Origin of the sequence: Enhygromyxa salina, from assembly GCF_002994635.1 — a bacterium.
Taxonomy (GTDB): Bacteria; Myxococcota_A; Polyangia; order Nannocystales; family Nannocystaceae; genus Plesiocystis; species Plesiocystis salina_B.
The window spans coordinates 115,344-173,014 of the sequence record NZ_PVNL01000051.1 but is presented as its reverse complement, the minus strand read 5'-3'; the positions used below and the strand labels follow the sequence as shown (position 1 = coordinate 173,014).

The following is a 57,671-nucleotide window of genomic DNA, read 5'->3' as shown; positions in this document are numbered from 1 at the left end:
GCGCGTCGACAGCTGGTAGCTCAGCCCCCAGGTCGGGACCCACGGCCGGGGCCGCCGACCGATCCCGATCAGCCCGACCTCGACGTTGACGTGGTCGAGCGGGACCGGATCGCCGTTGAGGTTGGGCATCAGCGACGCCACACCGACCACCGCGAGATCCTGGAACGGGTAGCCGCGCAGCTCGAGCTCGGGGCGCAGCTGGATCGGGTGATCCTCGAGGTAGCGCTGGTAGACGAGCGGGTGCGGCTCGATGAGCTCGGGCCCCATCGCCACCCGGCCGGGCGTCAACGACTGATAGCGCAGGCCGACGCTCAACCCAGCGCGCAGCTGCACGAAGCGCCCCAGCCAAAACAGACGATCGACGAAGCCATACAGCCGCACGCTGGTCTCGGCGCGGCCGAGGAACGAGTGGGCCATCACGTTCAAGTCGGCGCCGATCCGGGCACCGATCACGGGCAACCTCGCGCCGACGCCGATGATCCCTCCGGCGGCGACCGGGCTCTGGACCCGCAGGGCGGTCTGGGCCGCGACGTGCATCCACAGCAGATCGTTGACGAGCTCGCGGCGCCAGCCGACCCGCGCGTACAGCCCCAGTCGCGGGACGAAGTCGTCGACGTTGGCGATGTCGTCGAGCCCGACGGTGACCCGGGCGTCGAGCGATCCGATTCGGTTGCGGATCGGGTCGACCTCGTCGCGGGCGATCACGGGGCTCGCGAGCCCGACGGTGCGCCAGTCGAAGGTGTCGACGTAGGGCGACACCCGCGGGTCGAGCTCGCGGATCGACACCTGCGCGGGCGGGGGGATGTCCGGCCGATCTCGCCGAACCCTGGCCCGGATCAGCGCGCGGCCACGATCGCTGCGCAGCCGCACGCGGTACGGCGCCGCGTCGGTCAACAGCACGGTGTGGCCGCTCGCGTGGGCGACCTCGAAGCGTCGCCGGGTCTCGGTGATCACGGCGCGCTCGCGCTCGGCGTCGAGGGCCAGCGGGCCTTGCTCGGGGCCGCCGTGGCGCCCGTCGTCGTCGAGCCGCTCAATGCTCGCGATCAGGTCGTGGGCTTGCTTGCTGGAGTCTGCGTTGGTCAGCGCGCGGGTCTCGAGGTGCAGGCTCGCGGGGCCGAGCACCACGAACTCCACGGCCTTGCCGGACTCCGCCGTCCACCACCGCGCGCGCCGGTACGACTCGACCACCTGCAGCTGGTCTGGATCTTGTTTCGCGCTGCTCGGCGCCGTGCGGGTCCGCCACGAACACAGCCAGATCGGATCGTCGCCGAGCACGACCTCGAGCCGGTGCCGCGCGCCGCTCTCCAGCGGCAGCTCGAGCGTGCTGATCTTGGCGTCCTGAACCTCCACGTGGTGCTGAATGTCGACCGCGTCCCGGCCCTTGGCGCGCAGCCGCACGGTCAGCCGCGCGGCCCCAAACGCCCGCGGATCGTCGGCCCCGACGCCGCGCCCGGGGGCGAGGTCGGGCCGGGCCACGCGGCACCAGAATTCGGCCGTCACGCGGCCCGGCGTCGCGTCCCAGGCGAACACGCCCTTGCGCCCGGGCAGCAGCTGCTCGGACTCGGCGCTCGACCACGGCGCGACCATCAGCGCCTCACGGACCTGCGCCGAGGGGCTGGGCGCGAGCTCGGACACGGGCAGCTCGAGGCGCTCGAACCCGGCGTTGTCCTCGCTGTGATCGAGGGTGCTCCAGTCGCTGCGCAGCGCCGCGATGAACGCCAGCCTGCGCACGCTGGTGTGGCCGTAGCCGGGCTCGAGCTCGCGGGCCAGGCCGAACGCCAGCCCGGCGTCGCGCGCGTCGCTGCCGGGCTCGTCGAGGTGGGTCAGGAGCGGATCGACGGCGGCGAGTCCGACCGCGATCGGATCGCGGATCTGGCCCGGGTGACCCTGCATGCGCCCGTAGAGCTCGGCCCACGCGCGCCCGGCCTCGCGCTCACGACCAAACACCGCGCTCAGCAGCTGCGCCCGCGTGATCTCGCCGAGCAACAGCGCCACGTCGAGCTCATCGGGCGCCGAGCTGGCCTGCCGCTCGAGCTGCAAGCGCCCGAGCTCGACGTCGATCGCCGCGAGCGCGTCGTCGTTGGTGACCTCGCGCAGCTGGGCCCACAGCCCCAGCCACGGCTCGACCTGGGCCCGATCATCGCCGACGACAGCGGCGAGCGCTGGCCCCGTGAGCATCGGCTCGGTCGGCCGGCTCAGATCCGTCACGACGATCTCGCGGGGGGCGATCAGCGCGTCGAAGCGACGCTCGAGCTCACCGAGCAGCGCGTCGGCCCGCTCGCGCTGACGGACCAGCAGATCGGCCCGGTCGGACCACGCCGCGAGCCGCAGCAGATCGGCGCGAGCGTTGCCGGTCTCGCCGAGCATCAGCAGCAGCGCGGCGCGACGGGCCCGGCGATCGAGGTCGCTGGGGACCACCAGCAGCAGCCGGCTGAGCTGGCGCAGCTCCTCGATCATGCTCACGCCATCGAGCGCGGTCAGGCCGTCGAACACCTCGACGAGGGTCTCGTCGAGCTCGTCGTCGAACCCGGAGCCGCCGCCGAAGTCGCTCGGCCGGAGGCCCCGCCGCAGCGACAGCGAGCCGGCGATCTCCAGGCCGTCCTCGACGTCGAAGTCGACCTGCGTGGTCGCCCCCACGATCGTCAAGTTGATGTCGTGGCGTGGCGACGCCCACGGGCTCGACCGGATCGGCAGGGCCTCGAGATCGATCTCCATCAGCTTCACGTCGCCGTCGAGCTCGCCGTCGGCGCGGGCGGCTGCAGGCGTGCGCGGATCAAACAGCACGGTCTTGGCTGGCGGCTCGGTGCCCGGCTCGAACTCACCGACCTGGCGCATGGTGATCCAGACCGGCCGCGGGGGGATGTTCTCGGGCCAGCGCAGCTCGAGCCGGACCACGCCCGGAACCGCGGGGCCGGGCAGGTGCCAGCTCGATGACGCCAGCGGCCACATGCGCTCGCGTCGACCCACCTCGCTGGGATCGAGCGCCTCGACGTCGGCGGGCGGGGCGTCGACCCAGGCCACGGTCCCGGGCGGACCGTCGACCATGACCTCGTGGATCCCCTCGGACACGGCCACCTGATGGCGCTGGACCCCGGCCAGCTGCGGGCTGTACCACCGCTGGCCATCGACTTGCAGCAGCGCGGGCTCGCGCTCGCCGACCGGCGTCGCAATGTGGACCGCGAGCAGGCGCAGGCGTCGAGCGGCGACCGCGGGTGTGGCTGGGTCCTCGCCAACGTCCTCGAGCTCGCGTCGGATCGCCTGGGGCCCGAGCTCCGCCCGCACCCGCGCCGGCCGGCCGATCCCGAGGCGCAGCCAGCTGTCAGGGTGATCGTGAGGGTCGACGAGCGGCCCCTCGCGCGCGACGAGCCACTCGCCGACCGGCGCGAACGGTATCGCCGCCGACGACGGCCGGCTGGACACGGGGCGGCGGCGGGACCAGGTCGAGGCGACGCTCCACAGCCGCAGGGTCTGCGCGCGCAGGTCGTCGTCAGCGGGGGCCCGCGAGCGAGCCAGCTCGAGCAGGGCCAGCGCGGGGCTTCGCACCAACGACCGGGTCGGCTCGAGCAGCTCGGCGAGGATCCGCAGACCCTCGACGGGGAGCTCACCGATCGGATCCGCCCCGCCCGAGACTTGCTCGACCAGCGCGCGCGAGTGATCGCGGCGGCCCAGTGTCGCGGCCAGCATCAACCACTGCGCGCGCAGCTGCCCGCGAACCTCGGGCGAGACGCTGGGATCGCGGGCCAGGCTGGCCAGCCACGGCTGCACGCGCTCGACCAGGCGATCCATCGCGCGCTCGTCGAGGCGGCTGTCGCTGGCGGCCTGGGCGAGGGCCGCGACCGCGAGCAGCGGGCTGCGCTGGGCGAGCGCGTCGAACCGCGGATCGTTGGACACGATCGGCAGCGGCGCCAGGGTCTCGCGCGAGAGCAGCAGCTCGAGCCACTCACGCCCCGACGCGCTGGACTTGCGCAGCGATCGGTTGGCGGCCTTGGCTCGCTTCGCGGGGGTCCACCCACGCAGCGACAACAGCGAGGCCTCGGTCCGGCGCGCCCCCTCGATCGAGATCAGCGCGGGGCCACCGAGCAGCTCGATCTCGTAGTCGTGGCGGCCGGGGGCGAGCACGACGACGAGCTCGGCGTACTCACCGACCGCCTCGCCGTCCTCGGTCAACAGCGGCTCGAGCCGCGGCAGCGCGGTGTCTGGATCGACGCTGCGCATCGCCGGGCGATCGCTGAGCGGCAGCCGCTCGATCACGCGACCGCCCGCGTGGACCCGCAGCTCCGCCGCGTGCAGCTCGGCGCCCGCTGGCGCCCACGCGCGGGCCGAGATCCGCAGCTGCCCCGGGCCCTTGCGATCGATCGTCCAGCGCCGTGGTTGCTCGGCCAGCCGGTAGTCGCCGCTGTCCGCGACCGCGAGCCTCACCGCCTGGGTGTCGTCGAGCGCGATCGGGCGATCGCGGGATCGGTCGCGCACGTAGTAGGGCCGCACGTCCGGTCGCGTGCGGTCGATCTGGTCGATCGCCGCGAGCATGCGCCAGGCCTGGATCGCTCGCTCGAAGCGAGGCTCGTGGTCACCGAGCCGACTCAGCTCGGCGGCCAGCGCGGCGTGCAGCGCCAAGCGACGGGCGAGGTCGTCCGCCGGCCCGATCAACATCGGCATCTGATCGATCGGACCGTCGTCCGCGATCCACTCGAGCAGCTCTTGCTCGACCTCGACCGAGGCGTAGCGCGGCGATCGGGGCTCGACCCGCTCAATGACCACGCGGGTCGGGGCGTCGGCCTCGATCGACCACACGGCGCCCACGCTCGGCGGCTGATGCAGCTCCCAGCGCCGCTCGCCGCCCGGCCCCGGGTCCACCGCCCGACCGAGCTCGAGCGCCGCGGCGTGCTTGTCGACCCCCCGGATGAAGCGCAGCGGGACCGCGTCGCCGAGCTGGCGGACGCGCACGGTCTCGAGCGCAGCCACCCACACCCCCGCGGCGCGGTCACGATCGATCTCCACCACCCCGCGGACCGAGGGCGCAGGCATCCGCCCCTCGAGCATCGCCTCGCGCTGCTCGAGCCGCGCGGCCAGCTGGCGATGCTCGCCGCCGCCCGAGCCGAGCGGAACCAGCGGCCAGGCCACGCTCGCCGGCCGCCAGATCAACGCGAGCCGCTCGGGGTCCCAGTCGTAGGCGTGCTCGGGCACGACCAACGGCCGCGGGCTCGACACCTCGTCGTCTGGGTCCGGGCGTCCGTCTGCGCCAGGATCATCGCCAGGATCATCGCCAGGATCATCGCCGGGCTCGAGCTCGTCCTCGGGCTCGTCGTCGTCCTCGTCCTCCCCGTCCCCGTACTCGTACTCGTGCTCGCCCCGGTCCACGTCTGGGTCCGCGTCCGGCTGTGGCGGCGAGCCGGCGCGAGCCGGGGCGCCGCCGAGCAGGGCCAGCACGGCGACCAACACCAGCGCGAGCACGGTCGAGACGCGGTCACTGACAGCCATGGCGAAGCTCCTGGTTGTCGGCGCCGAACAGCGCCGCGGCCAGCCGCCGACGGGCCGCGCGATCGGTTCGCAGCTGCTGGCGCAGCGACTCGGACATCTCGACGTGCACGAAGCAACGTCGCGCAGTTCTGGCCGCCTGCCCCTGCACGTTGGTCTCGGCCCCGAGCCGCGCCGCGTCGACGCCATAGTGCGCGATCTGGAGGTTGGGGAACGCGGCGCGCAGACGCCCGAGCACGCCCTCGCTGGCCTCGCTGGGTCGCAGCGCGCCAGATGAGATGATCACCTCGGGATCGTCGTTGACCAGATCGCGCTCGAACCCGTGCAGCTGGATCAGCGCGAGCCGACGGTTGCGCAGCGCCAACGCGGTCGCGCGCGCGAGCGGATGGTCGGCCTGATGCGCGGCGTCGGCCGGGTTGCGCTCGGGGGGCACGAGCAGCTCGCGGGTGCCGTCGAACTGCCGGTAGCGATGGGTGCTGTTGACGAACAGGGCCCGCGGCGGCTGCACGCCGATGTCGCGCTCGATGAACAACCCGAGCGCGATCTCGCCGGTGTACTTGTCGAACCGGCTGTGCGGCGCCTGCAGCAAGTGCTCGATCCGACCGCGCCGTCGCGGCTCGAGCTCGCCGACCCGAAACACGTAGGATCCACGGCCGCGGCGATCGCCTGGTGGCTCGCTCAAGACCCACAGCGACTCGCTGGGAGACTCCCCCTCGAGAGCGCCGTTGGGGTCGAGCCGGACCTCGACGACCCGCAGCTCGAGCCCGGTCTCGGCCAACAAGCGCTGGGCACGAGCCAGCTTGGCCGCGCCGAAGTAGCCAGCGTCGGCGCGCTCGAGCAACATCACGACCAAGCTCTCGAGCGCGACCAGCTCGCGCTCGGTCACCGGCTCCCACCGATCATCGGTCTTGGGCCACAGCAGATCGTCGAGTTGCTCCACGGTCAAGGTCTCCTCCATGCTCGCGCGCGCTCCCGGCGATGCGGTGACGGGCGGCTCGTGGACGCAGCCCACCCAACCCACACAGCAGGCCGCGAGGCCGACCGCTGCCGCGCGCATGGGCTCGAGCTTGCTCATGGTTGGACCTCGCTCGGACGCTTGGTGTTCTCTGTCCAGCTCGCGGCCGGCTTGCTGCGATCAGCGACGCCCCGGTGAAACGCCCGGACCCAGACGCGATCGCCATCGAGCAGATCGACGCGGACCTCGTGCACGCCCGGCACGATGTCCTCACCCAGCGTGATCTGAATGGTCACCGTGTCGAGCGGCAATTTGTTGCTGCCCTCCAGATCGACGAAGCGGATCGGCTCGCGGGCGTCGACCAGGCGATCTTGCTCGTCGAAGGCCCCGCCCGGATCGATCGAGTAGCTGCGATCGACGATGCTCAAGTGCTCGATCGGGACCCCGGTGCGCCGTCGGGGGCGGCCATCGTCGATCGTCACGGCGAGCTCGGCCCGCTCGCGCCGACGCGGGACGTACACGACCACGTTGACGGTCAGCGCGGCTTGATCCGGCTTGCGCAGCGGAAACACCAGGCTGTTGGTCAGCTCGTGCACGACCCGACGGCGCGAGACCGGCGGACTCGCGATCAACACCGGTCGATCGATCCACATCTCGAACTCGCTGTTGCTCGCGTCGAACTCGAGCTCGACGTCACGCCGCCCGCGCTCGACCGGCAGCTTCCAGCGCCCCCGGGTCTCGGCCACGGTGTGCTCGTAGGCGCGCTCCCCGATCCGCAGGCCCACGCTGCGCCCGAGCGTGCTCGGTGCCACCTGCCAGTGCAATTGCGGCGCCCCCGGACCGGTCGCCGAGAAGTCGATGACCAGCTTGCGGTCGGGCCACAGCTCGGTGAACAAGCTCGGGTCCCAGCGATCCGCGAGCCGGCGTCCCGCCTCGGCGTCGAGCTCCTCGAGGATCGACCGTCGCCGGTGGACGCCGCGCGGATCGAGCGTGACCCACGGTCCGGGATCCCAGCCGTCCTGGCCGTCGCGCTCATTGGCGAGTCGATCGTCGGGATCGCGGCCCGACCCGCCGTCGCCCTCGCCGTCCCCGCGGCCGTAGCCGCGCGGCTGCAGCCGGACCTGCGCGAGCAGATCGCTGATCGCCGAGTCGTCCTGCAGATCGTCGTAGTTGATCGGCCGCAGCGGGAACCACGTGCGGGTGTCGAGCGGCGGGTAGCGCCAGATCGTGTGCTCCGTCTGGTACTCGCGAAACGGCAGGCCCACGACGTTCTCGACCTCGGGCCAGAACCCGTAGGCGCGCACGATCAGCCGCTGCTCCGGGACCTCGAGCAGCCCCGGGATCCCGGCGCGGGCCCGCAGCTCGAGCTGCGCCGCCTCGGCCGGCGCGATCACCCGCCAGGTCTGGGGCTCCGAGACCGCGTGCCAGCGTGACTCGACCGGACCCAGTCCGTCCGACTCGCCGGCGATCATGACCCCTTCGAAGTGCGACTCGACCGGCCGCCGTCCGGTCCATGGCTCGCACCCCAGCTGCTCGCCAGCGTGGTCGAAGAAGCACAGCTCGAGCTCGGGATCGGGTCCCCGGTCCGGGTCGCGCCACGACCACGCCATCGGGGTTGGATGGACCACCCGCACGTCGAACCGAAACATTCGAGTCGCGTAGTCATCGGGCCCCTCGATCGCCCAGCGCGGCAGCACCTGCCACTGCTGGCCGAGGTGCACGGTCTGGATCCGGCGGACGTCGGGCTCGAGCACCTCGTTGCCCTCTTCGTCGGTCCGCCGCGGTCGGTCGGCCTCGCACAGCCACACCCGCGCGTCGTCGGCCCGGGACTCGGCGACCTCGAGCGCGAGCTCGAGGAACTGCTCGGACTCGAAGATCAGCGTGTGCACGCCCTCGGGCACGCTCAGCGAGCGCACCGCGACGCGGCTGCGGCCGTAGGGGACGTCGCGGCCCCCGTTGCCCCCCAGCCAGTCGAGCCCGCGCCGCTTGACGGACAGATCGGCGAAGTGGTCGGGGTTGCCAAACACCTCGAGGGTCAGCTCGGCTGGGCCCAGCACGTTGACGGCGAGCGAGTGCGCGTCGTTGACCTCGAGCCGGCGCCGATCGGTCTTGGTCCCGCGCGGCAACCGAAACCCGCTCTCGTAGATGCTCAGGGTCTCGTAGTCGACGCCCGCCAGGCCCTCGGCCGACATCCGCGCCCACACGTGGCCCAGCTTCTGGCGGCGCTCGTCCTCGCTCAGCTGATCCCAGTCGCGATAGGTCAGGTGATCGACGAGCGCCGCGGCGGTCTCCGGCGCGAGCGAGAGCTCGCGCAAGGTCCGGTCATCGACGGGCCGCTCGTGGCGAACGTAGACCCGCGCGAGCCCGCGGACGTCGGTGCTCGGCTCGCGCGGCACGAAGGTCATCCGCAGGCGTCGGTCCCCCACCCCCTCAGGCAGGCGCACGCGGGTGAGTCGATCATCGGTCAGCTCGCGGGGGCGCCGGCCGCTGCCCGGATCGTCGAGCAAGAACGAGTTCTCGTGGCGCCAGCCGAACCGATCGTGCCCGCTCTTGCTCTGGCGCGTGCGGATGTTGACCTCGTGGGTCCACTGCGGCTCGCCGTCGAGGCTCTCGAGCGTGAGCCGGATGCCATAGGCGAAGTCTTCGTCGGCCCCAAACTCGTGGCCGGCCGGCAGCTCGACGTGGGTGATCAGCTTGATCGACACGTCGCCGGGCCCGATCCGAAAGCTGGGCGCGTTGAACAGCTCCTGCGGGATCACGTAGTACGCGATCCGATCGGTGCCCGCGAGCTTCTCGGCCAGCGGCGACTCGACGAAGTCCGAGATCGCCTGGCGCGCCATCGTCATGGCGATCAACAGCGCCATGATCACCGCGGCGGTACACGTGGCCACGACGATCTGCCAGGGCCGCGCGCCGTGCTGCGCGGGCCGACGCAGCCGGGCGGACAGCTCCGGACTGGAGCGCGTCGCGGGTCGAAGCACGCGGCCGTCGGTGCTCATGGTGGCGGCTCCGTGTCGGGGGCGGGCGCGAGCTCCGGGAGCTGCTGAACCTCGATGTCCTCGATCACCAGCAGCTGCGGTCGCGCCAGGGCCACGGTCCGCAGGCGCGCGCTCGGATCGCTGCCAAACTCCGCGAACGACAGGCTCGCCTTGCCCCCGAAGCTGTGGTCGAGGATCACCACAGCCCGCTTGCCGAGCTCGAGGCCGACGTAGTCGATGATGATGAAGGGGTGACCAAAGTCGAGCCCGAGCGCCGCGCTGACCCGCACGTCGACGGCCTCATTGCGCAGCGCGTCGAGCGAGCGCAGCAGGTGCAAGTTGCCGGTCTCGGCGAAGCCGATCGCCCAGGCCACGGCCTGATCGTAGCCCGGCCTGCCCACGGGTACCCGCGCGTGCCCGTTGGGGCTGAGCGAGTCATCGCGCGACCACAGCGGCTCGAGCATCGCCCCGACCTCGTGGCGCGAGGGCACGGCGAAGTGAGCTTGTCGGAGCCCCCGCATGACCGCGCTGCGATCCACGCTGGTGGTTCGCTGCGCCGCGTAGCGCTCGCGCAGGCCCGCGCTGAGCCACAGCACCCGGCCCTCCCCGCTGCCGAGCTCGCGGCTGTACTCGAGCTGGGGGACCCCCGCGCCGGACAAGAAATACAGATCCTCGGAGCCGTCGGCGACCTGGCAGCTGTCCCAGATCTCGACCAGCAGCCGCAGGTCATCTCGCAGCAGCCCCCAGCAGTCCTGTTGCTCCTGCAGGCCGTCGACCGGCAGCCCCATGCCCAGGATCACGTCGCGCGAGACCGGCCGAAACGACGCGAGCCCGCGCAGCTGCACGAACTCGAACCGCTCCTTCGCGGTCCGATCGATGCCCTGATGGATCGCGTGAAACGGGGTCTCGAGGTTGCCGGTCCGGACCGGGTCGGGGTTGGGCGGCAAGGCTCCGATCTCGTCGCTGTCGCGCTCGGTCCCCTCGCTGGCGGCCCTGGGGTCGCGCGGCAGCCCGTCGGCGCCCGCGATCAGCAGCGCGCGGCCGTCGAGCAGCTGCCACATCTCGGCGCCCACCCGCCAGGTCTGGCGCTCGCGATGCGGACGCGGGACCTCGACCACGTGGGCCTTGGCGCGCGCGTCGCGACGAACCACCAGCGTGCCCCAGCCCGAGGTGCTGGGCCGCGAGCGCTCGCGCAGCATCACCAGGCATCCGGGCCCCGGCTGCGCACAGTTGCCGAGCTCGACGAGCTCGTAGTCGAGCTCGGCCGCGCGGACCCGGACCCCACCGGGCAGCGGTCGCCCCGGGGACAGATCGTCGGCCCACCGCATCAGCGGCTCGACCACGAGCTGCTCGAGCACCAGCAGCTCAGCGCCCGAGGGCGCCCGGTAGCCCTTGCCCGCCGTGCCCGCCGGCTCGCGGTGCTCGTCGATCTCGATCAGCAGCTCGAGCAGGTGGTCGGGCTCGAGCCTGCGCTCGGGCGCGACCGCGAGCGCCGGCTCGAACTCGGCCGCGCCGTCGATCACGAACGCCTCGAACCGGGCCGGGGTCGAGCGCAGCAGCACGAAGTCGCTGTCGCCCGCGGGCATCCGGACCACGGTCGCGTGGGGCTCCCAGTCGATCTCGTAGTCCGGCCACAGCGCGACGAGATCAAAGTATCCGCGCAGCTGATGAATCCGGGCGCTCGCGCGACCCAAGCCCGGCGCGGGCTCGGTCCGGGGCTCCGGACCAGGCGGGCTCGCCAACGCCTTGCTGCCCTCCAGGTCCGCCACCAGCTGCCCGACGAACCCGCGCTGGGGGGCGTCGACGTCGGCGCGCAAGACCACCATGTCGGCGTCGAAGGCCTGCATCGCGAGCTCGAGCGGCCGGGGGTTGAGCGGGGTCCCGACCGTGTGCCGCTCCCGACCGGCGACCAACACCGCACGGCAGTCGACGCGTCGGCAGGCGACCGCGGCCGCCTCCGCGACCGGGGCCTCGCTCCATGGCATTGGCACGACCAGCACGGGCCCCTGCGCGCCGGGGATCAGCAGGCCCGTCACCAGCCCGCGCCGTCGGCCCGAGTCGTCGGCCACGATCGCCAGCCACTCACGGCGCGGCCGCGCGTCGGCCTTGGGACCCGTGCCCGGGTTGGCCCCAGCCTCGGAGCTGTCGGCCAGCCCCATCGGGTAGCGTCCGAGCGACACCACCTGCAGGCCGAGCACGCTGCCAGCGCTGCGCAGCGCGTCGATGTCGGACGGGAGCCCGCGCGCGACCCGGGCACCCATGGCGAGCTTGGCTCCGGCGCCCTCGTCCCCGACCTCGCGCTGCAAGGTCGCGGCCGTGGTCCAGAAATGTTGCATCCAGCCGCGGGTGGTCGCCGACATCGGCTCGGGGTGTCCCGGCCGGGCGTCGTAGTCGATCCGCGCGAGCGTCATCACCCCCAGCGGGTTGCTGGCCAGCCGCGAACTCTGCGGCTGCGTGAGGTCCTCGTCGGGCGGGAGCTGGGGCCTGACGACGTCGAGCAAGTAGCCGATCAAGCTGCCGATCACGAACCCTCCGGCCGACGCGAACAAGCTCGGCAGCATCACAGCCCGCACGCTCTTGACCGACAGCATCTTGACCGCGAGCAGGCTCGACAGCAGGTAGCCAAACCCATAGGTGTCGCTGATCTTCAGGTTCGGGAACCACGGCGCGAGCGAGAACCCCAGCGCGACCTTCCACAGGAACGCCAGCGTGAACACCAGCACGATCTTGCGCGGGCCCTCGAAGTCGAGGTGACGAATGACCGGGAGCTTCAAGAAGCCCTTGGTCAGGTACAGCACGATCATGGCCTCGCCGAGCGTCGCGGCCAGCTTGAGCGGCGTCAGCCACAGCATCGCCAGCAGCGCGGGCACCAAGATCCCGTTGAAGTCCCAGCCGTAAGTCAGGTTGAACTGCGCGGCCAACAGCGCCGCCGTCAACAAGATGATGTGGGCCTTGGCGTGGCCCACGAAGTTGATCGCGGCGTTCTCGTAGGTCAGCTCGACGCTGCTCAGCGACAGGTTGGTGTAGGGCAGCAGCACGAAGTTCACCAGCAAGAAGGTGATCCCGACCTGGATCCCCAGCTGCGCGAGCCCCCGGTGCAGCGCCGGCTTCCACAGCATGTTGGCCGTGAGCGGGACCAGGACCAGGCCGACGCTGTAGAACTCTTGCTGAGTCTCGTACTGGGTCCCAAACAGCTCGTCGATCTCACCGATCGCCCACGGTGCGAACCATGCGTGGTCGTGCATCCGCACGATCAGGCTGACCACCAAGATCAGGAAGAAGCGTTCGCGCCCAAAGAACCGGGTCCACGCGTCGGTCCGACTCAAGACCTTGGCCAGCGCGGCCGAGATCGCCAGGGTCAGCAGCGACTCGAAGATCACGATCCCGCCGGTGACCGGCTGAATGATCAGCACCGACGCCAGGTAGCCGGGCACGACCGCGCCCGCGAACACCCAGCCCAAGGTCTCGGTGCACACCAGCACGACCATCAGCCCCACCAACACCGGCAGCAGCATCGACTGGTCGAGACCGCGAGCCGGCAGCAGCTCGAGCACGAAGGTGTCTGTCATGATTTGCCAGAGCCACCGCGGAGCACTCGCAAGAGGCCGCCGCTGCGGGTTCGAATAGTCTGTGCTGGTGCGGACGACCTCGCCATCAGCAAAATGTGCTCGTGAACCGCGGGCTTGAAGCCCGGCAGATCGATGCCTCGTTTGCTTCGGATCCGGGACAGGACCCACACGTCGTCGCCTGGATCTTCGATCCCCGGCGTCGCGTCGAGCTCGATCTCGTGGCCGTCATTGATGACCTTTCGCATCAAGCGATTGGCGTGCTCGATCGACTTGCCCGTCAAGCGCGCGAGCACGGTCCGAAGGTTGTCGTCGGGGGTGTCGGGCGAGAACACGCCGGGATATCGGCGCTTGAGATCGGCCTGGAGCCGGGGATCGATGAACTCGATCTCGCCCCACACCGTCGCGATGAGGGCGCGCACCGGCAGCTGCTCGAGCAGCTCGAGCGCCCAGCGGTGCTCGTCTCGAAGCAGCCGCAGACCCCCGACGATCGTCTCGACGTGATCGCGAAGCCGCGCGTTGGTGGCTTGATCCCGCAGGGCCAGGCGCTCACGCCGACGCACCAGCGCGCCCGCCATCTGCCGACCCAGCCGCTCGAAGGTCTCGCAGTCCTCGCGCTCGAGCACCAGATCCTCGAGCATGTGCACCAGCCACAGGCCGAGCAGCTCGCCGTCGTCTTCGAGCGGCACGATCAAGGTCTTGCGCCGGCCCACGTGCGGACCGCTGGGGACCACGTCGACCGCCCATCCGGCCCGCAGCGTCAGCCACGGGGTCCGAAACGGGGCGCGCCGCAGGTCGAGCCCCTCGCGGCCAGCGATGAACGCGTGGCTGTCGGCGTCGAGCCTGGCGCTGGCGCGGACCCGAAGCTTCCAGGTGTTGCCCTCGCGCTCGATCACCGTCGACGCGGCCGCGCCTCCGATCGTCTCCTGCGCGTACTCGGCCCCGAGCTCGGCGAGGTCTTCCCAGAACCCCAGGTTGTCCGGATCGCTGTCGCTGCCGCCGCCGCCGGTCGCGTCGCGCAGGACCCGAGCCCGAAGCTGACGCAGCCCGATCAAGGTCTCGATCGCCTCGTGAGACCAATAGCTGATCGCGACGGCGCCCAGGGTCAACAGCGCGTGAGCCGAGCCGAGCCGGTACCAGCCGCGCTGGTAGCAGGCGAAGTCCAGCACCAAGATCAGCACACAGCTCGCGATCACCATGACCGCCGCCGCCGCGCCCCGCAGGCGCACGAACAGCCACAGCCACAGCAGCGCCAGGCCAGCGCCAAGCGTGTACAGCAGGTAGCCGTTGTCGATCAGCGGCTCCCAGACCGCGCCGTCGGCCTGGCCGGCGAGCGCGTGCGCTTCGATCTCGGCGGGGCTCAGGCGACCGACCGGCGTGTCGAGCAACATCTCGTAGGCGGGGTCGGTCACGCCAAGCAGCACGATCCGGGCGTAGAAGGTGCTGGGCGGGACCTGATCGGCCGCGACCTGGTAGGCGGGCACGACCGGCAAGCGCGAGGTCGGGACCATCCACGCAACCGGCAGCCGCTCACCGATCGGTCCAATGGATCCCGCGCGGACGATCAGGTGCAAGCGGCTGTCCTTGCTCAGCACCATGTCGCCGCGCTCGAGCCCACCGTCAGCCCACGGTGACGCGCGCTCGGCCGCGTTGCGGGTGATCAGCATCTCGACGTCGGGGTGGTTTGCGAGCACTTGGTCGAGCTCGGGCCCTGACTCGAACATTCGCGTGTGGCCGACCTCGGCCAGCAACACGGGCGCGCCCGGCTCGATGTGCTCGATCAGCTGCTCGAGCCGCGACGCCGGCCACGGCGGCGGACCCCAGCCCCAGTTGGGATCGGACACCGTGTCGTGATCGGCCGCGATCAACAACACCTTCGAGTTGGTCGGGCGCGGTCGACCGGCAGCCTCACCCAATTGCACCCAGCGCTCGCGCAGCTGACTGTCGATCGCGCCGACCAAGCCGATCTTGTCGAGCGTCAAGACCAGCAGCAGCGCGCCACAGATCACGATGGCGACGCGGATCAAAATACCGAGCTCGCGCGGGCTCGCGGCTCGCCGGTCGGTCCGGGTCTCGATCCTCGGCTTCGCCATCGCTAGTCTTGCAGCTCGGGTTGAAGGCCGACGTGGCCGCGAACACGTCGCAGGGCGGCGCCACGAGCTTGCGCGACACGAGCTGCCACGTCCAGCGCCGAGCCCGTGGTCACCCGCTCAAAAACAACAGCCAGGGTGGCCACGTTGGCCACTCTGGCTTGCTGTGTGCGCAGGTTCGAGACTAGGGCGAGGGCACAGTGCTCGCGAACGCCGCAGCGTCGGGCGCACCCCACCCGGTCACCGGGTCCCAACCAGGCGTACAGCTGTGGTCGTCGGTGGCTCCGGCCGTGATGTCGCGGAACGTGGCCTGCACCGCTGGCGTTGTGTACAGCATCTGATTGAGATAGCCCACTGGGGCCATTCCGTTCTCGTCGCGATACTGGTTGACGACCGCGATGATGCCCGCCCAAACGGGCGAGGAGAAGCTGGTGCCTCCGTACAACATCCACGAAGAGTTATAGTAGACCCAATATGGAGACCCGGTAGACGCCGCAGCCGAGACGTCTGCCGTCACCCGCTTGTTGCCATTGCCAATGTTGCCGGCGACCGCGACTTGCCACGCCGGCATGTCGATTGTGAGCGAGATCCCGGAGCCAGACTTGTTCCAGCCGGTCTCGTTGGTCACGTTGCCCGAGCCGTTGAGGTACAGCTGGGTTCCGCCCACACCGGTCACCCACGAGCTGCAGCTGGGGGTGTCGACCTTGCCCGAGTCGCCGGTCGCCGCGAGCAAGGTGATGCCGAGCGCGGCGCCAACGAGGCCCGCGTCGTCGTACTGCCAGCGCACGACCGGCGGCTCCGAGTCTTCGCGATGCGCGAACGAGTTGGTGATGACCGAGACGCCGTCGGCCTGCGCGCGCGTCACGGCCTCGTTGAACACGAACACCATGGAGGTGTTGCGCGAGTCAGGGCCCTCGTAGCCGATGATCTCGGCGCCTGGGGCAATCGCGCCAGACCAGGTGTTGTCGAGCTGCGACTCCACGTAGCGCGTGACCGGATCCTCCATCAGGTAGACGACCTCGGGGTTGGAGCGCACGATCCCCCAGCTCTGCCAGAAGGTCTGAGCCCACTTGAAGTGGATCTGCGCGCCCATGATCACGCCGATCTTCTGCCCCGAGCCGTCGTAGCCCTGCGCGTACAGCTCGTCGACGTTGTAGGCCCGGGCCACGCGATCTGGAGTCAAGCGCGAGCCGCTGTTGGCTCCGTTCGGCGGGCTCGCCTGGATCTGCCCGAGCTCGTTGGGCAGGTTGCCGACCTCGGCCGGCAAGTCTGCAGTCACGATGCCCTGGCTGCGGTTGGCGACGAACAGCGGCAGCGTCATGCTCTCGGTCGCGCAGTAGACCGGGATCGGCGGGTTGCCCTGCTGCGGGTTCTTGCGCATGCACACGTGCAGCGTGGTGTTGAACGCCTCGTTGAACTGCCCGACCGTGCCCGAGAACTGGATCAGCGTGCGGTTGGTCGCCAGGTAGTTGACCGACAGCCCCTCGTAGGTGAGCCACGCTTGCAACAGCGTGAAGTCGCTCTCGAGCGGCGAGTAGTTGTCGATCAGCTCCTGGGTCGACAGGTAGTCGCCGTACAGATCACTGGTGGGATCGGAGACCTCGAGCACGAAGTCCTCGAGCTGCTCGCGATCGCGCAGCTTCAAGCCGATCAACGAGCGAAACGAGTCGTTGGGATCGGCCGCGCCCAGATCGTCGTAGACGCCTGGGAACGGGTTCGGGACCCCGTCGGGGTTGGGCACGTCCTCCCACTCCTCCTCCGGGATCTCGTCGAGCGGGCTCGGCAGCGGATCACCGTCGCCGTCGCCGTCGCCGTCTCCGTCTCCGTCTCCGTCGCCCGGGTCGCCGTCGCCGTCGCCCGGGTCTCCGTCGCCATCCCCCGGATCGCCGTCGCCATCGCCCGAGTCGGAGGTCTCCGTGCCGACGTCGCCGTCGCCGTCCCCGTCCCCGTCCCCGGTCGATGTGGAGGTCTCAGTCGTCCCCTCCCCTTCGCCGCCGATCACGGCATCGTCGACGCAGCCGCCGAACAGGGCCAGCGACAGTAGGGATGCTCCATAGTTTGCAAGTTGAACACGCTTCATGACTTTGTCTTTCGCGGCTCTCGCGAGCCGGGTGATGCGACCGGATTCAGATCAGGGAGTGTCGCAGCAACGAAAGCCGTGGCTGCTGGCACGAAAATCACGCGGGCGGACGCTGTCGATGCTGCAGCGCGCCGTGGGACCATCGCTGAAGTAGGAGCCGCCGCGCCGCCGGCACTCGCCGTTGTCGTTGCAGGCGTTGGTCCACTCCCACACGTTGCCGCTCATGTCGTACAGGCCCGGGTAGCCACCCAGGCAGGTCTGCACGCTGCCGACGTTGGTGCGCTGGCCATACCCAGCGTCCACGGTGTTGCAGGCGTTGCCGATGTAGAGCAGCCCGTAGGGGTAGTTCTTCACGCCGCCCTGGGTGCAGGCCTTGTACCACTCGTTGTTGGCGGGGTTCTGGACGTCGGCGAGCTGGGCCGGGCCGCCACTGATCGCGCCGCACAGCCGCTTGCCAGCCCACGCGCAGTACGCTGTCGCGTCACACCAGTCGACGCCGACGACCGGGAGGTTGGGCGGCGGCTCCACGGGCCAGTTGTCGGGGATGAAGTCGTTCTTGAACGCGCACTCGGGCGGCATCAACACGTCGAGGTACTCGGGTGAGAACTGGATGGCGTTGAAGACCGCATAGTCACCGTTGCTGACCTCGGTGGCGTCGATCGAGTACTGGCCGATCACGACCGCGTCGGGGCCGTCGGGACACGGGCCACAGTTGGGCATGCCGCAGCCATCGGCACACACGCCGTCGCCGTCGCCATCGCCGTCGCCGTCCCCATCTCCGTCCCCATCTCCGTCGCCGTCGCCGTCGCCGTCGCCGTCGCCGTCGCCGTCGCCGTCGCCGTCGCCGTCGCCATCTCCGTCGCCGTCGCCGTCTCCGTCGCCCGGGTCTCCGTCGCCGTCGCCCGGGTCGCCGTCGCCGTCGCCCGTTTGGGTGTCGCCGTCTCCGTCACCCGAGAGCGTGGTTGCGTCGCCGTCCCCGTCGCCGTCGCCCGCTGTGCCCGTGGCGGTCTCGTCGGTCCCGCCATCAGCCGGGGCGTCGTCGTTGCAGGCGCTGAGCGAAACTGCGCAAGTGAGAAGGAGGGCCAAGTTAGTTTGGTGAAGAGCTTTCATGTTGGTCGTCCGAGTATCCCCGAGATTTCCCAGGTATCTAGAGTCTCGAAAGTGAACATTCAGAACCAAAACAACTCGAGAAAACATATCGACCGCACGAAGACGCGAGGCTCGCCCCGTCGCTACCGGTCGCCCTTCACGTTCTGAGGCTGAATTTCATGTAATTCATAGCGCGCGGACGTCACATTCGCATACTCTAGATATCTACACTGCTCATTGTGGCAACTCACGGTGCTGCGGCGTGGAAACACACGAGCTGACGCCGATCGCAAATTTCGACAGCTCGACGTCGCGAACCGCCGCGACAGCGTGATCCCCAGCCTTTGCGACCATCCTTCCGGCATGTCCATGTCCGGCAACCGGTGAGGCTTCAAGCCAATCTCGAAAACACCCCGCTGCCCACGATGATCCAGTCTGAGAATGGCGCCTGCAAGCGGGTCAGAAGCCTGACCCGAGCTGAAAACAGCCTGACCCGAGCTGAAAACAGCTCAGATCGAGCAGCAGCGAAATCCGAGGCCATTGTCGCGCTCACCCCGGGGTCGCGCGCTGTTGACCGCGCAGCGCAAGTTGGGGCCGTCGCTGTGCCGCGAGCCGCCGCGACGTCGGCACTCGGTGCTCGCGTCGCCGCCGTCCGATTGGCATGCATTGGTCCACTCCCACACGTTCCCGCTCATGTCAAACAGCCCAGTCACGCCCCCTTCGCAAGTTGCGAGCGACCCCGTTGGGATCAGCGCATCGTTGCCCGAGTCGTCGCCGTTGCACAGCAGCGGGTCATAGTCGGCGCCGTACGGGTACGCGCTCGCGCCGGCGTTCGAGCAGGCTTGGTGCCAGGCGTTCTCGGGGCCATCGCTGTTGTCGAACTCGATGGCCCCGCCGGCGACCGCGCCGCACAGCTGCTTGCCGGCCCACGCGCAAAAAACCGCGGCGTCACACCAATCGACGCCGACCACCGGCAGAGCTGGATCGAGCTCGGCCGACCACCCGAGCGGCTCGAAGCTGCTCTTCCACTCGCACCCCGACGGGACCGCGCCCGCGTCGAACTCGACCTCGAGCAGCAGCGCGTACTGGCCGTTGTCGACCTCCGTCGCGTCGATCTGAAACCCGCCACCGTCGACCATCGTCGCGGTGGGGCAGGTCCCACACCCCTCGGTGCCGCACACGTCCATGCACGCGCCCTCGCCGAGCCCCGTGCCCTCGTCGTAGGGGCCCGACTCCGTCTCTTCGTCGGCCGCCTCCGAACTCGACCCCGTGCACCCGAGCATGAGCAACGCGACCACGACCAGTGACGAGCGAAGCGCTGGTTTCACAAACATGATGCGCGAGTCTATCGTGGTCGCGCGCGGCGCTGGGAAAATCGGTGCTGACTTTCGAGACCCACGCAGCTGGTCTAAAGACCACGACGCCGACGCGCGCTAACGACCATCAGCTCCGACTCGCCCGTGTACGGCTGCCCGTTGAACCCGCCCGCGAGCTCGACGATCTCGAGCCCGGCCAGCTCGAGCGCCGATCGCAGCTGATCGGCGAGCAGGTAGCGCTGACACAGGGTGCCCTCGATCGCCTCCTCGGCGCCAACGCGCACGTGCAGGTAGGTGGCGTCGATCCGTTGGTGCGGCTTGTCCCAGCTGCTGCGCTCGAGCACTTCGTAGCGGTGGCCGTCGAGCTCGATGATCTTCACCCGCTCGAGCCAGCTGGGGTCCTGGTCGTCGGGATCGGCCTCTGCATGAAATCCGTCGGCGGCCCACACATCGAGGAGTAGCAGCCCGTCGTCAGCGAGGAGCTCGACCACCTTGGCCAAGGTCGCCGCGACCGCGGCCTCGGTCAGCAGGCAGTACAGCCCGCCGTACGGAATGATCACCCGATCAAAGCGACGGCCCCCGAGCTGCTCGACGCCGACGCTGCACATGTCCGCGCACACGAACTCGATGCCGGGAGCCCGCGCCGCGGCGAGCTCGAGCAGCTGCGCGTCGATGTCCACGCCGACCCGCACGCCAGGATTCGAGTGCTCGGCCAGCGCACCGAGCACGCGCGCGTCACCGCAGCCGAGCTCCACGATCGCGAGCGAACCGGCGCAGCGCTCCCGGTAAAAGTCGACGTCGCCGGGGTTGCCGTCGTGAACGGCGGCGTAGAAACGAGCGGGGTAGTCGGTGCTCATACGTCGAGTCCCACGGAGCGCATCAGCTCGAGCGCGTTGGACTTTCGGACCACGCCGGGTCGCATGCGGTAGTCGAAGTGCAGCGTGCCATCGAGCAGGTCATCTTGAAAATGCACGTTGATGGCGGCCGGCGCGAGGGCCTCGGCCGCCTCGGCGAGCGCGAGATCGTGGGTCGTCATCAGCCCGATCGCGCCGCGCTCGAGCAGGCTGCGCAGCAGCGCCTCCGCGCCGATCCGCCGATCGTGCGAGTTGGTGCCATGAAAGATCTCGTCGAGCAAGAACAGGGTCGGGTCGGCGGCGGCGAGCTCGCTGATCGTCCGCAGCCGGGTGAGCTCGGCCCAGAACCGGGACGCGCCCTCGCGCAGCGAGTCCTGGATGCGCAGCGTCGCGCCGATCCGCACGGGCGTCAGCTGCATCGAGACAGCCCGAACCGGCCCGCCCGCCAGCGCCAGCACCACGTTGCACCCGACCGTGCGCAAGAAGGTGCTCTTGCCCGACATGTTCGACCCGCTGATCACGTGGGCGCGGACGGGCTCGACGAGCTGCAGGTCATTGCGGATGCACCCCTCGCGCGCCAGCAGCGGGTGCCCGAGCGCCTCGCCAACGATGCACGGCAGTGAGCTCGCGTCGGTGGTCCCGAGCAGCTCGGGGAACACGTCGTCGGGGTTCTCGAACGCGTGGTTGGCGAGCGAGCTCAGGGCCTCGAGCTCGGCGAGCGCGGCGATCCAGGCGGCGATCTGCGGACCGTGGCGCTGACGCCAACGCTCGATCGCGCCAGCGAAGTTGGGACCCCACATCAAGATCACCGCGATCGGGGCGAACAGGCCGTTGCGCTGGGCTTCGTACCAGCCCGCGAGCCGACGCAGGTCGGCGATCGCCTGTGAAGCCGGCTGGCCCGCGCTGGTCAGCGCGCCGCGCAGCTCGACGAGGCGCGGATCCTCGAACGGCTCGGCCTCGATCCGAGCCAGCAGCGCCGCGAGCACCGACAGCTCGCGTCCGTGGCGATCGGCCGGCCCAGCCGCCCGCGCCAGCGTGTCTTTCAGCGCCCGATAGATCCCGCCCTCGATCACCAGCACGGCCAGCAGCGACCACAGGCCGGCGATCATGCCCAGCGCCCACACGACCACGCTCGCAATCGCCAGCAGCGGCAACACCAGCCCCAACACTGGCAGCGCGCGGCGAGCCTGGGCAGAGAACAGGGCCGGCGCGCGGCCCCAGTCGATCAGCACGGCCGGCCGAACCTCGACCCGCGCCGCCGCCCCGAGCACCGCCAGATCCTCGCGCAGCTCGACCCCGTCGATCAGCGCGCGGACGGATCGCTGACGGCCGGTGATGACCTCCGCGTCGACGCGGCGCTCGGCGTGGACCGTCAACCAGCTGGCCAGCTGTTGTTCGCCGCCGCGGGTCCGCGCCCGACACAGCAGATCGAACAGGGAGCCCTCGCCAAACAGATCGAGATCCGCGCTGTAGGGGTGCGCCGGGTCGGCGTACTGCGTGGTCACGCCCTTGCCCGCCCAGCGATCGTGGAGGCGATCGAGACCCTCGCGGTAGTGGGCGACCGCGCGCTGGGCCGCGTCGCGACGCTCGAGCACGCGCTCGTGAACGACCACCAAGATCGCGAACCCAACCACCGGGACGCCCAGGCTCAGCCACGAAAATTTCAGCAGCCAGCCCGCGACCACCAGCAGCAAGAACAGACCGAAGCACAGCACGCGGGCCCGCGACAGGTTGCCGTCGCGCCGCTCGAGCTGCGCGAGCGCGGCCTCCCAGATCTGCAGGCGGTCGCGATAGCGAGCCGCCGGAGCGGCCCGGGCGTCGTCGATCGCGCTCACGCTCGCCGACGACGGTCCGCCCTGCGGTTCAGATTGCATCAGCAGGCGGAGGCGGGGCTGCGCTCGCCAGCGCAGCCTTGGCTGCCGCGAAGTTGGCGTGCTTGGTCGCTACGTTGTTCTTCATCTGCAAGGTCCCGAGCGACGCGTCATCCAAGAACTCGATCTCGCGGCCGTCGACCACGAACTTGCGGGCCTCGCCCTCGCCCTCGACGCTGCAGGTCGCGGGCGCGGACTTCCAGTCGTCGAACCGCTCGGTCCACGCCAGGCAGGTGCCGGCGCCGTCGAGCACGTAGGTCTTGCCGCCGTGGCACGCGATCACCGTGTCGCCGGCGACCGTGCCCGATGAGCCCAGCCCCGCATGCAGCGTATCGCGGACGAAGGTGAAGCTCTTGTAGACCGTCACCCCCTCGTCGACGTCGGTGTAGGTGATCTGGCAGGGCGAGTAGAGCGAGAACTCGAGCTTGCGCTCGGCGGTCCCGTCGAACTCGACCAGCGTCGCGCCGTCGATCATCCACGCGACCTGCTTGCCCGCGACCTCGCCGTCGAGCGTCCACGATCCCTGCCAGCTGGCCTCGGCGGCCTCGAAGTCGAAGCTGGCGAACGGTCCGGATGGGGCGTCCTTGGGGACCTCGGGGAGCGGCTCTTGGGTCCGCTCACCCGACGGCGCGCCCTCGGGGACCTCGTCTTTTTTTCCGCACCCGCAGATCAACAAGCCCGCCAGCGCGAAACGCCATACATGCTTGGTCGTGGGCGGCTTTGTGCTGGTGTTCATCGCGGCGGACCATAGCGGAACCGCGCTGGTTCGCCAGCGCCGGGTCTCGCCTGCGACGCGGGTCCGGTCCGGCGCCGCGCCACCCGCCGCCGCCCACCCGCCACGACCGGGGCTCGAGACTCGCTCGTGCCTTGCGCAAGCGCGGTTGGCCCGCAGCGGTTGGTTCTGCCCCTAAAGCTACCTATTTGATCGAAAGATCAACAATGTAAATTGTGGCCCCAAACGGCGTACACTAGTCGTGTGGTGGCTGTCATGGTACTCAGTGCAGGTCGAGCTCCCAGCTGTGGATGCGCGATATCACCCTCAGGATTCCCTGTCGTTCATGGCCCGCGGCGACACCAATATCGAGGTTGGCGAGACAGCTGACGGCCTCTGGGTCGCGGGCGCGGCTGGGCGCGGCCGGATCGCCCAGCTCAGCGACACCGTCGTCCGGATCGACGTCGAGGGCCACGCCTACGGCGAGTTCGCCGAAGCCATGACCCCGCTCATGGACCAGCTCGTCAACGGCCACAAGCGTCTCTACCTGGCGATCGACGCCGAGGGGATGGCGAGCTATGACGCCCGGTTTCGCTACGTCTGGACCGAGTGGATCAAGCGGTATGAGGGCGCGCTGGATGGCCTGGTGATCTTGTTTCGCAGCCGGGTGGTTCAGAGCGTCGTGGTCATCATCAACGCGGTCACGGGCGGCGATCTGGTCGAAGCATGCGACGACCGCGACGCCTTCGAGGCCCGCCTGGCCGCCGCCGTCCTCCGGTCATCGCCAGCTGCACCGGTAATTTCGTAGCGCGCAGGCCTACGTGAGCCGGCTGGCGACGACCTTGCGCGAGGTCAGCCGCGCCGATCCAGCAGTGGGAACCAGCATCCCCTCCGCGTCTGGGTTGAGATCCGCGGCGTTGGCCTCGTCGGTGTCGATGTGCATCTCGAGCGCGTACTTCGGCGACACCCGGACCATCACGTCGCCGAACACCAGATCTCGACCCGACGTGGGCGAGTCGACCGAGACCTCGACGACGTCGCGATCGGCGACCCCGTAGTGCGCCGCGTCGTCGGGCGTCATGTGGATGTGCCGCCACGCACAGATCACCCCTTCGCGCAGCTGCAGCGATCCCTTCGGCCCGCGCAGGGTGATGCCAGGGCTGTTCGACACGTCCCCCGAGGCGCGCACGGGGGCGTCGATCCCGAGGTGAAACTCGTCGGTCCGGCTGATCTCGACCTGGCAGGCCGGCCGCACCGGGCCGAGCACCCGCACGCCTTCGATGCTGCGCTTGGGACCGATCACGTCGAGGGTCTCCTCGCACGAGAACTGCCCGGGCTGCGACAGCGGCTTGCGTGGCGTGAGCTGGTGGCCGGCGCCAAACAGCGTGGCCACGGCCTCGGGGGTGAGGTGAATGTGGCGGGCCGAGATCGCTATCGGGATCGGGCGCTCGGGCTGCGCGGCCCGACCCGCGCCGATCTTGTCGAGCGAGGCCAGCAGCGCTGCAGCCTCGCGGGCCATCTCCAGCTGCTCATCGGTCGCGATCGCCAGCAGCCGCACGCGGCTGTTGTCGGCGCTCAGCTCGGCGACCGGACGGGCGTCATCGACCGCGCCGTCGCGGTTGCGATCTTCGTCGAGCCGGGCCCCGAGAAACTCCAGCCGCTGGCACGCGCGATGCCGGATCAGCGCGCTGTTCTGGCCGATCCCACCCGTGAACACGATCGCGTCGACGCCCCCCATCACGGCCGCGTAGGCGCCGATGTACTTGCGCAGGCGGTGGGCGAACACGTGCAGCGCGAGCCGGCAGGCCTCGTCGCCCTCGCCGGCCCGGCGCTCGATGTCCCGCATGTCGTTGCCGACGCCCGACAGCCCGGCGAGCCCGCTGCCGTGGTTGAGCAGCTCGTCGATCCCGTCGACGTCGAGCTCGCCGCTGCGCAGCAGGTGCAAGATGATCCCCGGGTCGAGGTCGCCGCTGCGCGTGCCCATGACCAAGCCCTCGAGCGGGGTCATGCCCATGCTCGTCTCGACCGAGCGGCCATACTCGACGGCGCACACCGAGCAGCCGTTGCCGAGGTGGCAGGTGATCACGCGCAGGTCGCGAAGATCCTCGCCGAGCTGCTCGGCCGCGCGCGCGGCCACGTGGGCGTGGCTGGGCCCGTGAAACCCATAGCGACGGATCTGATGACGGGCCGCCAGCGCGGTCGGGATCGCGTAGGCCTGGGCGCGGCGCGGCAGGGTCTGGTGAAACGCGGTGTCGAACACGGCGACGTGCTCGAGCCCTGGCAGCTGCTGCTTGGCCGCCCGGATGCCCGCGAGGTTGGCCGGGTTGTGGAGCGGCGCGAGCGGGATCAACTCCGCGATCGCGGCCTCGACCGCGCTGTCGATCCGCGCGGGCTCGGCGAAGCGATCGCCACCGTGGACGACCCGGTGCACGACGCCATCGAGCTCGACGGCCGCGGCGGTCAGGCGCTCGCGCAGCTGCGGCAGCACCTCGGCGAGCGCCGCCGCATGATCTGCGGCCGCGACCGGATGCCCGACCGCGTCACGCTCGGCCCACGGACCGCGCCAACGCAGCCGCGCCCGTGACTCGCCGGCGCGCCCGGCCCCCGGCGCCTCACCACGCTCACCGATCCGATCGATCACGAAGCCGCCATGCCGCCGCCCCGACTCGGTGTTGACGATCTCGGCCTTGATCGACGAGCTCCCGCAGTTGATCACCAGCACCTGCATGGCTGGCTTGTAGCACGGCGCCGCCAGCGGCCGGCGCTGGGTTTCCTCCCACCCTTCACGTGGCGCGGCCTCGGCCGGTCGCGCTCGCCCTCACGCAGATCGAGCGCTACCCTCGGCCGCGTATGGACGACCGTCGCAAGCCGAACAAAGAGCCCGCCCGCAAGCCCGAGGACAACGAGCTGTCGTTCGCGCGCCAGCTGTTCTTCGGCTCGGTCGAGGACGACGAGGTGTTCCCCTACCCCGATGAGCTCGGTGACGAGGAGCGCGAGACCCTCGCCGCGCTGCTCGACCCGCTCGATCGGTTCTTGCGCGAGCGAATTGACGAGTCCGACATCAACCACGACAAGCTGCTCGACCCCGACCTGCTCGAAGAGCTCAAGCAGATGGGCCTGTTCGGGCTGATCATCCCGACCGAGTACGACGGGCTGGGGCTGTCCAACACCGGCTACGCGCGACTGTTCGAGCGGATCGCGGCGACCAGCGCCAGCATCGCGGTGACCGTGGGCGCGCACCAGTCGATCGGGCTCAAGGGCATCTTGCTGTTCGGCACCGACGAGCAAAAGCAGCGCTACCTGCCCGACCTCGCCCTCGGTGACAAGGTCGCGGCGTTCTGCCTGACCGAGCCCAGCTCCGGCTCCGACGCGGCCAGCATCCGCACCCGCGCCGTGCTCTCCGAGGACGGCGAGCACTGGCTGCTCAACGGCGGCAAGCTGTGGATCACCAACGGCGGGTTCGCCGAGGTCTTGACCGTGTTCGCTCAGACCCCGGTCGAGATCGACGGCAAGCTGCAAGACCGGATCACCGCGTTCATCGTCGAGCGTGGGTTTGGCGGGGTCGAGAGCGGGCCGGAAGAGCACAAGCTCGGGCTCAAGGGCTCGAGCACCACCGCGATCCACTTCGAGGACTGCAAGGTGCCCGCGGTCAACGTGCTCGGCGAGGTCGGTGGCGGGTTCAAGGTCGCGATGACGATCCTCAACAACGGCCGGTTCGGGCTCGCGGCCGGGTGCGTGGGCGGGGCCAAGCGGCTGATCCGCGACGCCGCCGCCTACGCGAACGAGCGCGACCAATTCAGCAAGAAGCTCAGCGAGTTCGGCTTGATCAAGAAGAAATTCGCGATCATGGCGCTCAACGTCTACGCCGCCGAGTCGATGACCTACATGACCTGCGGCCTCATGGATCGTGGCGGCCGCGACTACTCGATCGAGGCCGCGATGTCGAAGGTGTTCGCGTCCGAGATGATGTGGACCGTCGCCAACGAGTGCCTGCAGATCATGGGTGGGCTCGGCTACTCGCGCGAGTACGCGTTCGAGCGCTTCGTTCGTGACAGCCGCATCAACATGATCTTCGAGGGCACCAACGAGATCCTTCGCTTGTTCATCGCGCTGTCGGGCATCCAGGCGCCTGGCAAGCACCTGCGCGAGCTCGCCAGCGCGCTCAAGGATCCGCTCGAGAACTACAGCCTGCTGCTGACCGAGCTGGTCTCGCGCGTGCGCGACCGAGTGATCACCGAGGATCTCGACCGCGCGCACCCCAAGCTCAAGCGCGCCGCCGTGCTCATCGAAGATCAGGCCGACGCGTTCGGGCAGGTGATCGAGCGGCTCTTGCGACACCACGGCAAGTCGATCATCGACGAACAGATGCTCGTCGAGCGGCTCGCCGACGTGGCGATCGAGCTCTACGCCATGGTCGCCGTGGTCAGCCGGGCCACGCGGGCGCTCGAGCAGTCTCGCCCAGCCGCCAGCCACGAGGCCCAGCTGGCCTCGGTGTTCTGCCAGCGCGCCAACCGGCGGATCCGCCGACGGCTCCGCGCGATCGAGCAGGGCCGCAAGAACGGCGACGTGCAGCTGCGCGAGATCGCCGACGCGGTGCTCGGCAACGGGGCCTACCTGCCCACGCACCCCGTGCTCGGCTGACGCTCAATTGCAGTCGACGATCTCGACATCGTAGCTGATCGGCACCCCAACCCCGGACACCTCCACGTGGTAGGTCTCGCCGACCTGCGCGGTCCAGCCGTTGGGGATCATAGCGATCGCGCTCGAGCTCCCATACCCGCCAGACAGGTTGACGACCGTCACCGGTCGGTCCTGCCCGCTGCTGGTGATCGTGACCGCCGCGCCGCCGAGGTTGAGCTCGTCGCTCTGCAGCGACCAGCCGCTCTCGTTGAGGCCGTCCCCCCACCACAGCGGGTTGATCGCCTCGCTCGGGAACTGCCCGGGGGGCGGCCACGCGGTCCACTGCTTGCCGGCGTCGCCGTTGCCACCGATCGCCCACATGCACGAGTACCCGTCGGTCGAGCCGATCCCGGTCGGCCCCAGCGAGTTCGACAGGATCCAGCGTCGGTGGCCGAGCGTGGAGGCGTTGCCGTAGTCGATCATGTAGAGGTCGACGGCCGTGACCGCGGCGGTCCCGGCGATGTTCGAGCTGCCCGCGCCCTCGGATCCAGGCCCGCTCCAGCAGCTCCAGTTCATCGGCGGCGTGTGGCTCAGGGCGTTGTTGGCCTGCATCATCAAGGCGCAGGCTTGGGCCTTGGTGTTGCGATCGGCGGAGGTCGTGACCGGCGGCAGATCGGCCAGCCACCGATACAGGTTGATCTGGGCCAGGCTGCGGTTGCGCCACGGGCCGTCCATGTCTCCGGCGTTGCAGCCGTTGACCGACCCGGTCCAGTTGCCCTCGCTGAGGTCAGCGCGGTCGGCGTTCCAGCGCTCGCAGAGGCTCTGGGGATCGCCGTCACCGTCGCCATCTCCCGTGTCGGCGTCGCCATCTCCGTCGCCAGAGTCACCGTCTCCGTCGCCAGCGTCATCGGGGTCACCGTCGCCGTCGCCACCACCCGGGTCGCCGTCACCGGGTTCGCCGTCGCCATCGCCGTCGGGGTTGGTGGTGTCCCCGTCACCGTCGCCATCCCCGGTTGGTCCGCCGCCGGTCGCGTCGCTCGTCGAGGCGTCGCCGAGATCGGTGATGCCCTGGTAGCAACCGAGCGAGGTCGCCAGGGCTAAAATGGAACAGCTCTCAATCCAGTGCATGGCGCCGAGTAGACCACAGGTCCCGAGTGCCAACCCACAAGCGAGAATCACGCGAATTCGACGAACGTAGGGATCTGAGCCCCCAGCGTGGCATGCTGAGTGACGTTGTCAGCCCCCACCCACGCACGTCCGCCAGCGGTCGCTGGCCGATTTTACCCCGGCGATCGCACCCAGCTAGTCGGGACGCTCACGCAGCTGATGGCCCCGACGGCCACGCTCGCCCGCCGAGCCGCGAAAGGGATCATCGCACCACACGCGGGCTACGTGTACTCGGGACCGATCGCCGCGACCGCGTACGCGAGCCTGGCCGCGCGGGCCGAGCAGATCGAGACCGTCGTGCTGCTCGGCCCCGCCCACCGCGTGCACCTGCAGGGCCTGGCCTTGCCGGAGGCGTCACGCTTCGCAACCCCGCTCGGCGAGGTCGAGATCGACGCAGCGCTCGCGGCTCGGGTGCTGAAGCTCCCGCAGGTGCAGCGGAGCGCCCAGGCCCACGCGCTAGAGCACTCGCTCGAGGTCCACGTCCCGTTCTTGCAGACGCTGCTGCCCCGGTTCACGTTGCTGCCGCTGGTCGTCGGCGACGCGACCCCGGACCAGGTCGCCGAGCTGCTCGACCTGTGCTGGGGCGGGCCCGCGACGGCGATCGTGATCTCCAGCGATCTCTCGCACTACCACAGCTACGCCGAAGCCACGCGCCTCGATCGCGCGACGGCTGCCTGGATCGAATCAGCCAGCGCCCCCGGTCTCGATCCGCAGCGGGCCTGCGGCGCGCGCTGCATCGACGGGTTGATCGCCCTGGGCCAGCGGCGGCAGCTCGGGATCGAGCTGCTCGACCTGCGAAACTCCGGCGACACCGCGGGCACCCGCGACCAGGTCGTGGGCTACGGCGCGTTCGCGATTCATGAGGCGCAGCGATCGGCATGAGCGTGGACGGCCCCGCGCCCCCGCCCCGGGTCGATCCCCGTGAGCTCGACGCCGAGCTGGTCCTCGCGATCGCCCGCGGCGCCGTCGACGAGCGGTTCGGCGCGACGGCGCTCGTCCCCCCCGCCCACGCGTGGCTCGACCGGCCCGCGGCCACGTTCGTGACGATCAACCGCGGCGAGCAGCTGCACGGCTGCATCGGCTCGATCGAGGTCCGCGTGTCGCTGAGGGAGGACCTGCGACACAACGCGGTGATGGCCGCGTTCCACGATCCCCGCACCCGCGCCCTGCGAGCCGCGGAGCTCGACTTGGTGCGGTTCTCGGTCTCGGTGCTCGGCCCGCGCTCGGCCCTGCAGTTCAGCGACGAGGCCGACGCCCGCCGCCGCCTGCGACCCCGCGTCGACGGGCTGATCATGGCCTGCAATGGCCACCGGGGCGTGTTCCTGCCCAAGGTCTGGGACGCGCTGCCCGAGGCCGGGGCGTTCCTCGACAATCTCAAGCGCAAGGCCGGACTGGCGGCGAACTTTTGGAGTCCTACGCTCACGCTCGAGCGCTTCGAGGTGGTCGAGTTCGCCGAGCCGCGCACCCGGTCCCCCGCGTCCCCATGACCCACGACGACGGCTATCTGGCTCGCTACTGGCACCCGCGCGACGACGGGCGGATTGTCTGTGATCTGTGCCCGCGCGACTGCACCCTGTCCGACGGCCAGCGCGGGCTGTGCTTCGTCCGCCAGAACGTGGGCGGGCAGCTGCGGCTGACCACCTACGGCCGGTCGTCTGGGCTGTGCATCGACCCGATCGAGAAGAAACCGCTCAGCCACTTTCACCCCGGCACCAGCGTGCTCTCGCTGGGCACCGCCGGCTGCAACCTCAGCTGCAAGTTCTGCCAGAACTGGGACATCTCCAAGTCCCGCGACATGGACACGCTCGCGACCGCCGCCACACCCACGGCGATCGCCGCCGCCGCCCGCCGTCACGGCTGCCACAGCGTCGCGTTCACCTACAACGATCCGACGATCTTCGCCGAGTACGCGATCGACATCGCCGACGCCTGTCATCAGCTGGGGATCCAGACCGTGGCGGTCACCGCCGGCTACATCCACGCGGCCCCGCGCGCCGATCTCTACGCCAAGATCGACGCCGCCAACGTCGACCTCAAGGGCTTCTCCGATCGCTTCTACCGCAAGCTGACCGGCGGGCAGCTCGCCCCGGTGCTCGAGACCCTCGAGTACCTGGTCCACGAGACCGAGGTCTGGACCGAGATCACGACCCTGGTGATCCCCGGGTACAACGACGATGACGCCCAGCTGCGGGCCCAGTGCGAGTGGATCGTCGAGCGGCTCGGCGCCGATGTCCCCGTCCATTTCTCGGGCTTCCACCCGGACTTCAAGCTGCTCGACGTCCCACCCACGCCGCTCGCGACCTTGCGTCGCGCCCGAGCCGTCGCCAAGGCCTGCGGGATCTCCCACGTGTATACCGGCAACGTCCACGACGTCGACGGCGACACGACCCACTGCGGTGCCTGCGGTGAGCCGGTGATCGTGCGCGACTGGTACGCGCTGCTCGACTACCGGCTGAGCCCCGACGGCGCCTGCCCAGCCTGCGCGACCCCCCTGCCCGGCCGGTTCTCCCCGACCCCCGGAACCTTCGGCCGCAAGCGCCTCCAGATCGTGGTCTAGAGTTCGCGAGCGGAACACAAACCGGCCGCCTACTCCGAGGAGCAGGCGGCCGATGTCCCGCAAGCTGGTTAGGAGCCTCGCTGCCATCGCGCGGACCAATACGACGAGGCGTCCGCAAGCGGGCCAGAAGCCTGGCCCGAGCTGAAAACAGCCCCTACTGGCCGTAGCCGCCGCTGCCGGGCGGGCCGTAGCCGCCGGGAGGCGGACCGCCACCCGGACGCGGCGGCGCTGCCCCACCACCTTGCTGGTAGCCACCTTGCTGGGGCTGCTGGTAGCCCTGCTGCTGGGGCTGCTGGTAGCCCTGCTGCGGTTGCTGGGGCTGCTGGGGCTGTTGGTAGGCTTGCTGAGCCGGCTGCTGCGGCTGCTGGTACGCCTGCTGCTGCTGCTGTTGTTGCTGTTGCTGTTGTTGATACTGCTGCTGCTGCTGCTGGGGCTGCGCCTCGGCTGGCATCGGGATGTCGGGGACCTCGACGCCGACCATCTTCGCGTACAGGTAGCCGGAGCCGCCGAACACCACGATCGCGGTCACCAACGAGGTGAACGAGCCCGCGACCGCGTGCCAGTCTGGCCACTGAAACACGGTCTTGAGCAGCGAGTCGAGCCCCATCACCGTGGCCACCGCGCCGGTCAGCGCGATCGCCCCTGCGACCAATCGCAGCGCCTTGGGCTGCTGCTCGTGGTTGGTCTTGGGCACCGCGAACATGATCGCGCCCCCGAGCACCACGGCGCCGACCAGCAGATCCGGCATCGCGGCCTTGAGCCGCGGCACGAACTCCTTGAAGGTCAGCAACAGGTGCAGCAGCCCCTGCAGGCCGCCAGCGAACAGCGCCGTGCCGACCATGATCAGCGTGCCAACGATGACCTTGAGGCCGATCTGATCGTCGTCGCGCCACGGGCACTCCGCGGACGAGCGCTTGCCCCAGAACAGCAGGATGTAGATCGCACCCGCGACGGGGATCGTCAGCCCGGCGGCGATTGAGCCGAATCCACCATCTGCGGGAACACCGGGTATCGAGGGAGCGAGAGCCGTTAGAGTCACGAGCGCGTTTGGAGGCATCGGCCGCATCCTAGAGCGACGACCGTTCGCGTGTCACGCACTGGATCGAAATGCCGCCAAGCTCGCCATTGGCGGCCAAAATCAGCGTCGCGTGGTCAGCGAGGCGTGGCCTCCCAAGGCTGACGCGCGCGCATCTGAGCCACGCTGAGCTTTCCTTGCTCGATCAATCCCGAGTGCGCGTCGACGATCCGCCACGCCTGGGTGCCACGCCCAAACGGCTGGGCCTCGACGAACACACAGCGCAGCTCCCCCGCTTCGAACTGGCACTGGGCCTGGACCGCGCGCAGCAGCTGGTCCGCGTGCAGGTGTCCGTCGCCGAAGTTCCAGCCCAGCGCCAGGCCGGCGATCACCTCGCCCTCGGCGTATTCGTAGTCTTCGAGATCGTCGACAGCCTTGGGCAGCAGCTCTGGCAGCGCGCGTCCGTGCAGGTGCATCATCCGAAACGCGACGACCTTCGACAGCAGGCCGACCGCCGTGCTGCGATCATAGAACAGCGCGAGCTGGTCGTGGACCCAGCCCGAGCTCTTGGTCAGCCGCTCGAGCTTCTTGTAGCTGTCGCCGCGAAACAGCCAGATCCCGTAGGGCCAGTTGCCGGCGTAGTAGCGCATCGCAAGCAAGAACGACACGGCCCGCGGGACCAGGTTGCCGAGCACCGGGAGCACGACCAGCATCGCAACCAAGAACAGCGCCAGCGGGCTCGGGCCGATGTCGAGCAGCGTGACCTCGGGGTGGGCCCAGAACAGCGCGAACGCGCCGTACACCACCATCACGTTCCACTCGATCGGCACCCCCATGGGCACGTTGCTGGTGATGTAGGCGTGCAGCATCAGCATCAGCACCATGCCCACGATCAATGCGGTGCCGCCCGGGGCGAACACCAACACGATCGGCACGGCGAGCTCGAGCGCGGTGCCGAGGTGGGCCATGAGGTGGGCCAGGCCCGACGGCCGCAGATCGTCGGGGTAGCTGCGATACATTCGCTCGCGCACCCAGCGAAACCGGGTGAACGGGCTGTTGCTGGTCATCACACACACCACCGCCGGGAAGTGGTGGTTGAGCTTGGAGAATCCGGCCCAAAACCACAGGGCCAGCTGCACGGCCTTGGCCCCGGCGATCCAGGCCAGCGGGTCCGCGTCCGAGCCGGCCCAGCTGGTCGCGAACGCGAACACGACGAGGGTGGTCCAGTAGTGCTCACCGCGGGCGACCAGGAACAGGGTCTTGTCGAGCACGCCGAGCAGCGCGATCAAGATCACCAGCGCGAGCAGCTGCTCACGCAGGATCGCGGGCGAGATCAACGTCCAGACCAGCAGCCACATCACGGTCGCGTAGACGGTGGCGTCGACGATCGTGCGCCGCGGGCCGCCGATCAGCGGGGCGCCCTCGAACACCGGCAGCTTGGTCGTGCCCGGCCGCAGAAAGTACAAGAAGCCGCCGACCGGCGGCATGTAGCGGGCCGTCAGCGGTCCGCTGCCGCAGCCGAGCCCCAGCATCTCGAACAGCAGGCTCCACACGATCGCCTTTTGAAACGCGATCGGGTTCAGCCACCACGCTGAGATGCTGCCCAGGTCCCCGAGCCCCGGCGTGAACGAGCAGAACCACACCCACATCCCGACGTAGAGCGCGAGCTTGAACGCGTAGACCAGGTAAACCGCGATCGGCGTGCCATAGCCCTGGATCGCCCAGGCCTGGCAGGCCTGGCGGGCCCGCTCGGTGAACGGCTCCCGCTCCCACGCGAGCGGATCGTAGGGCGGCGGCGAGGGATCGAGCAGGCCCATGTGTGGCGATGATGCCCCAACCCAGGGTTGGATGGTGGTCGTGAAACCACCAGTTTGACCTGTCAATGAGGCGGCCGCGCAACATTCGCGGGACTCACGCAGGCTTGTCGAACACCGTTGGCTGTTATGCTGCGGCCGCCTCATGGTCTACATCTCCAAGGTCTACACGCGCTTCGGCGACGAGGGACAGACGATGCTCGCCAACGGCGACACCGTGGCCAAGAGTTCGGCCCGGGTCTGCGCCTACGGTGAGGTCGACGAGCTGAACGCGGTCATCGGCTTGATCCGGCTCGAGCTCGGGCGCGATCCCAAGGCGGCGGCGCACGAGCAGTTTCGCGGCACGCTAGATGCCGAGCTCGCTCGCGTTCAACAAGAGCTGTTCAACCTCGGGGCCGAGCTCGCCAACCCGGCCGCGGCCGACGGCGGCGCGCGCCTGAAGATCGACGCGCGCCACATCGAGACCCTCGAGTACTCGATCGACCACTACAACGAGGCCCTCGAGCCGCTGCGCAGCTTCATCTTGCCAGGTGGCGGCGCGACCGGGACCGCGGCCCACCTCGGGCGGACCGTGTGCCGTCGCGCAGAGCGACAGCTGGTCGCGCTTGCCGATCACGAGCCGATCCGCGGCGAGACCCGGCGCTACCTCAATCGCCTCAGTGACTGGCTGTTCGTGATCGCCCGCGCGGCCGCGGCTCGCTTCGGTCACGACGAGGTGTTGTGGGACCAACAAAACACCTGACGGGGCCGGCATGCAGCTGAAGAAGTATCGCTACGAGTTCCCGCCGCTCGAGGCCCACTTCGTCGAGGCCCCGTCGCCCCGCGCCGTCGTCGAATTCCTGCAGCGAACCTACCCGCACAACTGGGAAGAGGTGCTGCCGACGATGGTCGAGATCCCGGACTGGCCGGTGTTCTGGAAGACCCTCGACCAACACGGCCGGCCGCTGCCACCCAACAAGGTCGGCTAGCGCGCGCGAACCCAACCCTCAGCGCCACGGGCTCGCGGCGGGCGGCAAGAACCCGCTGGCCCGGCCGCGCGCGAGCAGCTCGTCGATCGCGGCCCGGCCCTCGTCGCCGAGCTCGACGCTGAACGCGTTGACGTAGAGCTCGATGTGCTGGCGGCAGACCTCGTCGTCGAGCTCCTGCGCGTGCTCGCGGATCCACGCGCGCGAGCGCGACGGGTCCGCGAACGCCAGCTCGATCGAGTCACGCAGGCCGTGCTCGAGCGCGTCGATCAGCGCGGGCGCGAGGCGCCGCTCGGCGCAGATCATGCCCAGCGGGATCGGCAGCCCGGTCGCCTGCTCCCACAGCACGCCGAGATCCGCGAGCTCGACCAAGCCGTGGTCGGGGTAGGTGAAGCGGCTCTCGTGGATGATCAGGCCCGCGTCGACCCGACCCTCGGCGACCGCAGGCATGATCTGATCGAAGCGCATGAGCTCGACCGACAGCGGCGCGGCGCGGGTCTCGGCAAAGAAGGTGCGCAGCAGCAGGTGCGCGGTCGTGTACTCGCCGGGGATCGCCACGGTTCGCCCCCGCAGCGCGCCGAGCTCGTCGAGCTGGGCGTCCGCCTCGCGGCGCACGACCAGCGGACCGCAGCCGCGCCCGAGCGCCGCGCCCGAGCCGAGCACCGTGTAGCGATCACACAGGTGCGCGAGCGCGTGAGCGGACAGCTTGGTGACCGGCAGTCGCGGGTCGCCCCCAGGTCCGTGCCCGAGCGCGCGAAGGTTGAGCGCCTCGATGTCAGCGATCGCCGCCCGCAGGCGCACGCCCGGGACCTCGACCTGCCCGGACATCAGCCCGTGAAACATGAACGTGTCGTTGGGACAGCTCGAGAAGCCGACGTCGAGCTCAGGCATGGTGGGCGATAGATATCACCCTCAGGGCAGCACGTCCGCGGCGATGACGTGCTCGAGCACCGCGCCGAGCCGCGTCAGCGCACCCTCGAGGTTCCAGCCGCCCTTGTCGCGGTCGCCGGTCTGGTTGCTGACGATCCGCAGCTGCGCCATCGGCACCTCGAACTGACGGCACACGGCCGCGACAGCGGCGCCCTCCATCGTCTCGAGCTGGGCGCCGCTGCGCAGCGCGTAGGCCTGCGAGATCGCGTCGGAGCCCGCGCCTGTGCTGACGGTCGACCCGGCGACCAGCGGGCACCCGAGCACTGCCGAGAGCTTTCCGGTCAGCCCGGCGTCGCAGGGGATCGGCCCGACCTCGCCGAGCTCGAGGTGCCCGAGGTCCAGGAACCCCGAGGGGGTCAGGACCCCGTCGTCCGCGATGAACTCCGTCACGACCATGCACGCGTCGAGCACCGCGAGCGGCTCGAGGCCGCGACGCAGGTGCCGCTCGGGATAGGCCCCGCCGACACCAAATAGCAGCACGGCGTCGGGCCGCTGCTCGGCCGGGCCGGCCAGCGCGGCGGTCATGCTCATGGTCGCGGCGATCTTCCCAACCCCGAGCTCGAGCGTTGGATGTCGCGTGCTCTGCAGGCACGCGCCCTCGCGCGCGGCTGCGAACGCCAACAGTGTCGACATGGAGGTGACTGTACCCCATCGTCGCGTGTACCCTGCCCGCGTGCCCGACTTCGACGTGTGCGTGATCGGTGGTGGCCCCGCTGGCTTCGCTGCTGCGATGCGCTGCTGGGACTTTGGCAAGCGCGTGGCGCTGATCGAGAAGGGCCCACTCGGCGGCGTTGGCGTGTTCAACGGCGCCCTGTCGAGCAAGACATTCTGGGAGCTGTCTCGCGACTTTCGCAACGCGCAGCGGCGCGATCGCGGGTTTCGTGCCGAGCAAGTCGAGGTCGACTTCGATCGCGTCAGCGCCGTGGTCGATCAGGCGTGCAACGAGAAAGCCCGACAGATCGCCCGCCAGCTCGAAGCCCTGGCTCAGCCGCAGCCCGGCTGTCCCGGCAGCATCCGCCACTTCAACGGCACCGCGCGGTTCCTCGACGCGCACCACCTGCAGGTCGAGGGCACGGGCGCGGGTCAGAGCTGGCGACTCAACGCCAAGCACTTCGTGATCGCCACCGGCTCACGGCCCCGCGATCTCCCTGGCATCGAGGTCGACGGGCGGTCGATCATCACCTCGGACCACATCGGCACGCTGAAGGCGTTTCCGCGATCGCTGGTGATCCTCGGCGCCGGCGTGGTCGGCTGCGAGTTCGCAACGATCTTCGCCAACTACGGACGCACCAAGGTCTACCTGATCGACCGGGCGCCGCGGATCCTGCCGTTCGAGGACGCCGACATCGCCAACTTGTGCGCCAACAACCTCGAGGCCGCGGGGGTGACGATCCACCACCAGGCCAAGCTCGTCTCGATGAAGCGGATCCCCCCCGATCACGGCGACGTCCATGACGGCGTCGTCGAGTACACGATCGAGCACGCGACCGGCGGACGCGAGACCATCCGGGTCGAGAAGGCGCTGATCTCCGTCGGGCGCGTGCCCAACACGGAGTCGCTCGCGCTCGACAAGGCCGGCGTCGAGCTCAGTCCGCAGGGCCACGTGCTCGACGAGGACACCCGCACCAACGTCCCGCACATCTTCGCGGCCGGCGACGTCACCCAGCACATCGCGCTGGTCAACGTCGGCGAGATCGAGGGCCGCCACGCCGCCGAGCGGATCTGTGGGCTCCACGACGGCGCGCTGAGCTACGAGAACCTCGCCACGATCATGTTCCTGGCCCCGGAGGTGGCCGCGATCGGCCTCAATGAGCAGGCCGCCCAGGAGCAGCGCATTCCCTACCGCGTGGGCGTGTATGACTACAGCCTGGTCAACCGCGCGATCGCCATGCGCGACACGGAGGGGTTCGTGAAGCTGCTCGTCAGCGACGACGACGAGATGAAGATCCTGGGCATGCGAGCGCTCGGGACTCACGCTTCGACCACGCTCGAGGCGGTGTCGTTGATGATCCAGCATGGTCGCTCGGCCCGCGAGCTCGCGGAGCTGTACCACCCCCACCCTGCGATCACGGAAGGCCTGCAGGACTGCGTGCGGATGTTGCTGGGTAGCTCGATCTACAAGCCCAGCGTGTTCCAGTCGGAGCTGCGCCTGTCCCGAGTGCACTACGAGTAGCCTCGGGAGTAACCTCGGGAGTAACCTCGGGAGTAAACTCGGGAGTAAGCTCGGGAATCGGGCTCGAACAGGCTACCTGTTCGAACCCCGCGGCCCTCTCCGCGATCAGGGCTCGTACAGCTGGATCACCGCGCCATTGAGCTGTTCGTCGTACTGCATGTGGAGCACGTGGTTGGCGCCGTCGACGACCATGCCAGTCGCGCCAAGCGCATACATGATCGGGGTCGCAACCCCGGGCGTCAGCTGCCCGCCAGGGAGCTCGACGTGGTCGATGCGCTGGCCGCCCTGGCGGTGCGCGACAAACAGCCGTGCGCCGTCGGGCGCGAGCGCATTGCCGTTCGGCCGATCGAGGCCCGAGACCAGGGTCGTGAACACGCCTTCGGGTGTGACAGTCGACACCCGGCCGGCCGAGTACTCGAGCACGTGCAGGGTGCCGTCGTGGCCGAACTCGAGACCCGTCAGGAATCCGGGCGTGGTGGCGAAGGGCGTGATGGTCGCGGTCTCGAGATCGATCGCCACCAGATGCCTTGGATCGTAGCTGTACCCGGCCTCAGCCCCAATCAGCTGGCCACCGAAGTCGCCGAAGCTGTCCGGCGCGAACTCCAGACTGAACAGAACCATGGGGTTCGGCAGCGTCATGACCTCGTGAACCTGATCCTGATCATCGAGCGCATACAAGACGTCGTCTTCCAAGAACGTGGTCCCGTAAAAGTAGACGCGATCGTCACTCTTGCGATAGGTCATGCCGGCCATGTAGGTCATCGGGGGCGTGGGGATCGTGGTCACGCTCCCGTCGACCCCGGACACGCGATAGATAAAGTCGCTCTCTTCGCCACCGTGGACCACGAGGTTGCAGTCGCGGTCGAACGCGACCTCACCGAGGACGGCCTCGCCCGGGAACACGAACAGCGGGAACACGAGGTTGTGCGTGTCCCACGTGCACACGTCGAAGGTGCAGGTATCCGTGCAGCCGTCGTCCTCCTCGTCGACCGGGAGCGAGTAGTCGCGTAGCGGATCGCACTGCTCCTCGCCAGCCCAGACGTGGCCGTCGCCGCAGCTCGCGGCTACGCAAGTGCTGAGACAGGCGTCAGTGTTGTCGTCATTTTGATCGTCACACTCCTCGCCCTCGTCGATCTGCCCGTCGCCACACACACCGCCTCCGTCCGTGCCTCCGCTGTCCGACTGTCCGCTATCTCCGTCGTCGTCCCCGTCGTCGTCGTCGTCGTCGTCGTCGTCGTCGTCGTCGTCGTCGTCGTCGTCGTCGTCGTCGTCATCGTCGTCATCGTCGTCGCCGTCGTTCACATCGCCTCCGTCGGCTGGTTGGCCGGCAGGCGCCCCTGGTTGCCAGTCACAACCAGGGAGAAGCAGCGCCGACACGGTCAGCATCGGCAACATCGTGATCCACTGTGTTTTCCTCATCCGATCAGGATGAGCTCAACCCGCATTTTAAGATACAGAATCCACACACTTGAACAATACCGCTCCTGTTGTGATGTAGCCCATTTGGATGGAACAGCCGCACCTGAGGTAGGGTGAATAGGTCCAAGCTACGAGATGCTCGAATATGTACACCTAAAACGGGCAGGTCGAGCTGAACTCGAGCGGCTCGCCGGTCTTGGGGTGGAGAAACCCAACCGACGCCGCGTGCAGCATCAGCCGTCCGCCGCCAAACCCATACAGCAAGTCGCCAACGATCGGCGCGTCGAGGCCCTTGGGGTGGGACGCGTGCAGCCGCAGCTGGTGGGTGCGCCCGGTCTTCGGGTACAGCGCGACGCGGGTGGTCTCGGGCCCGCGCTCGAGGACTGTCCAGTGCGTGAGGGCGGGCTTGCCTTCGACCGGGTCGTGGATCTGGCGGGGCCGATCCGCGAGATCACGGGCGAGCGCGAGCTCGATCACCCCTTTGTCGCCCGAGACCGAGCCGCACACCAGCGCCTCGTAGCGCTTGTCGATCGCCCGCGTCGAGAACTGTCGCTGCATCGCGACGTAGGCCGGCTTGTGCTTGGCCGCGATCAACAAGCCCGAGGTTGCGACGTCCAGGCGATGGACCAGGCGCGGCCAGCTCTCGTCCTCGAGCCCGGCGCGTTGCTGCAGGCGAACCTCGACGCTGTCCCGGCGCCGCGGGCCCCGACCGGGCACCGACAGCAGCCCGTGCGGCTTCTCGACGACCAGGATCGCGTCGTCCTCATACACGACCCACGGGGCGTCCGCGCTCACCGGCTCAATTCCGACATCGGGCGCCGGCTCGCAGTCCAAGCCTTCGAGCATGAACGGCAGCAGCTTCGCGCAGCGGCCCCGGCACGCCGGATAGAACACGCCGTGTTGGCGCCCGCCGCCGGGCGGCGATCCACCCCACCAAAACTCGGCCAAGGCCAGCGGACGCCCGCCGAGCGCGTAGGCCCGGGTCAGCAGCTTCGGCGCCGCGCAGTCGCCCGAGCCGCCCGGTGGCGGGAACGGATCAAACAGCGCGCACAGCTGGGTTTGCTCGCCGCGCGCGTTGGGGATCAGGTAGGTGTCGAGCAGCTCGGCATGCAGCCCGCGCGACAGCTCCCGCTGGGCCTGCACGGTGTCTCGCAAGCGCTCTTGCGCCGCCGGATCGGGTGACGCCGCGCGGCGCAGCGCCTTGATCTCGACGTCGAGGGCGCTAATCTGCCCGCCCCCTTGGTCCCATAGCCCCGCGTAGCGAGCGACATCGAAGGTCGGCGGCACGAACCCATGGACCTCATGCTGGCCGCCCAGCATCCCCGCAAACCCGCGCAGGTAACCCACCCGACCATCGGCGTGCCGCATCACGAGCACGCCGATCATCTTGCCGCCCAGCGAGCCCTCGAACATCTGTGGCTCGAGCCACGACATCGACCCCAGGGCGGCTTGGGTCTGCGCGGCCGCGAGCGCGGCGAGTGGATGCGGCGGGCCAGGCCGAAACGGCGAGGGGAACAGCTCCGGCAAGCTGGCGGCCGGGGGTTGAGGATCAAACGGGACAAACACGGACGGCGGCTATCTACCTCAGGACAGCCCGCATTTGTCGTGCAGATTCGAGTCCATACGCGTTCCCCAAGCCACGAGGGCTGGCCTGCGGCTAAAACTGAAGCTTCAAGCCGCCGGTGTCGGCCGAGAGCCGCAGCTGTCGGTTGGCCCGGCCAAACTTGATCGCGCCCGCCGTGCCGAGCACGAAGCCGCCGATCTGAACGACGCCCAAGAACCCGGTGAACAGCCCGCCAGTGGCCGAGTCGGCCCGCGGGATCGCCATGAACGGGCCGGCGATCGGGATCAACATGCGCCGACCGTAGGTGCCGGTGCCGCCCACGTCGGCTGCGTAGTCGAGGGAGATGGTGCCGACCAGCGCCGAGATCAGGTAGCTGGTCCCGAACATCGTGTAGCCCGAGATCGTCATGCCGAGCCCGGAGTTGCGCTGCTGCTTGAGCGCGGCGATCCGCGGGTTGACGATCATCGGCGAGGGCGCCATCGAGCCAGGCACGGCGGTCTGATAGACGGGCGGCGGCGGCGGTGGTGGTGTCGGCGCGGGCGCGGGCGTGACCACGATGATCGGTGCGTCCGTGCCGTCGCCGGGACCCTCGGCCTTGGCCTCGCTCGACAGCAAGACGGTGGGCAGCGCGAGCGCGGCGGAAAGACCAATGGCTAGGGAGATCTCGAGAGCAGTCCGGGTCATCACATCCCTCACTATGCGGAGAGTCTTAGCATGGGTTAGCGGCGGTGCGTATGTGGGATTTGGCCACGCTCGCGTCGTGGTCAACGTGTTGCGAGCTGCGACAGTGTCCTGCGATCCTACCCCGCCGCTGAGCCAGGCCGTCCGCCAGCACCAACCAGGCCCCACAGTCAACGCAGGCGCAGTGTGCGCTTACGGAGAGACACCTGGTTTTCCAGCGCGAGGGCAGCTCCGGGCGCCATCGACCCCCGTCCTAGTGATCCTTCGATCAGACAATCAGACGATCAGACGAGCTACCCGACGCCTACTTTGGATCAGCCAGCATCGAGAGCGGGTTCTCGAGGTAGCCCTTGACCAGGTTCAGCCACTGCGCCGCGAGGGCCCCGTCGGTGACCCGGTGGTCCGCAGAGATCGTCATGGTCATGCGCTGGCGAACGGCGACCTGGCCGTCGACCACGACCGCGCGCGGCTCGATCGCCCCGACCGCGAGGATGCCCGGCTCGCCGGGGTTGATGACGGCGGCAAACTCCTGGATCCCAAACATCCCCAGGTTGCTGACCGTAAACGTGCCCCCACTCATCTCCTCGGGCCGCAGCTGCTTGCTGCGCGCCCGCCCGCCGAGATCGCGTGACTCACTGGAGATCGACTCCAGGCTCTTTTGATCGGCGAAGCGAATGACCGGGACGATCAACCCATCGTCGACGGCGACCGCGACACCGACGTGAACGTCGCCGCGACGGATGAACTCGGCGCCCGCGAAGCTGACGTTGACCGCCGGGAACTCGCGCAGCGCTCGGGCCACGGCCTTGACGATCAGATCGTTGAACGAGATCTTGGCCGGCGCAATCGCTGCGTTGTAGTCGGCCCGAAACCCGATCGCCCGGCCCATGTCGACCTCGAGCGTGAGGTAGTAGTGCGGGACTTCTTGCTTCGACTGGGTCATGCGCCGCGCGATCGCTTTGCGCATCTGGTTGAGGCGCACGTGCTCGTCGGGGCGCGAGACGTAGGGGCGACCCCACGCGTCGGACTCGGTGCTCAGCGTGCCGGGGGCTGATCCGGCTGCCGGACTCGCAGCCGCGCCACGCTTGGCCGTCCCCTCGGCCGCGGCGCGCTCGACGTCGGCCTTGATGACTCGCCCGTGCGGGCCGCTGCCCGCGATCGCGGTGAGCTCGAGGTCATGCTCGCGGGCCAGCCGCCGGGCGATCGGCGAGGCGGGGATCCGCTGCGAGTCGGCGTCGAGGCTCACCCGCTCGGCCGCCGCGGGGGCCGACTCGCGCTTCGGGGCGGCATCCGGCGCCGGGGCCTCGGACGCTTCAGCTTCGTCGCCGCTCGGTTCGGGCGCCTCGGCGTGGGCGCGCTCGTCCGCCTTGGCCTCGGCCGCCGCCCGCTCGGCTGGCGCTGGACCACCCGACGAGGCGCTGGCGAGCGCGGCCTGGGGATCCTCGCCCTCCTTGCCGAACACCGCGATCGGGGCGCCGAGCGGCAGCGCCTCGCCCTCCTCGGCGACCAGCGCGAGCACGTAGCCCGAGTCGAACGACTCGAACTCCATGGTCGCCTTGTCGGTCTCGATCTCGGCGATGATCTGGCCGCGCTTGACCTTGTCACCGACGGCGACGCGCCACTTGGCGACGACGCCCTCTTCCATGGTGTCACTGAGACGGGGGAGTTCGACGATGGTGGCCATGGCTGTGCTCGCTGAAGGTTCGGTCGTGGTCGCTCAGTCGCGGTAGGCGACTTGGCGCAGCGCGGCGTGGACATCTTCCGGCTGCGGGATGCTCAGGTGCTCGAGGTTCTCCGCGTAGGCGAACGGGATGTCGTCGTAGCAGACCCGCGCGACCGGGGCGTCGAGCCAGTCGAACGCGAGGCGCTGGATCCGATCGACGAGCTCGGCACCTACGCCGCCGTAGGGCCAGCCGTGCTCGGCGATCACGACCCGGTTGGTCTTCTTGACGCTGGCGATGATCGCCTCGGTGTCGAGCGGACGCAGCGTGCGGAGATCGATCACCTCGGCCGACAGATCGCTGTGCTCCTGCGCGAGCTCGGCGGCGGCGAGCGCGGTCGGGACCGACTGGCCCCAGCACAGCAGCGTGACGTCGTCGCCCGGACGCTTGATGTCGGCCTCGCCGATCGGGATCAGGTACTCCTCCTCGGGGACCTCACCGCGGACCGAGTACATCAGCTCCGACTCGAAGAAGATCACCGGGTTCGGATCGCGGATCGCCGACTTGAGCAGACCCTTGGCGTCGTAGGGCGTGGCCACGGACACGACCTTGAGGCCCGGAATGTGAGCGTAGAAGCTGTCAAACGCCTGGCTGTGGGTCGAGCCGAGCATGTGCGCCGCCGCGTTGGGCCCACGAAACACGATCGGGACCGAGAACTGGCCGCCGGTCATGTGGTGGATCTTGGCCGCGTTGTTGAGGATCTGATCGAAGGCGACCGCCGAGAAGTTGAAGGTCATGAACTCGATGATCGGCCGCAGCCCGCACATCGCCGCCCCGATCCCGACGCCGGCGAACCCGGTCTCGGTGATCGGCGTGTCGACCACGCGCTTCTCGCCAAATTGCTCGAGCAGCCCCTGTGAGCACTTGTAGGCGCCCTGGTAGTGGCCGACCTCCTCGCCCATCAAGAACACCTTGTCGTCCCGGACCATCTCCTCGCGCATCGCTTCGCGGATCGCCTCGCGGATCTGTAGCGTCGGCATGGCTCAGCCCTCTCCTTCGATCATGATGTTCTCGAATCGGTAGTCGGGGTCGGGCTGCGGCGATTGATCCGCGAACTCGGCGGCGGCGTCCATCTCGGCGATGACCTCGTCGTCGATCGCCTCGAGCTGCTCCTCGGTCATGCCGTGAAGCTCGAGCAAGGCCCGGTTCGCGCGCTCGAATGGGTCGCTGGCGCGGAACGCCTCGAGCTCGCCCTTGCCCCGATATTTGGCTGGATCCGACATGCTGTGGCCCCGAAACCGGTAGGTGAGGATCTCGACCAGGGTCGGCTGCGACTCCTCGCGGGCCCGGCGGATCGCCGCCCCGATCCGGTCGCGGACCTGGAATGGATCTTCGACGGTGAAGCGATCGCCGACCATGCCGTAGCCGGGCGCGCGCGAGGTGATGTCGGCCGCTGGCAAGGTCCGCTCGAGCGGCGTGCCCATCGAGTAGCGGTTGTTCTCGACCACGAACACGACCGGCAGATCCCACAGCCCCGCGAGCGTCATGCCCTCGTGCGTGGGCCCGATCCCGACCGCGCCGTCGCCCAAGAAGCAGATCGTGACCGCGCCATCGCCCAGGTACTTGGACGCGAACGCGTGCCCCGCCGCGATCGGGATGTGGTTGCCGACGATCGCGTAGCCGCCCCACATGCCCTTGTCGCGCTCGAAGAAGTGCATGGACCCGCCGACCCCGCCGACCAGCCCGGTCTTCTTGCCGAACATCTCGGCCATGCAGGCGTTGGCGTCGCAGCCCTGCGCGAGCGCGAAGCCGTGGTCGCGGTAGGTCGACACGATCCGATCGCCGGGCTGCATCGCGAGGCTAGTGCCGACCGCGATCGCTTCTTGACCGATGTAGAGGTGCAAGAACCCGCTGATCTTGCCGCGCGTGTAGGCGCGGGCCGCCGTCTCCTCGAACCGGCGGATCCGCAGCATCTCGCGGTACGCGTGAAGGGTCTCGTCCTTGCCCGCCGAACTCAGGGTTTCCGGCAGCGGCGCGTCCTTGTCAGGCAGATCCATGGCTGGTCTCGGGGTGGTCTCGCGGATCGGCCACACCAGCCGATCGCGCGGTAACGTAGCATTCACGTCCGATGGCTCCTAGTGCGAACTCCCCTGCGCAAGCGGGTGGCCGCCAGCCCAGCGAGTCGCGCCATCCACGAGTCTGTGGGGGTCGGAGAAACCAGGCTATACATCGCGGCGATGACCGAGCCTCGCAGCCCCGCAGCCGTCGCCGATCAGATCCTCGCCGGAAACTCAGCCGCGCTCGACCAGGCCACGCTCACCGCCTGGCTCGGCGAAGACGTCGAGGTCTGGGAGCTGATGGCCGCCGCCGATCGGGTCCGGCGCGATCGGTTTGGCAACGAGGTCCACCTGTGCTCGATCGTCAACGCCAAGCAGGGCGGCTGCACGGAGGACTGCGGGTTCTGTTCCCAGTCCAAGCACTTCGAGACCCACATCACCCCGCAGAAATTCCTGACCAACGCCCAGATGGTCGCCGCCAGCGAGAAGGCGCTGTCGCAGCGCGCCACCGCGTTGGGCCTGGTCACCGCGACCCGGGGCATGGACGACGGCGACAAGACCCTCGACTACATGGTCGAGGCGGTCCGCGCCGTCCGCGACGCGGGCCACACCGAGGCCCACGCCAGCCTCGGGTTCGTCGACGAGCCCGGCCTGCGCCGGCTGCAAGCCGCCGGCCTGACCGAGCTCAACCACAACCTCGAGACCGGCCGCAGCTACTTCGAGAAGATCGTCACCACCCACACCTACGACGAGCGGATCGAGACGATCCGCACCGCCAAGCGCCTGGGCCTGCGGACCTGCTGCGGCGGCATCTTTGGCATGGGTGAGGCCCCCGAGGATCGCGCCGAGCTCGCGATCACCCTGCGCGAGCTCGACGTCGACGAGGTCCCGCTCAATTTCCTGGTCTCGATCGACGGCACCGCGCTGGCCAAGGTCGAGCCGCTCGAGCCCATGCAGATGCTCCGCATCATCGCCTGCTTCCGGCTCGCCCTCCCCCGCCAGAACATCTTCATCGCCGCCGGCCGCATGCACCTCGGCCAGCTGCTGCCCATGATGTTCAGCGCCGGAGCCAGCGGCATGATGGTCGGCGATTTCCTGACCACGCCCAACCGCAGCGTCGAGGACGACCTTCAGATGATCGAGGATCTCGGCCTGAAGACCCAGGTCTGCGGTCAGCCGCGCCCCGAGCTGCAGCCGATGCCTGCCCCGCGCCGGCTGCCCGTGTTGGCGGTCTAGACCGGCAAACCCGCTACAGGCGCGAGATCACCAGGCCGACGCTGTTCCCGAACTGGTTGGCCCAGGCGATGTCCAGCTGACCGTCCAGGTTGAGATCAGCCACCTGGACGGACACCGGCCGCAGCCCGGTCGCCCACCACCGGGTCAGCTCGAACACGCCGCCCTCGCGCTGGACGAACATCTGGACGGTGTCGCTCTCCATGCACCCGACGACGATGTCGGTGGCGCCGTCGTTGTTCATGTCGCCGACGGCGACCGACTGCGGGCCGTTACACACGTCGATGAGGGTCCGCGGCGAGAACCCCCCGAGCGAGTTCCCGAGCAAGATCGAGACCTGGTCCGACCCAAACTCCGCGACCACGAGATCGAGGTCGCCGTCCATGTTGAGGTCACCCGACACGACCCACCAGGGATCGCCGCCGAGCTGGTGCTCGACAAACTCCACGAACGTGCCGTCGCCCGCACCGTGGAAGATCATCAGGCGGTGGTCGCCCGACGGGTCGCTGACGGCCGCGGCGAGATCGAGGTGACCATCGGCGTCGAGATCGACGAGCTCGGCGTGCATGGACTGACCGCCGCCGATCTCGAGCGTGCCGACCCAGCTGGCCCCGCCCGGTCCGCCGCGCAGCAGCGCGATCCCGGCGGGGGTATTGACGATCATGTCATCGATCCCGTCTTCGTCGAAGTCGCCGGCCGCGATCGAGCTGGCGATCGAGCTGACGGACACGCCGTCGGGCGCGGCGAAGCCCATCGCCGCGCCGCCCATGTTGTGCAGCACGTAGGCGGCCTGCGCCTCGTTGTTGGCCGTGGCCATGTCGGTGCGCCCGTCCCCGTCGAAGTCGCCGACCGCGAGGCCGACCGGCAGCTCCGCGCCCGCGTCGTAGGGCTCCGTGGGCGCGAACTTGCCGTTGCCGTAGCCACGCAGGACGTTGGCGACGTGGGTGCCGCCTGGGTTTAGCCAGAAATTCGAGTTGGGCACCGCGAGGTCCGGGCGGCCGTCCGCGTCGAAGTCCGCGATCGACAAGGAGCAGGGATCCACGCCCGCGTCGAGATCATCGGGGATCTGGACCTGGCAGATCTCGCCCGGATCGAGCACGCCGTCGTAGCAGCTCTCGCTGATCGTCCCGCCGCTGCCCGGCTCTTGCTCGGATCCATCGGTGTCCTGATCGCCGGCGTCCTGACTGGACCCGTCGCTGCCGAACGGCTCACGCTCGCCGACGTCGGCCAGGCGGCCGCAGCCCGCCAGCATCACGACACTGGTCAGCGCGACAGCGAAGGTCCCGGGTAAGCCGTTCAACATGTTCTCGTCGCGCTGTTTCATATCCAACTCGTCTCTAGCGTGGCCCGTGCCACATCGTCTCACTGTGGGCCCAAGCAAACCACAGCTGTTTTCAGCTCGGGCGAGGCTGGTTTTAGCTCGGGCCTGAACGTGGCTCCACGCGGTCGTGAGCGGCCGGCTTGGCCGCCGCGGCGAGCCGTGAAATCATCCGCCCGCCCGCCGTGCCTCGCTTCCTTCGCATACCCCTGTCCGGGATCGCGTTCCTGCTGTTCTACTTTGGCGCTAGCGTGATCGCCTGGGGGCTGTTGCCGCTGCATCGCTGGCGTACGCGGGCGCTGCCGCCCGACGAGCAGCGAGCCGCGCTCGACCTGTTCATGATGCGCTGCTACCGAGCGGCGATCGAGGGCATGGGTCGGCTCGGGCTCATGCATTTTTCGCTGCCCGACTTCGAGGCCGCCGAGCTCCCACCCCCGCCGTGGGTGCTGGCCGCCAATCACCCCACCTTGATCGATGTTCTGTTCATCAAGGCCACGCTCCCGGGCGTGACGGTGCTGGTCAAGGCCGCGCTGTTCAAGGCTCCGTCGCTGCGGCGGCTGTTCGAGGCCAGCGGCGACTTCAAGGGGCCCGAGGTCGAGGACCAGGGGTTTGGCAGCACCGCCGTGCTCGACACCTTCGTGGATCGGCTGAAGGCCGGCCGCTCGGTCCTGGTGTTTCCCGAGGGGACACGGTCCCCCGCGTGGCGGCTGCGGCGCTTTCGTCGGGGCGCTGCCGAGGCGGCGATCCGTGCGGGCGCGCCGATCGTGCCGATCTTCGTGCTCAGCGATCCACCGGTGCTCAAGAAGGGTGACAAGTGGCACCACATGCCCACTGAGGTGCCGCGGTTCGCGCTCAAGCTGCTGCCCGCGATCCCCACGGCCGGGCAGAGCTCCCGCGAGCTGACCACACAGATCCGTGATCTGCTGGCCGAGCGGCTCGAAGCCGCCCGCCTCGCGGCGTGCGAGCGCAACCGGAGCTAGACGACCGGTCGCACAGCGGCTGCAGTCGGTGCAGTCGGCGAAGTGCAGAGCGCCTGTGGAAGTCACGGACAGCCAGTCGGCGCAGCCGCCGATCGGTTCAATTCGCGTTCGCGCGGCGATAAGGCCAAAGTAGGGGGCGATGAGGCGCAGGGTGACCGCCGCGATCGGGGCCGCGCTGCTCGCCGAGCTCAGCGTCGGCTGCCTGCCGCCCGCGACGATCGACGGCCCGATCGAACCAGCGCTGACGCCCGCCCCCGCAAGCGAGACTGACTCGGGTCTGTGTCGCGCCCTGGTGACCGAGCGCAGCGCCCGAGGACCGCTGACCCACGAGCTTCGCTGGGATCGCGAGGCGCTGATCTCGGCGGACACCCATCGCGGCCTCGTGGTCGGCACCGCCGATCAGCTGTTCGCGCTTCGCGTCGAGCGCCTCGGCTTCGATCCGGTCAGCCTCTACGGCGAGTCCGGCCAGTCGCTCAGCTGCGAGCAAGACGTGATCTCGACCCGACGCCTGCCCGACGGGCTGGATCAGCCGCTGGTCGAAGCCACGCCGGCCTGCACCGGACAGTTCGAAGGTCAGACGGTCGCGCTCGAGTCGACGCTGTCCCTGATGACCGCGATCGGCCCGCTGCTGGCCTGGCGCGCCCGCACCGAGGGCGTCGATCCAGCCCAGGTCGGCGTGCTCAGCTACCGGACGATCGACCTGCGCACCAGCGAGCCCGCTCGGCCCGACCAGTGGCTGCTCGAGCCCAGCCAGAGCATGACCCGCGACGAGCCCGAGCACGGCGCCTGCACCCGCCGCGACGCGCCCCGCACCCTCGCCGACGCTCGTGGATTTGCGATCACCTGGCACGCAGAAGCGGGCGCGCGCCTGCGGGTCGGCTACCGCTGCTGCAGCTGGGAGCGCAACCACGGCATGTGCGAATTCGAAGATCCGATCCCGCGGCCCGACCCCGAGCTCGCGGCCATGCTGCCCGACGCGGACAAGCTGCTGCACTCCCCGTTCGGGTGCGGCTCGATCGGTCTCGACGGAGGCATTCGCACCCGCGCCGGGGTTGCCGTGGGCGAGCACGCTGTCGCCCCCGCCGATCTGCTCGGCGTCGTGTTCCTGCCCCACGATCACCCGTTCGAGCTGACCTGGCTCGACCCGTCTGCGTGACTACGTGACCCGGCGGGCGCGCATGAGCATGTTCTGGAACGGGTTGTCGTCGCGCCACACGTCGGCGGCCAGCACCGAGATCACACCGCTGCGAAGCCCGTGGCTGCGATCGCGCTCGGCGAGCAGCACGTTGTCGACCAACCGCGTGTGATAGAAGCGATGGATGAAGCGCTCGAACGCGGCGTAGGCTGGCGCCATGTGTTCGCCGAGCGGGACCATCAGCGCCGGCTCGTGCTCGCGACCCTCGCGCAGCGCCGGCTCGAGCAGATCAGCGAGCTTCTCGCCGCTCGCTAGCGCCAGCGCGACCCCAGAGGAAAACACGGGATCCAAGAAGCACGCGGCGTCGCCGATGCACGCATAGCGCCGTCCGTAGGGGGCGGTGTTGCGATAGGAGTAGTTCCCGATCATCCGGATCTCGCCAGGGCTGGCGCCCGCGGTGAGCCGCGAGAGCAAGGGTGAGTCGGCGACGGCTCGATCCAGCAGCGCAGGCTCGACCTTGCCCTTGGTCTTGACGATCCCCACGCTCAGATCGCCCGAGGCCAGGGGGATCCCCCAGATCCATCCGTCGTCCACGACCAGGATCAACACGTCGCCGCGCTCGTGCAGCTCGGCGTTGATCTCGGGCGCGAGGCCCTCGTACAGGCGAAACACGGCGGCGCGTCCGAACTCGCGGAACGGCGCCACGGTCTTGGCCCGGCGCGCGAGCAGGGCCTGCTGACCGGTCGCGTCGATCAGGTAGCGACCACGCAGCTCGATCGGATCTGGATCGCCGTCGAGATCCCGCACGCTCACCCCCACGCCGCTCGGATCATCGAGCTCGACGCCGACGACCTCGTGGCGCTGGCGGATCTCGGCGCCCGCCCGCTCGGCGGTCTGCAGCAGCGCGAGATCAAAGCTGGCCCGCTCGACGTGGTGCGCGTGGTCGGGGGTGCCCGGCAGCCCTTCGTCGAACGAGAAACACCCGCGACGACCGGCGCGCTCGTCGATGAACACCGCGCCCCGCTTGCGCAGGCAGCCGAGCGCGTCGAGATCGACGCCGAGCCGCTCGAGCACCGCGAGCTCGGTTGGCAGCAGCGACTCGCCGATGTGAAAGCGAGGGAAGCGCTCGCGCTCCAAGACCACGACCGAGACCCCAGCTTGACCCAGCAAGTTGGCGACGCACGAGCCCGCCGGGCCGCCACCAACGACGATCACGTCAAACGAGGACCGCATGTTACTTGGCGACCTTGTAGATGAAGCCAGTCTCGGTGACGAAGTAGATCGCGACAGGGTCGAAGGTGAGGCCCCAGGCCTCGTCGATCTGGGCGAGGATCTCGGGCGGGCCGTCGCAGCCGGCGAGCGGACAGCGGCTGACCACGCCGACCCCGTCTTGCTGAGAGGTCCAGTACAGGTGGGAGCTGTCGGCCGCCATCGCGAGGAGCTGGGTGGCTGTCGCGAACACCTGCGGATCCGCGCCGCCGATCCCGTTGGGCAGCGGAGCCTGGACGATGCCGATCGGCTCGCTCCAGAACACCTTCGAGCCGCCGACCGTGAGCCGGGCGGCCTGCGGGCGGTTGAGCGCGAGCTCGATCATGTTGCCGCCCCCGACCGCGCGCTTGCGAACGTGATAGTCCTCGTTGCCGAGGCGCGCGACCCAGTACACGAAGTCGCCGTCGGTCGTGATCTCGCGCGGATTTTGTCCGGGCACGACGGTCGTCATGCTGCCACCCGGCCACGCCGCGCTGACCAGATCGGCGCCCTGGTTCCAGTACAGCCGGCTGTTGGTCGCGTCGTAGGCCATCGCGAACAGGTTCAGGCCGGGCATGAAGGTCTGAACCCCGCCCGCGCAGTCCGGCGTCATGCAGCCACGCACACCCGGCTGGACCCAGTCGTTGCCCCACACGATCGCGTCGCCCGTGAACGCGGAGTCGTAGCACCACTCCTTGTCCGAGATCATGGGCCCGGCCGGGACCAGCACGGTGTCGTTGGTCCCGTCCTTGTCGATCCGACCGACGTCGGTGCCGTCGCCCCCGTAGTAGACGCTGGTTTGATCGACGTGAACCATGAACAGCCGGCCCTTGCCGCTGGCGAGCTCGACGGTCCCGCAGGTGCCTGCATCGCAGCTGCCCCCCAGGCAGTCGTGGCCACACGCGCCGCAGTGCTGGGGGTCCTCGCCCAGGACCACACACTCGCCGCCACAGTCGGTCTCCTCGGGCGTGCACACGGGTCCCGGATCGCCGTCGCCGTCGCCCGGATCGCCGTCACCATCACCGGGATCACCGTCGCCATCGCCCGGATCGCCGTCGCCGTCGCCCGGATCGCCGTCGCCGTCGCCCGGATCGCCGTCGCCGTCGCCGTCGCCCGCCGTCTCCCCGATGAGGTTGTCTGGATTATCTTGGAAGCAGCCGGGAGTGGTGAGGAGCACACACGGCAACAGTGCGCAGAGCAGGCGAGTCGTCGGCATGATTCGGCGACGTTAGCATGGGGCGCGCGCGATCAACACGAGACCCGTGCATCACGGACGCTCGAGATCTAGAGCCGGCGAAACACCAGGGCCGTATTGATGCCCCCAAACGCGAAGTTGGTGTTGAGCACCACGTCGAGCCGGGCCTGGCGGGCGGCCCCCCGCACATAGTCGAGCGCCGCGCAGCGCTCATCGACCTGGTCGAGGTTGCGGTTGGCGGCGATGAAGCCGTCGCGCATCATGATCAGCGAGAACACGCTCTCGAGCGCCCCGCAGGCCCCGAGCGTGTGACCGGTGTAGCTCTTTTGGGTCGACACCGGAACCTGGAGACCGAGCACGTGGGCGGTGGCCTGCGACTCCGCGATGTCGCCGAGCTCGGTCGCGGTCCCGTGGGCGTTGACGTAGTCGACCTCGCCCGGCTCGACCCCCGCCGACGCGAGCCCCAGCGCCATGCACCGAGCCATGCCCTCCCACGAGGGCTTGGTCAGGTGGATGCCATCGCAGGTGGTCGCGTAGCCGATGATCTCGGCGTGGATCGTGGCCCCGCGGGCGCGCGCGAGGTCGTAGCGCTCGAGCACCAGGGTCGCCGCGCCCTCGCCGATCACCACACCGTCGCGCTGGCTGTCGAACGGCCGGGGCGTGTGCTCGGGCGCGTCGTTGAATTTGCTCGACGCCGCGAACATCACGTCGAAGATCCCCGCCGGAATGAAGTGGGCCTCCTCGGCCCCGCCGACGATCATGATCTCCGCGTGGCCTTCGCGGACATACTCGTAGCCGGTCCCGATCGCCTGGCTGGCGCTGGTGCAGGCCGAGCAGGTTGGCTGCACGCGCCCACGAACGCCAAAGAACTCGGCGAGGTTGGCCGCGCAGGTGTGGCTCATGAACTTGAGAAACTGGCTGCCCGCGATGCCCTGCAGGCTGTCGGTGCGGAACACCTCGCGGCAGTAGGCCTCGGTCTCGGCCGACGAGCCGTGGGTCGAGCCGTAGGCCAGGCCGACGCTGCCGTCCGCGAGCCGCTCGCGGTCGAGCCCGGCGTGGGCGATCGCTCGCTCGCTCGCGTAGGCAGACAGCAGCGCCACGCGGCCCATGGTTCGGACTTTGCGACGCGGGTACTGCTTGGGCGTCACGCCCTCGACCAGGCCCGCGACGCCGGTGTTCATTTTGTAGCGATCGGGCCACTCGGGGACCGCGACGATGCCACCGCGACCTCGAGCGAGCGCCTCGCTGACGACGTCGATCTCGTTGCCGATCGGCGAGCACAGCCCCATGCCCGTGACCACCACCCGATGGCGCTCATGACGATCATGGTCGGCGCTCACGTCAGGCCACCGTCGATCGTGATCACCTGGCCGGTCACGTACGCGGCGTCGTCACTGGCGAGGAACCGAACCAGCTTGGCGACCTCGACGGCGGTGCCCATTCGCCGCATCGGGATCATCTTGACCATGTCCTGGGTCGGCGCGTGGGCGGCCATTTCGGTCTCGATGAGCCCGGGCGCGACCGCGTTGACGGTGATCTTGCGCTTGGCCAGCTCGCGCGCGAGGGCCTTGGTCGCGCCGATGATCCCAGCCTTGGCCGCCGAGTAGTTGACCTGGCCCCGGTTGCCGACCAGGCCCGAGATCGAGCTGATATTGATGATCCGGCCGTGGCGTCGGCGAACCATGGGCATCACCAGCGGGCGGGTGACGTTGTAGAAGCCGTCGAGGGTCGGGCGCAGCACGGCGTCCCAGGCCTCGCGCTCGAGCGCCGGAAACGCCGCGTCGGCGGTCACCCCCGCGTTGTTGACCAACACCGACACCGGCCGCCCCGACTCGAGCACACCCGCGAGCGCGGCCGCGACGGCGTCCGCGTCGGCCACGTCGAAGGGCAGCAGCTCGGCGACGCCGCCCGCGGCGAGGATCCGCTCACGCACCTGCTCGGCGGCGGCGTGGTTGCTGCGGTAGTTGATGAGCACGCCGAGCCCCGCGTCGGCGAGCTGCTCGGCGATCGCCGCTCCGATCCCTCGGCTCGCGCCGGTCACCAGCGCCCAGCTGCGCCCGTCGTCGTTCATGAATTCAGGCCGCCCTTCACACGCTGCGGGAGCTCGGGCGCGAGCATCACGTTGACCCGCGCCGCGGCCAGGCGCTGGCCGCTGCCGTGGACCTCGCAGTCGTAGCAGGCCAGGCCCGAGTCGGGATCGCTGAAGCTGTGCTCGACGCGGATCTCCAGGGTGTCGCCGACCGCGATCGCCGGGGTGTCGAGCTCGAGCTCGCGGGTCCCGAGCAGCAGCCCGGGGGCTCGCGCTTCGCCGCGCCCGCGCATGCCCTCGGCCGCCGCGATCGCCTGGGCCATGTACTCGAGCAAGACCGTGGCTGGCACCTGCCCGCCGACCTCACCAGGCAGCTCGCCAGTCAGCGTGAAGGGCCCGCTCGCGCGAACCTCGGCGCGAACCAACGACCGGGTCGGCGACCACTCGACGAGCTCGTCGATCAGGATCATCGGCGGTTCGTGCGGCAGCAGCTCGGCGACCGGCGGCAACGGCTGATCCAGCGCTGGACCCGAGGCGGGGGCGACACGCTTCGTCGGCATCGGCTCAGCCGCCTCGCTCGCCCCGGTGGAGCGTCACCGTCCACGTTGACTCGACCCCAGGATCGCCACCCGCCGTGAGCGCGAGCGGCTGGGTCGGCATCGACGCGGCCCCGTCACCCGCGCCTGCGACCGCGCGCAGCAGCTGTAGCAGCGGCTCGATCATGGTGGGGAGCCCGACACCCCCGACCCCAGAAGCAATACCAGAAGCGATACCAGACGCGATGCCAACCCCGGCGACCGAGTCGCCGTTGCTCAGGCGCAGCTCGAGCCCGAGGCTGCGCGCCTGCTCTGGCCGGCCAGGATCGGCCGCCTCGCTCGACAGGTGCAAGGCCACCGCGAAGGTGGGATCTGCGTCGGGCCGCTGAAACGGCGCGGGCACCAGCTCCTCGGCGAACAGCAGCACGACGTCGCCGCCGACCTCCGCGAGCCCGGCGAGGGACTCGAGCAGGCCCACGTCGAGGTTGTGAGGGCCACCCGCGATCGCGGTGGCTTCGCGGTGGTTGCCGCTGGCGATCGACATGTAGCCGGTCGCCGTGTTGTGCACGGAGTTGTGAAACTTCGTGGGCGAGACCGGCCCGTCGGGATCGGCGAGCTGACTCAGCAGCTCCACGGTGGTCTCGATCTCGCCAAAGCTCGAGACCAGCACGAAGCGCACGCTGTCGAGCGACGCGCCGCCTTGCTCGATCGCGGCCTCGAGCGCGGTCACGGCCGCGCGGGTCAGCGTGCTCGTGCGTCGCCGCAGGCGCGAGTGCAGCAGCTTGGCCGGCGGTCGCGGATCGGCGTTGCCTGGGGCCGCGCCGTCGAGCTTGTCGGGCGCGCCAGCGGCCACCCACGCGGCGAGATCCGGGTAGGACGGCGTCCAGATCCCGACCCCTCGCAGGTGGGCGCGCAGCTCGACGACGCCCTCGCGCGGCGCCAGGCCGATCGACTCGGCTCGCTCGCTGGTCGCGCCGCGGCTGACGCCGAGCGTGCCGGTCAGCGGATCGGTGAGGGCGCTCATTCGCTGGCCCCCAATAGCACGCTGACGTTGGACCCGCCGAACGCCAACGAATTGCTGAGCACGCGCCGGGTGGCCCGCGAGCGGCGCTCGAGCTCGACCTCCAGTCCGAGCGTGGGATCGAGGGGGCCGGCGCCGACGCTGCCCGGCAGCTCGCCGCGCTCGATCGTGGCCGCCACGAACACCGCCTCGGTCGCGCCCGCCGCCCCGAGCATGTGCCCGGTGTAGCCCTTGGTCGCGACCACGCTCAGGGCCTGACCGGGACGCCGGTCACCAAACAGCTGACGGATCGCCTGGCTCTCGGTCTCGTCGTTCTTGGTCGTGCCCGTGCCGTGGACGTTGATCTGATCGACCTCGTCCGCGGCCACGCCCCCGCCGAGCAGGGCCCGCTCCATCGCGACCCGCGCGCCGAGGCCCTCGGGGTGCGGCGCGGTCATGTGGTGCGCGTCCGAGCTCTCGCCCACCCCGAGCAGCTCGACGCCGATCCCCTCGACACCGGGACGGCGCCGCTCGAGCAGGATCAGGGCCGCGCCCTCGCCGATGTTGATGCCGCGGCGCTCGCTGGAGAACGGCCGACAGGGATCCGGCGACAGCACCTCGAGGCTCGCGAACCCGCGCACCGTCAGCTTGCACAGGCTATCGACGCCACCGACCACGACCGCGTCGACGACGCCAGCGGCGATCAGGCGCCGGGCCGACGCGAACACCTTGCCGCTCGATGAGCAGGCGGTGGACACCACGTAGCCGGGCCCGCGCAGGCCGGTGAGCCGCCGGACGATCTCGACCGTGGCGTACAGCGCGTGCTGGCGCTCGAGCGTGAAGCTCTCGGGGAGCTGACCGTGGTCGCGATGGTGGGCCCACGCCCGCTCGCTCTCGGCGATGCCCGCGGTGCTGGTCCCCACGATCAGCCCCACGCGCCCGGCCCCCCAGCGTCGCTTGGCCCGCTCGATCGCGGGGATCAACGGAATGGTGACCAGCGCACAGATCCGGGCCTGGCGTGACTCGTAGGCCCGCAGCGAGGCGTCGAGCGGCGGCAGCTCACCCGGGACCGCGCCGACCCACGTCGGCACCCCGAGAGATGGATCCGCGAGGGTCAGACCGCGGCGGCCAGCAAACAGTCCGTCGAGGACTTCCGCGGTGGTCTGGCCCAGGCCGTTGCAGGCGGAGTACGCGGTGATGGGGATGCCTGAGGGCATGGATCGACGCGCGAAAATAGCAGCGAGGTTGTGGGTTGAACAGCTTGGGGCCGGTCTGCCTGAAGCGACCAGGGTCGCAAGCCTCACGCTTGGGAGCCTGGGACCGCGTGAGTTGCCGCGCATTCATTTTGAACGCCCCAATCCGGCCCAATTGGTCCGGTTCGGGGTGCC

General features: G+C 69.5%; 42 protein-coding genes (1 of these 42 only partly in view). 11 read left to right on the top strand and 31 right to left on the bottom strand.

The genetic code is table 11. From position 1 onward, the window contains the following. The 11 genes from ENSA7_RS13590 to ENSA7_RS13540 form a co-directional block, all read right to left on the bottom strand. Positions 1-5,478 carry the 5' portion of a hypothetical protein gene (locus ENSA7_RS13590; RefSeq protein ID WP_106089704.1) on the bottom strand. The gene continues 321 nt to the left of window position 1, outside the view, so 5,478 of the gene's 5,799 nt are visible here — the first part of the coding sequence; it begins with the start codon at positions 5,476-5,478; the stop codon falls past the left edge of the window. Then, positions 5,465-6,550 (bottom strand): hypothetical protein, encoded by a 1,086-nt coding sequence (locus ENSA7_RS13585; RefSeq protein ID WP_106089703.1) that lies wholly within the window; start codon positions 6,548-6,550, stop codon positions 5,465-5,467. The genes ENSA7_RS13590 and ENSA7_RS13585 overlap by 14 nt, the downstream gene beginning before the upstream one ends. After that, a complete protein-coding gene (locus ENSA7_RS13580) occupies positions 6,547-9,429 on the bottom strand; it encodes a hypothetical protein (RefSeq protein ID WP_106089702.1) in 2,883 nt (960 codons plus the stop codon). Before ENSA7_RS13580 ends, ENSA7_RS13585 begins: the two co-directional genes overlap by 4 nt. After that, positions 9,426-12,977 carry a poly-gamma-glutamate biosynthesis protein PgsC/CapC gene (locus ENSA7_RS13575; protein ID WP_106089701.1) on the bottom strand — a complete coding sequence of 1,184 codons (3,552 nt, stop codon included), beginning with the start codon at positions 12,975-12,977 and terminating at the stop codon, positions 9,426-9,428. The genes ENSA7_RS13580 and ENSA7_RS13575 overlap by 4 nt, the downstream gene beginning before the upstream one ends. Further along, positions 12,974-15,067 carry a CHASE2 domain-containing protein gene (locus ENSA7_RS13570; RefSeq protein WP_106089700.1) on the bottom strand — a complete coding sequence of 698 codons (2,094 nt, stop codon included), beginning with the start codon at positions 15,065-15,067 and terminating at the stop codon, positions 12,974-12,976. The genes ENSA7_RS13575 and ENSA7_RS13570 overlap by 4 nt, the downstream gene beginning before the upstream one ends. A gap of 181 nt (positions 15,068-15,248) precedes the next feature. After that, on the bottom strand, positions 15,249-17,144 hold the full coding sequence (locus ENSA7_RS13565) for a S53 family peptidase (RefSeq protein ID WP_106089699.1): 1,896 nt from the start codon (positions 17,142-17,144) through the stop codon (positions 15,249-15,251). 51 nt (positions 17,145-17,195) lie between these two features. Beyond that, positions 17,196-18,230: a formylglycine-generating enzyme family protein gene (locus ENSA7_RS13560; protein WP_181233709.1), complete on the bottom strand. Its 1,035-nt coding sequence runs from the start codon at positions 18,228-18,230 to the stop codon at positions 17,196-17,198. Positions 18,231-18,742: 512 nt separating this feature from the next. After that, complete coding sequence (locus ENSA7_RS13555) at positions 18,743-19,567, bottom strand: formylglycine-generating enzyme family protein (protein ID WP_106089697.1); 825 nt, start codon at positions 19,565-19,567, stop codon at positions 18,743-18,745. Between the two features lie 74 nt (positions 19,568-19,641). Then, positions 19,642-20,406, bottom strand: coding sequence for a class I SAM-dependent methyltransferase (locus ENSA7_RS13550; RefSeq protein WP_106089696.1), 765 nt, complete (start codon positions 20,404-20,406; stop codon positions 19,642-19,644). Beyond that, positions 20,403-22,277, bottom strand: coding sequence for a MutS-related protein (locus ENSA7_RS13545; RefSeq protein WP_106089695.1), 1,875 nt, complete (start codon positions 22,275-22,277; stop codon positions 20,403-20,405). The genes ENSA7_RS13550 and ENSA7_RS13545 overlap by 4 nt, the downstream gene beginning before the upstream one ends. Then, on the bottom strand, positions 22,267-23,010 hold the full coding sequence (locus tag ENSA7_RS13540; RefSeq protein ID WP_106089694.1) for a hypothetical protein: 744 nt from the start codon (positions 23,008-23,010) through the stop codon (positions 22,267-22,269). The genes ENSA7_RS13545 and ENSA7_RS13540 overlap by 11 nt, the downstream gene beginning before the upstream one ends. Before the next feature lie 322 nt (positions 23,011-23,332). On the opposite strand from ENSA7_RS13540, the gene ENSA7_RS13535 reads away from it, so the two are divergent. Then, on the top strand, positions 23,333-23,794 hold the full coding sequence (locus ENSA7_RS13535) for a hypothetical protein (protein ID WP_106089693.1): 462 nt from the start codon (positions 23,333-23,335) through the stop codon (positions 23,792-23,794). Between the two features lie 9 nt (positions 23,795-23,803). On the opposite strand, the gene ENSA7_RS13530 is transcribed toward ENSA7_RS13535, so the two are convergent. After that, positions 23,804-25,714, bottom strand: a complete 1,911-nt coding sequence (locus ENSA7_RS13530) for an acetate/propionate family kinase (RefSeq protein ID WP_106089692.1) — start codon at positions 25,712-25,714, stop codon at positions 23,804-23,806. 122 nt (positions 25,715-25,836) lie between these two features. On the opposite strand from ENSA7_RS13530, the gene ENSA7_RS13525 reads away from it, so the two are divergent. Beyond that, the gene (locus ENSA7_RS13525; protein ID WP_106089691.1) at positions 25,837-27,627 is read left to right on the top strand and encodes an acyl-CoA dehydrogenase family protein; all 1,791 of its coding nucleotides are present in this window, start codon (positions 25,837-25,839) and stop codon (positions 27,625-27,627) included. 3 nt (positions 27,628-27,630) lie between these two features. Here the strand turns inward: ENSA7_RS13525 and ENSA7_RS43605 are convergent, their stop codons facing one another. Continuing rightward, positions 27,631-28,734, bottom strand: a complete 1,104-nt coding sequence (locus ENSA7_RS43605) for a CAP domain-containing protein (protein ID WP_181233708.1) — start codon at positions 28,732-28,734, stop codon at positions 27,631-27,633. Positions 28,735-28,839: 105 nt separating this feature from the next. On the opposite strand from ENSA7_RS43605, the gene amrB reads away from it, so the two are divergent. From amrB to amrS, 3 genes are read left to right on the top strand one after another with little or no spacing between them, the layout of a single operon-like run. Next, positions 28,840-29,655: an AmmeMemoRadiSam system protein B gene (amrB, locus tag ENSA7_RS13510; protein ID WP_106089755.1), complete on the top strand. Its 816-nt coding sequence runs from the start codon at positions 28,840-28,842 to the stop codon at positions 29,653-29,655. Then, on the top strand, positions 29,652-30,260 hold the full coding sequence (gene amrA, locus ENSA7_RS13505) for an AmmeMemoRadiSam system protein A (protein WP_106089689.1): 609 nt from the start codon (positions 29,652-29,654) through the stop codon (positions 30,258-30,260). Before amrB ends, amrA begins: the two co-directional genes overlap by 4 nt. After that, a complete protein-coding gene (amrS, locus tag ENSA7_RS13500; RefSeq protein ID WP_106089688.1) occupies positions 30,257-31,330 on the top strand; it encodes an AmmeMemoRadiSam system radical SAM enzyme in 1,074 nt (357 codons plus the stop codon). The genes amrA and amrS overlap by 4 nt, the downstream gene beginning before the upstream one ends. Before the next feature lie 154 nt (positions 31,331-31,484). Here the strand turns inward: amrS and ENSA7_RS43600 are convergent, their stop codons facing one another. Then, positions 31,485-32,369 (bottom strand): hypothetical protein, encoded by an 885-nt coding sequence (locus ENSA7_RS43600; protein ID WP_181233707.1) that lies wholly within the window; start codon positions 32,367-32,369, stop codon positions 31,485-31,487. A gap of 113 nt (positions 32,370-32,482) precedes the next feature. Then, positions 32,483-34,162, bottom strand: a complete 1,680-nt coding sequence (locus ENSA7_RS13490; RefSeq protein WP_106089687.1) for a DUF3556 domain-containing protein — start codon at positions 34,160-34,162, stop codon at positions 32,483-32,485. Positions 34,163-34,304: 142 nt separating this feature from the next. Between ENSA7_RS13490 and ENSA7_RS13485 the strand changes: the two genes are divergently transcribed. Both ENSA7_RS13485 and ENSA7_RS13480 read left to right on the top strand, forming a co-directional pair. After that, entirely contained in the window at positions 34,305-34,901 is a 597-nt protein-coding gene (locus tag ENSA7_RS13485; protein ID WP_106089686.1) for a cob(I)yrinic acid a,c-diamide adenosyltransferase, read from the top strand. Positions 34,902-34,911: 10 nt separating this feature from the next. Next, on the top strand, positions 34,912-35,127 hold the full coding sequence (locus tag ENSA7_RS13480; protein ID WP_106089685.1) for a hypothetical protein: 216 nt from the start codon (positions 34,912-34,914) through the stop codon (positions 35,125-35,127). 18 nt (positions 35,128-35,145) lie between these two features. On the opposite strand, the gene ENSA7_RS13475 is transcribed toward ENSA7_RS13480, so the two are convergent. Continuing rightward, positions 35,146-36,015 carry a 1,4-dihydroxy-6-naphtoate synthase gene (locus tag ENSA7_RS13475; RefSeq protein WP_106089684.1) on the bottom strand — a complete coding sequence of 290 codons (870 nt, stop codon included), beginning with the start codon at positions 36,013-36,015 and terminating at the stop codon, positions 35,146-35,148. Positions 36,016-36,036: 21 nt separating this feature from the next. Then, positions 36,037-36,687 (bottom strand): phosphorylase family protein, encoded by a 651-nt coding sequence (locus ENSA7_RS13470; RefSeq protein ID WP_106089683.1) that lies wholly within the window; start codon positions 36,685-36,687, stop codon positions 36,037-36,039. Positions 36,688-36,727: 40 nt separating this feature from the next. Between ENSA7_RS13470 and ENSA7_RS13465 the strand changes: the two genes are divergently transcribed. Further along, entirely contained in the window at positions 36,728-38,227 is a 1,500-nt protein-coding gene (locus ENSA7_RS13465; RefSeq protein WP_106089682.1) for a dihydrolipoyl dehydrogenase family protein, read from the top strand. Between the two features lie 105 nt (positions 38,228-38,332). Here ENSA7_RS13465 and ENSA7_RS13460 read toward each other — a convergent pair whose 3' ends face one another. The 6 genes from ENSA7_RS13460 to ENSA7_RS13430 all read right to left on the bottom strand — a co-directional run bounded on the left by ENSA7_RS13460 (position 38,333) and on the right by ENSA7_RS13430 (position 45,609). After that, the gene (locus ENSA7_RS13460) at positions 38,333-39,646 is read right to left on the bottom strand and encodes an NHL repeat-containing protein (protein ID WP_244923791.1); all 1,314 of its coding nucleotides are present in this window, start codon (positions 39,644-39,646) and stop codon (positions 38,333-38,335) included. Between the two features lie 153 nt (positions 39,647-39,799). Continuing rightward, a complete protein-coding gene (locus ENSA7_RS13450) occupies positions 39,800-41,212 on the bottom strand; it encodes an RluA family pseudouridine synthase (RefSeq protein WP_106089679.1) in 1,413 nt (470 codons plus the stop codon). A gap of 91 nt (positions 41,213-41,303) precedes the next feature. Next, a complete protein-coding gene (locus ENSA7_RS13445) occupies positions 41,304-41,894 on the bottom strand; it encodes a hypothetical protein (RefSeq protein WP_146157655.1) in 591 nt (196 codons plus the stop codon). A gap of 301 nt (positions 41,895-42,195) precedes the next feature. Continuing rightward, a complete protein-coding gene (locus ENSA7_RS13440) occupies positions 42,196-43,575 on the bottom strand; it encodes a dihydrolipoamide acetyltransferase family protein (protein WP_106089677.1) in 1,380 nt (459 codons plus the stop codon). A 33-nt stretch (positions 43,576-43,608) separates the two neighbouring features. Further along, positions 43,609-44,592, bottom strand: a complete 984-nt coding sequence (locus ENSA7_RS13435; protein WP_106089676.1) for a pyruvate dehydrogenase complex E1 component subunit beta — start codon at positions 44,590-44,592, stop codon at positions 43,609-43,611. Positions 44,593-44,595: 3 nt separating this feature from the next. Continuing rightward, positions 44,596-45,609, bottom strand: a complete 1,014-nt coding sequence (locus ENSA7_RS13430) for a thiamine pyrophosphate-dependent dehydrogenase E1 component subunit alpha (RefSeq protein ID WP_106089675.1) — start codon at positions 45,607-45,609, stop codon at positions 44,596-44,598. A gap of 180 nt (positions 45,610-45,789) precedes the next feature. Here ENSA7_RS13430 and bioB point away from each other — a divergent pair, with 180 nt between their 5' ends. Continuing rightward, a complete protein-coding gene (gene bioB / locus ENSA7_RS13425; RefSeq protein WP_106089674.1) occupies positions 45,790-46,845 on the top strand; it encodes a biotin synthase BioB in 1,056 nt (351 codons plus the stop codon). A gap of 13 nt (positions 46,846-46,858) precedes the next feature. Here the strand turns inward: bioB and ENSA7_RS13420 are convergent, their stop codons facing one another. Next, positions 46,859-48,166, bottom strand: a complete 1,308-nt coding sequence (locus tag ENSA7_RS13420; protein WP_106089673.1) for an FG-GAP repeat domain-containing protein — start codon at positions 48,164-48,166, stop codon at positions 46,859-46,861. 179 nt (positions 48,167-48,345) lie between these two features. Between ENSA7_RS13420 and ENSA7_RS13415 the strand changes: the two genes are divergently transcribed. Both ENSA7_RS13415 and ENSA7_RS13410 read left to right on the top strand, forming a co-directional pair. Beyond that, positions 48,346-49,140, top strand: a complete 795-nt coding sequence (locus ENSA7_RS13415; protein WP_146157654.1) for a lysophospholipid acyltransferase family protein — start codon at positions 48,346-48,348, stop codon at positions 49,138-49,140. A gap of 139 nt (positions 49,141-49,279) precedes the next feature. Then, positions 49,280-50,296 carry a hypothetical protein gene (locus ENSA7_RS13410; RefSeq protein ID WP_146157653.1) on the top strand — a complete coding sequence of 339 codons (1,017 nt, stop codon included), beginning with the start codon at positions 49,280-49,282 and terminating at the stop codon, positions 50,294-50,296. Here the strand turns inward: ENSA7_RS13410 and ENSA7_RS13405 are convergent, their stop codons facing one another. From ENSA7_RS13405 to ENSA7_RS13370, 7 genes are all read right to left on the bottom strand, one after another. Then, complete coding sequence (locus ENSA7_RS13405; RefSeq protein ID WP_106089670.1) at positions 50,297-51,508, bottom strand: NAD(P)/FAD-dependent oxidoreductase; 1,212 nt, start codon at positions 51,506-51,508, stop codon at positions 50,297-50,299. Between the two features lies 1 nt (position 51,509). Beyond that, positions 51,510-52,739: a hypothetical protein gene (locus ENSA7_RS13400; RefSeq protein WP_219907960.1), complete on the bottom strand. Its 1,230-nt coding sequence runs from the start codon at positions 52,737-52,739 to the stop codon at positions 51,510-51,512. Positions 52,740-52,807: 68 nt separating this feature from the next. Then, positions 52,808-54,058, bottom strand: a complete 1,251-nt coding sequence (locus ENSA7_RS13390) for a beta-ketoacyl-ACP synthase (RefSeq protein WP_244923790.1) — start codon at positions 54,056-54,058, stop codon at positions 52,808-52,810. Continuing rightward, positions 54,055-54,789 (bottom strand): 3-oxoacyl-ACP reductase FabG, encoded by a 735-nt coding sequence (gene fabG / locus ENSA7_RS13385; protein WP_106089668.1) that lies wholly within the window; start codon positions 54,787-54,789, stop codon positions 54,055-54,057. The genes ENSA7_RS13390 and fabG overlap by 4 nt, the downstream gene beginning before the upstream one ends. Beyond that, on the bottom strand, positions 54,786-55,307 hold the full coding sequence (locus ENSA7_RS13380) for a hotdog family protein (RefSeq protein WP_106089667.1): 522 nt from the start codon (positions 55,305-55,307) through the stop codon (positions 54,786-54,788). The genes fabG and ENSA7_RS13380 overlap by 4 nt, the downstream gene beginning before the upstream one ends. Positions 55,308-55,311: 4 nt before the next feature. After that, entirely contained in the window at positions 55,312-56,307 is a 996-nt protein-coding gene (locus ENSA7_RS13375) for a beta-ketoacyl synthase chain length factor (RefSeq protein ID WP_106089666.1), read from the bottom strand. After that, complete coding sequence (locus ENSA7_RS13370; protein WP_181233706.1) at positions 56,304-57,500, bottom strand: beta-ketoacyl-ACP synthase; 1,197 nt, start codon at positions 57,498-57,500, stop codon at positions 56,304-56,306. Before ENSA7_RS13370 ends, ENSA7_RS13375 begins: the two co-directional genes overlap by 4 nt. Between the last annotated feature and the right edge of the window lie 171 nt (positions 57,501-57,671).

What these genes read in the sequence shown, in the direction of transcription:
- ENSA7_RS13375 (WP_106089666.1), bottom strand. Translation starts at nt 56,307, where the DNA reads ATGAGCGCCCTCACCGATCCGCTGACCGGCACGCTCGGCGTCAGCCGC.
- ENSA7_RS13525 (WP_106089691.1), top strand. Translation starts at nt 25,837, where the DNA reads ATGGACGACCGTCGCAAGCCGAACAAAGAGCCCGCCCGCAAGCCCGAG.
- ENSA7_RS13480 (WP_106089685.1), top strand. Translation starts at nt 34,912, where the DNA reads ATGCAGCTGAAGAAGTATCGCTACGAGTTCCCGCCGCTCGAGGCCCAC.
- ENSA7_RS13580 (WP_106089702.1), bottom strand. Translation starts at nt 9,429, where the DNA reads ATGAGCACCGACGGCCGCGTGCTTCGACCCGCGACGCGCTCCAGTCCG.
- amrA (WP_106089689.1), top strand. Translation starts at nt 29,652, where the DNA reads ATGAGCGTGGACGGCCCCGCGCCCCCGCCCCGGGTCGATCCCCGTGAG.
- ENSA7_RS13585 (WP_106089703.1), bottom strand. Translation starts at nt 6,550, where the DNA reads ATGAGCAAGCTCGAGCCCATGCGCGCGGCAGCGGTCGGCCTCGCGGCC.
- ENSA7_RS13440 (WP_106089677.1), bottom strand. Translation starts at nt 43,575, where the DNA reads ATGGCCACCATCGTCGAACTCCCCCGTCTCAGTGACACCATGGAAGAG.
- ENSA7_RS13470 (WP_106089683.1), bottom strand. Translation starts at nt 36,687, where the DNA reads ATGTCGACACTGTTGGCGTTCGCAGCCGCGCGCGAGGGCGCGTGCCTG.
- ENSA7_RS13575 (WP_106089701.1), bottom strand. Translation starts at nt 12,977, where the DNA reads ATGACAGACACCTTCGTGCTCGAGCTGCTGCCGGCTCGCGGTCTCGAC.
- ENSA7_RS13545 (WP_106089695.1), bottom strand. Translation starts at nt 22,277, where the DNA reads ATGCAATCTGAACCGCAGGGCGGACCGTCGTCGGCGAGCGTGAGCGCG.
- ENSA7_RS13555 (WP_106089697.1), bottom strand. Translation starts at nt 19,567, where the DNA reads ATGTTTGTGAAACCAGCGCTTCGCTCGTCACTGGTCGTGGTCGCGTTG.
- ENSA7_RS13445 (WP_146157655.1), bottom strand. Translation starts at nt 41,894, where the DNA reads ATGACCCGGACTGCTCTCGAGATCTCCCTAGCCATTGGTCTTTCCGCC.
- ENSA7_RS13490 (WP_106089687.1), bottom strand. Translation starts at nt 34,162, where the DNA reads ATGGGCCTGCTCGATCCCTCGCCGCCGCCCTACGATCCGCTCGCGTGG.
- ENSA7_RS13540 (WP_106089694.1), bottom strand. Translation starts at nt 23,010, where the DNA reads ATGAACACCAGCACAAAGCCGCCCACGACCAAGCATGTATGGCGTTTC.
- ENSA7_RS13435 (WP_106089676.1), bottom strand. Translation starts at nt 44,592, where the DNA reads ATGCCGACGCTACAGATCCGCGAGGCGATCCGCGAAGCGATGCGCGAG.
- ENSA7_RS13475 (WP_106089684.1), bottom strand. Translation starts at nt 36,015, where the DNA reads ATGCCTGAGCTCGACGTCGGCTTCTCGAGCTGTCCCAACGACACGTTC.
- fabG (WP_106089668.1), bottom strand. Translation starts at nt 54,789, where the DNA reads ATGAACGACGACGGGCGCAGCTGGGCGCTGGTGACCGGCGCGAGCCGA.
- ENSA7_RS13420 (WP_106089673.1), bottom strand. Translation starts at nt 48,166, where the DNA reads ATGAAACAGCGCGACGAGAACATGTTGAACGGCTTACCCGGGACCTTC.
- ENSA7_RS13570 (WP_106089700.1), bottom strand. Translation starts at nt 15,067, where the DNA reads ATGGCGAAGCCGAGGATCGAGACCCGGACCGACCGGCGAGCCGCGAGC.
- ENSA7_RS13400 (WP_219907960.1), bottom strand. Translation starts at nt 52,739, where the DNA reads ATGCCGACGACTCGCCTGCTCTGCGCACTGTTGCCGTGTGTGCTCCTC.
- ENSA7_RS13460 (WP_244923791.1), bottom strand. Translation starts at nt 39,646, where the DNA reads ATGAGGAAAACACAGTGGATCACGATGTTGCCGATGCTGACCGTGTCG.
- ENSA7_RS13430 (WP_106089675.1), bottom strand. Translation starts at nt 45,609, where the DNA reads ATGGATCTGCCTGACAAGGACGCGCCGCTGCCGGAAACCCTGAGTTCG.
- ENSA7_RS13565 (WP_106089699.1), bottom strand. Translation starts at nt 17,144, where the DNA reads ATGAAGCGTGTTCAACTTGCAAACTATGGAGCATCCCTACTGTCGCTG.
- amrS (WP_106089688.1), top strand. Translation starts at nt 30,257, where the DNA reads ATGACCCACGACGACGGCTATCTGGCTCGCTACTGGCACCCGCGCGAC.
- ENSA7_RS13485 (WP_106089686.1), top strand. Translation starts at nt 34,305, where the DNA reads ATGGTCTACATCTCCAAGGTCTACACGCGCTTCGGCGACGAGGGACAG.
- ENSA7_RS43605 (WP_181233708.1), bottom strand. Translation starts at nt 28,734, where the DNA reads ATGCACTGGATTGAGAGCTGTTCCATTTTAGCCCTGGCGACCTCGCTC.
- ENSA7_RS13380 (WP_106089667.1), bottom strand. Translation starts at nt 55,307, where the DNA reads ATGCCGACGAAGCGTGTCGCCCCCGCCTCGGGTCCAGCGCTGGATCAG.
- ENSA7_RS13405 (WP_106089670.1), bottom strand. Translation starts at nt 51,508, where the DNA reads ATGCGGTCCTCGTTTGACGTGATCGTCGTTGGTGGCGGCCCGGCGGGC.
- bioB (WP_106089674.1), top strand. Translation starts at nt 45,790, where the DNA reads ATGACCGAGCCTCGCAGCCCCGCAGCCGTCGCCGATCAGATCCTCGCC.
- ENSA7_RS13550 (WP_106089696.1), bottom strand. Translation starts at nt 20,406, where the DNA reads ATGAGCACCGACTACCCCGCTCGTTTCTACGCCGCCGTTCACGACGGC.
- ENSA7_RS13530 (WP_106089692.1), bottom strand. Translation starts at nt 25,714, where the DNA reads ATGCAGGTGCTGGTGATCAACTGCGGGAGCTCGTCGATCAAGGCCGAG.
- ENSA7_RS13410 (WP_146157653.1), top strand. Translation starts at nt 49,280, where the DNA reads ATGAGGCGCAGGGTGACCGCCGCGATCGGGGCCGCGCTGCTCGCCGAG.
- ENSA7_RS13370 (WP_181233706.1), bottom strand. Translation starts at nt 57,500, where the DNA reads ATGCCCTCAGGCATCCCCATCACCGCGTACTCCGCCTGCAACGGCCTG.
- ENSA7_RS13535 (WP_106089693.1), top strand. Translation starts at nt 23,333, where the DNA reads ATGGCCCGCGGCGACACCAATATCGAGGTTGGCGAGACAGCTGACGGC.